This is a genomic window from Streptomyces sp. NPDC027962 (genome assembly GCF_055566095.1).
On record NZ_JBVHTA010000045.1, the window covers coordinates 1 to 54,991 of the forward strand.

Genomic DNA, 54,991 nt, shown 5'->3' on the forward strand with positions numbered 1-54,991 from the left:
CCTCGTACTGGACGTACTTGGATGACTCCGACAACGCAGCGAGTGTGCGTGCCAGACGTCGTGGGCCAGGCGGGACTTTCGAAACACGCCCTAGTGGGCCTCGCGGACCTCGGCGGGCGTCGGGGCCGTACCGCCGAGGTGCGCCGGCACCCACCAGGTGTCGGCCGCGTCCTTGGGGCGCACGGGATAGGCGCGCTGAGCCGCTTCCAGCAGCTCCTGCACTCGCTCGCGCAGCCGGCGGGTGATCGCGCCCGCGTACTGGTCGGCGGGCGCCTCGACGGGCTCGCCCACGCGGATCGTCACCGGGATGTGCGACCGCTTGAAGTTGCGCGGCCGCCCCTTGGTCCACAGGCGCTGGGTGCCCCACAGTGCCATCGGGATCAGCGGAACGCCGGCCTCCTGCGCGAGCCGGGCAGCGCCGGACTTGAACGACTTCAGTGTGAACGACTGGGAGATCGTCGCCTCCGGGAACACGCCGACGATCTCGCCCGAGCGCAGCGAGTCCAGCGCGTGCGCATAGGCCGCCTCGCCCTGTCTGCGGTCGACCGGGATGTGCTTCATGCCCCGCATCAACGGCCCGGAAATCTTGTGCCGGAAGACCGAATCCTTCGCCATGAAGCGCACCAGGCGCCTCTGCGGCAGGGCGCCGAGGCCGGTGAAGATGAAGTCCAGATAGCTGATGTGATTGCTGACCAGCACTGCTCCGCCGGTCCGCGGAATGTTCTCCGACCCCTGAGTGTCGATCTTCAGGTCGAGCGCCTTGAACATCGTGCGTGCGGCGCCGATGACCGGCCGATAGACGAGCTCTGCCATGGGGGGAGGACCCTTTCGTCATGCCCGGGGAGGGTTCGCCCGGTGAAAGTTACGCAGCCGTAGGTTTTCGGCATTGGGCCGATCGTCCCCCATGTGCCGCGTACTGACCAGCCCTGGTGGCCTGCGAGGGCGAGATTCTCGTCACGTCGTCCCGGGGAACTCGGGTACGGGGTGCGGGCGGGGGGAATCCTGGGCGCCATGTGAACGCTGCACCTCTGGGGGATGAACCCGGCGCGAGGGGAAGCGCGAGGGAAAGGGTGAAGGTGCGGGAAAGGACGAAGGTGCGCGCTCAACACGCTGAACGGCAGCCTGGTGCAACGGACCTGGGCGCGGAACGGCAGATCGGTGCAACGGACCTGGGCGCGGAGTTCGGCGAGCGGGCGACGCTCGTCCAGTTCTCCACCGCCTTCTGCCAGCCCTGCCGGGCCACCCGCCGCACCCTGGCCGACGTCGCCGCCATGGTCGACGGGGTCGTTCATGTCGAGGTCGACGCGGAGGAGCACCTCGCGCTGGTGCGGCGGCTGGGCATCGTCAGGACGCCCACCGTGCTGGTCCTCGACGCGGGCGGACGGGTCGTCACCAGAGCCTCCGGCGCGCCCCGTAAGGCCGACGTCATCGCGGCGCTCGGACGGGCCGTATGACGCGTACCCGAACTGCCGCTGTGGCACGGGCCCGAAGCGGCGGTGCGGCACCCGTGACGCTGGTCGCACCTTCCTGTGCGCACTTGACTGTGCACGGCAAGTATCGCCAGGCTGACTGCTGTGCCTCCAGTACTCCTTCTGCACGGGCGGGTTCATGTCGACCTCGCCCGGAACGCGAGCGCGCGCTGTCCGGCTGTCCGAGCAGCCACAGCCGCATGATTCGCACACCCAGAAGGACATTTCGATGACGGCATCGCCCGATCTCGGCACCACTCGCCTCGCGTCCCCCGACCTCCTCCGCTCGGTCTTCCGGCAGCACGCCGCAGGCGTCGCGGTGATCACCGCGGGCGGCCCGCGCCCCGTCGGGTTCACCGCCACCTCGCTCACCTCCGTGGCCGCGGAACCACCGCTGATCTCCTTCGGTGTCGGAACCGGCTCTTCGAGCTGGCCGGTCGTCGCGAACGCCGAACACGTCGGCGTCCACATACTCGGCGAGCACCAGCAGGAACTGGCCGCCACCTTCGCACGCAGCGGCGCCGACCGGTTCGCGCCGCCCACGAGCTGGCGCACGGGACCCGAGGGTGTTCCCGTGCTCGACGGAGTGCTGGCGTGGATGGTGTGCCGCGTCGTCGCCAGGGTGCCCGCGGGGGACCATCGCATCGTGATCGCCGAGGCTGTTGTCGGTGACCCGGCGGGCGGGGGGCGTCCGCTGGTGTACCACCAGGGACGCTTCACGGCGCTGAGAGACTGAGCCCGGAAGGGCAGCGGTCATGTCGTTGTCAAGGTCACAGTTCAAAGCGCTTGCTTAGCGGGAACACACTCGATGTACTGACGAGTAATATTTCGTTCGGAGCGCGGCCCGCCCCGACCGGGATCCGCCCCATCGGACGCCTATGCTGCGTTCACAAGGCAGTCCAGTAGAGACGATGCAGTAGGAGAGCCGGCGTGAGCCTGAGGATCGTTGTCTGTGTGAAGTACGTGCCCGACGCCACCGGCGATCGGCACTTCGCCGATGACCTGACCGTCGACCGAGACGACGTCGACGGCCTGCTGTCGGAGCTGGATGAGTACGCGGTGGAGCAGGCGCTGCAGATCGCGGACGAGGCGGACGACGCCGAGGTCACCGTGCTGACCGTCGGCCCGGAGGATGCCAAGGACGCGCTGCGCAAGGCGCTGTCGATGGGCGCGGACAAGGCTGTCCACGTCGAGGACGACGACCTGCACGGCTCCGACGTGATGGGCACCTCGCTGGTGCTGGCGAAGGCGCTCGAGAAGACGGGTTACGACCTGGTCATCGCCGGTATGGCTTCCACCGACGGCACGATGGGTGTGCTGCCGGCGATCCTGTCGGAGCGTCTGGGCATCCCGCAGGTGACCCTGCTCTCCGAGATCTCGGTCGAGGACGGCACCGTCAAGGGCCGTCGTGACGGCGACACCGCCTCCGAGCAGCTCGAGGCGTCGCTGCCGGCCGTCGTGTCCGTGACGGACCAGTCGGGCGAGGCGCGTTACCCGTCCTTCAAGGGCATCATGGCCGCCAAGAAGAAGCCGGTCGAGTCCCTGGACCTCGAGGACCTCGAGATCGACGCCGAAGAGGTCGGCCTCGAGGGCGCCTGGACCAAGGTCGACTCGGCCTCGGAGCGTCCGGCCCGCACCGCCGGAACGATCGTCAAGGACGAGGGCGAGGGCGGCAAGCAGCTGGCCGAGTTCCTGGCCGGCCAGAAGTTCATCTAAGGCTTCGGCCCCAACCGCCCCCTTCACACTTCGCAAGCAGGAGAGAAGAAGTCCCATGGCTGAAGTTCTCGTCTACGTCGACCACGTGGACGGTGCCGTCCGCAAGCCCACCCTGGAGCTGCTGACTCTGGCCCGCCGCATCGGCGAGCCCGTCGCGGTCGCGCTCGGCGCCGGTGCGGAGAACACCGCCGCCGCGCTCGCCGAGCACGGTGCGGTCAAGGTCCTCACGGCCGACGCGCCCGAGTTCGCCGACTACCTCGTCGTCCCGAAGGTCGACGCGCTGCAGGCCGCGTACGAGGCCGTCTCCCCGGCCGCCGTGCTCGTCCCGTCCTCCGCCGAGGGCAAGGAGATCGCGGCCCGCCTCGCGGTCCGTATCGGCTCCGGCATCATCACCGACGCCGTCGACCTCGAGGCCGGTGACGAGGGCCCGGTCGCGACGCAGTCCGCGTTCGCCGCCTCCTTCACCACCAAGTCCCGCGTCTCCAAGGGCACTCCGGTCATCACGGTCAAGCCGAACTCGGCCGCCGTGGAGGCCGCCCCGGCCGCCGGTGCGGTCGAGGCGCTGTCCGTCTCGTTCTCCGAGAAGGCCACCGGCACCAAGGTCGTCTCGCGCACCCCGCGTGAGTCGACCGGCCGACCGGAGCTGACCGAGGCCGCGATCGTGGTCTCCGGAGGCCGCGGTGTCAACGGCGCGGAGAACTTCGCGATCATCGAGGCGCTCGCCGACTCCCTCGGCGCGGCCGTCGGTGCCTCGCGTGCCGCTGTCGACGCCGGCTGGTACCCGCACACCAACCAGGTCGGCCAGACCGGCAAGTCCGTCTCCCCGCAGCTGTACATCGCCTCCGGTATCTCCGGTGCGATCCAGCACCGCGCCGGCATGCAGACGTCGAAGACCATCGTGGCCATCAACAAGGACGCCGAGGCCCCGATCTTCGACCTGGTCGACTACGGCGTGGTCGGCGACCTCTTCGAGGTCGTCCCGCAGCTGACCGAAGAGGTCAAGACCCGCAAGGGCTGATCCGAGTGTCGTCCGGCCCGGGGCCGCGTGGTGATCTTCACCGCGCGGCCCCGGCCCGTTGAGGCGCACCATTGACGCAGATCACGGCCGCGCATTAACTTCATTCAACAGAATGTTGAATCCGTGATGCGGAAACCGCGGATCCCGAAGTGTGCGGAGGGTGTGGGAATGGGTCAGCAGGAGAAGGTGGCGACGAGCCTCGCGGGCGCAGTCAGCGAGGGCATCAGCGCCTCCCTGACGACGGTGGACGCGGAACTCGCCCGCCGCTACCCCGGGGATCCGGGCACGCGCCAGCCGGTCCACACCGTCTACGTTCCCGGCAACGACTTCACCGCCGACACGATCCGCTCATGGGGCGACAAGGCACTCGCCGCGCTCGACGAGCATGCGCCCGACGCCCGCACCTTCGCGCGTGTCCTCGGCCTCGCGGACGAGCTCGCGGAGCCGGTGTACACGCGCGTCCGCGCCAAGCTGGAGCGCGAGCCGATCGAGGACCTGCGCGTCGACTTCGAGGACGGCTACGCGGGCCCCGACGAGGACACCGACGCCGCGCGCGCCGCGCGGCTGATCTCCGAGGCGTACGAACAGCGCACCGCCGCCCCGTACATGGGCATCCGGATGAAGTGCATGGAAGCCGCCGTACGCGACCGCGGCATCCGCACCCTCGACATCTTCCTCACCGGCCTGATGGAGCGCGGCGGACTGCCCGACGGGCTCGTCCTGACCCTGCCCAAGGTCACCTACACCGAGCAGGTCACCGCCATGGTGCGGCTCGTCGAGGAGTTCGAGAAGGCCCGCGGTCTGGAGCCCGGCCGCATCGGTTTCGAGATCCAGATCGAGACCAGCCAGGCCATCCTCGGCGCCGACGGCACCGCCACCGTCGCCCGGATGATCGACGCGGCCGGGGGCCGCGCCACCGGACTGCACTACGGCACCTTCGACTACAGCGCCTGCCTCGGCGTCAGCGCAGCCCACCAGGCCGGCGACCACCCCGCCGCCGACCACGCCAAGGCGGTCATGCAGGTCGCCGCAGCGGGCACCGGCGTACGCGTCTCCGACGGATCCACCAACGTGCTGCCCGTCGGCCCCACCGAGAAGGTCCACGACGCCTGGCGACTTCACTACGGCCTCACCCGACGTGCACTCGCCCGCGCCTACTACCAGGGCTGGGACATGCACCCCGGCCACCTGCCCACCCGGTACGCAGGGGTGTTCGCCTTCTACCGTGAGGGCTTCGAGCAGGCCGCGGCCCGCCTCGCCGCCTACGCCAACCACGCCAACCACGCCGGCGGCGACGTCATGGACGAGCCCGCCACCGCCAAGGCTCTCGGTTCCTACTTGCTTCGCGGTATCGACTGCGGCGCCCTGGACACCGCAGAGGTCGCCCGCCTGACGGGCCTGACCCGCGCCGACCTCGACGGCTTCGCCCGGCCCCGGCGCGGCGACCTGACCGCCACGGCCGGGTGACGGTCGGCATCACCCCGCTCGCCACGGTCGCCGCCGCAGCCGCCGTGGCTCTGCCCGCCGGGTCACGACGACGGCGGGATCTCCCCCGAACCGCGCGGGATCAGCACCGTCTCCAGCGCCGTCCGGATCGGCTCCTCGTTCACCCCGTCGAGCCGGCGGAACAGCCGCTCCGCCGCGGTGCGCCCCAGCGCCGCGGCGTCCTGGGCTATGACGGTGATGCCGAGCAGGTCCGCGAGCTCGATGTCGTCGAAACCGACGAGGGCGATGCGCTTCTCGTGCGCGGCGAGGGCCCGCACCGCCGTCACGGTGACACGGTTGTTGCCGGCGAAGATCGCGGTGACCGGCTCGGGCCCCTCCAGCACGGCGGTGACGGCCGCCTGCACCCGCTCCGGAGCCGTCGAGCCGAGCGCGACCCACGAGTCGTCGATCCCGAGACCGGCGTCCTCCATGGCGGCACGGTAGCCGCGGAGCCGCTCCACAGCGGTGTGAATACGCGGCTGGTCGCCGATGAAGGCGATACGGCGGTGACCGTGCGCGATCAGATGCGCCACGCCCGCCCGCGCGCCGCCGAAGCTGTCGGAGAGCACGACGTCCGCGTCGATCCGGCCCGCCGGGCGGTCGACGAACACCGTCGCCACACCCGCCTTGATCTCGGGCTCCAGATAGCGGTGGTCGTGTCCGGCGGGGATCACGATCAGGCCGTCCACCCTGCGCGCGCACAGCGCCAGCACCAACTCCTGCTCGCGGTCCGGGTCCTCGGCGCTGGAGCCGTTGATGAGCAGCGCGCCATGGGCGCGGGCGACTTCTTCTACGGCGCGGCTGAGCGGCCCGTAGAACGGGTCGGCGAGGTCCTCCAGTACCAGGCCGATCGAGGCGGTGCGGCCCTTGCGGAGCACGCGGGCGCTGTCGTTGCGGCGGAAGCCGAGGGACTCGATCGCGTCCTGCACCCGGCGCTCGGTGTCCGGGGTGACACCGGGCTCGCCGTTGACCACGCGGGAAACCGTCTTCAGTCCGACTCCGGCCCGCGCGGCGACATCCTTCATCGTGGGCCGATTCCCGTAGCGGGGCTCGGGGCCGCGAGGGCTGCCCGGGGGCGGCAGGGGACGGGTCGAATCGGCCACGGTGCGCTGTCCTGTCTGAGTCTCGGCGGTCACGATCGTCGTATATGTAGCGTGTGGCGTCGAGCATAGGCCCTGGACAACGTTGTCAGCGCAATGGAGACTGTTATCGAAACCGCAGGTCCGACAGCTCCGGGGGATCCCGTACCGATGCATAACTGCCTTGTCGCCGCGCTCGACATCGGTGGCACCAAGATCGCCGGCGCTCTGGTGGACGGCAATGGCGCGATTCTTCTCCGCGCCCAGCGCCCCACGCCCGCCCGTGAGGACGGCGACACGGTGATGCACGCGGTCGAGAACGTCCTCGCCGTGCTGACCGCCTCCCCGCTGTGGCCCGGCGCCACGGCGCTCGGCATCGGCAGTGCGGGCCCCGTCGACGCCTCCGCCGGTACGGTCAGTCCCGTCAACCTCCCCGGCTGGCGCGGCTTTCCGCTCGTCGACCGCGTGTCACGGGCCGCAGGCGGGCTGCCGATCACACTGGTCGGCGACGGAGTCGCCATGACCGCGGCCGAACACTGGCAGGGCGCCGCACGCGGCCACGACAACGCGCTGTGCATGGTCGTCTCCACCGGCGTCGGCGGAGGTCTGGTGCTGAACGGCAAGCCGCACGCCGGACCCACCGGCAACGCGGGTCACATCGGCCACATCAGCATCGACCTTGACGGCGAGCTGTGCCCGTGCGGGGCCCGGGGGTGCGTGGAGCGCATCGCCAGCGGGCCCAACATCTCCCGCCGTGCGCTGGAGAACGGCTGGCGCCCCGGGCCCGACGGGGACACCTCCGCTGCGGCGGTCGCCGCCGCCGCGCGCGCCGGTGACGCCGTCGCCGCCGCCTCCTTCGAGCGGGCCGCCCAGGCGCTCGCCGCGGGCATCGCCGCCACGGCGACGCTCGTCGAGATCGAGATCGCCGTGATCGGCGGGGGAGTGGCCGGTGCGGGCGATGTGCTCTTCGCCCCGCTGCGCCGTGCCCTTCGGGACTACGCGACGCTGTCCTTCGTGCGGCGCCTGAGTGTGACGCCGGCTCTGATGGGCACGGACGCCGGGCTGGTGGGTGCGGCGGCCGCGGCGATGCTGGGACGTGAGCCCCGGGCGGTTCCCGCGGGGCACGCCTGAGGGGGCGCCGGGGCGTCGGGGTGGACCCGCCCGGTTCGCGGGGTCGTGGCCCACGCCGTCGCGGCGTCGGTCACCACCCGCAGTCCGAGCCGTGCTGCTGGGGGACCACGACCAGGAACGCATCCGACTCCAGGTCCATGACGACCTCGGCCGCCAGGCCCTCGTCCCTGCGGTGGCGGGCGTACTCCTCCGCCTGCCGACTCCCGCGCGGGTCACCCGCGGGGAACTTCTCCAACACCGTGCGGCGCATGACGCACCCCCTTGTCTCTCCCGCTCCAACGACGCTGCGCGACCGGTGTCACGGCCCGGCCACAGTTGGGGTGCGTGATCGGCCAACCGGTTCCGGTACGGCGTTTGCGTGGCAGGGTGTTGCGGGCAATCCACTGTGGGCTACGGAAGAGGGGGGACCCGTGATCGTCTGGATCAACGGTGCGTTCGGTGCGGGCAAGAGCAGTACCGCGCGCGAACTGATCGACCTGATCCCCAACAGCACACTGTTCGACCCCGAACTGATCGGCAGCGGCATGAGCCGCCTGCTGCCCGCCAAACGCCTGGCCGAGGTGGGCGACTACCAGGATCTGCCGATCTGGCGGCGGCTCGTCGTGGACACGGCCGCCGCGCTGCTCTCCGAGGTGGGTGGGGTGCTGGTGGCCCCCATGACGCTGCTGCGGCAGGATTACCGGGACGAGATCTTCGGCGGGCTCGCCGCTCGCCGGATAGCCGTGCGGCATGTGCTGCTGGCGCCTGACGAAACGATTTTGCGCGATCGGATCGCCGAACGTGAGGCCTTCGAGGACGACCCGGCGGAGAGCGAACGCACCCGCCGCTGGGCGTTCGGCAACATCGAGCGCTACCAGGCCGCGCTCGGCTGGCTCTCCGCCGACGCCCATGTGATCGACAACGGCCGTCTCGGCACCCGCGAGACGGCCGCCGCCGTGGCCGAAGCCGTACGCACCGGCTCGGCACCGGTCAGCGACATCGTTCAGACCCCGGAGCCGACCGGCGAGACACTCGCCGCCGGTGTGCTCCTCTTCGACCAGCACGACCGGGTGCTCCTCGTCGACCCGACCTACAAGCCCGGCTGGGAGTTCCCCGGCGGCGTCGTGGAGCGCGGCGAGGCCCCGGCCCGCGCGGGTATGCGCGAGGTCACGGAGGAACTCGGCATCGAACTCACCGCCGTACCCCGCCTGCTGGTCGTCGACTGGGAACCCCCGCGTTCGCCCGGCTTCGGCGGACTGCGGCTGCTCTTCGACGGCGGCCGTCTCCCGGACTCCGACGCCGCGCGCGTCCTGCTCCCCGGCGCCGAGTTGCGCGGCTGGAAGTTCGTCGCCGAACAGGAGGCGGCGGACCTGCTGCCGCCCGCCCGCTACGAACGCTTGCGCTGGGCCCTGCGGGCCCGCGAACGCAGCACGGTCCTCAACCTCGAGGCCGGCGTCCCTGTGGGGTAGCGCTGGGGTGCTTCCGGCCTTGGTCCCGCTTGCAGCCCGGGCCGCTTGCAGCCGGCGCCCGGCCGGGCGGCGCGTCGTACGGGTGGTGCACCTGCAGACCGGCCCGCCTCCGGGCCGCGTTCGTGAGCCGGCCCCAGCACGGCTGAGCCTGCCGGGGCCGCAGGAGAGTGTGCCGCGGGCGGCTCCCGTACCTGCGGGGATCGGCCCCCGAGCGGACCGTCTGCGGACCGGCCCGTCTGCGGAGCGGCCCGCCCCCGGGCGGCCGTCGTACGGGCGCGCCGCCCGGGGGCGGGCTGTGGGGCATCTGCGCAGCCGAGAGCTCAGCGGCGTTTGGACTCCGCGTAGTTGGCCAGGAACAGCGCCTCGGTGACCGACATCCGCTCCAGTTCCCCGGGCGACACGCTCTCGTTCACGGCGTGGATCTGCGCCTCGGGCTCGCTCAGACCGATCAGCAGGATCTCCGCCTGCGGGTACAGCGCCGCGAGCGTGTTGCACAGCGGGATCGAGCCGCCCATGCCGGAGGCCTGCATCTCCTCGCCCGGGTACGCCCCCCGCATCGCTTCCGCCATCGACGTGTACGCGGGGCTCGTCACATCCGCCTGGAACGCCTGGCCCTGGCCGATCTGCTCCACCGCAACCCGCGCGCCCCACGGCGTGTGCGCCTCCAGGTGTGCGGCCAGCAGCTTGGTCGCCTCGGCCGCGTCCTGGCCCGGCGGCACCCGAAGGCTGATCAGCGCACGCGCGCCCGCCTGGACGGACGGTGTCGCGCCCACCACGGGCGGGCAGTCGATACCGAGCACCGTGACGGCCGGCCGTGCCCAGATGCGGTCCGCGACCGAGCCGTCCCCGATCAACCCCACCCCGTCGAGCACCTTGGCGTCCTTGCGGAACTCCTCCTCCGGGTAAGCGAGTCCGTCCCACGTCGCGTCGGCGGCCAGCCCGTCGACGGTCGTCGAGCCGTCCTCGGCACGCAGTGAGTCCAGTACGCGGATCAGGGCGGCCAGCGCGTCCGGCGCGGCGCCACCGAACTGCCCGGAGTGCAGATTGCCCTCGAGGGTGTCGACCTGGACCCGCAGCAGCGTCATGCCCCGCAGACTGGCCGTCACCGTCGGCAGACCGACCCGGAAGTTGCCGGTATCGCCGATCACGATGGCGTCCGCGGCCAGCAGAGCGGGGTGAGCCTCCGCGTACTGCTCGAGACCGCCTGTGCCCTGCTCCTCCGAGCCCTCCACTATGACCTTGATGTTCACCGGCACTCCGCCGTTGGCCTTGAGGGCGCGCAGCGCGAGCAGGTGCATGATGAACCCGCCCTTGCAGTCGGCGCTGCCGCGTCCGTACCAGCGGCCGTCGCGCTCGGTGAGCTCGAACGGCGGGGAGAACCAGGCCGCCTCGTCCAGCGGGGGCTGCACGTCGTAGTGCGCGTACAGCAGCACGGTCGGGGCGCCGGCCGGGCCGGGCAGGAAGCCGTAGACGGACTGGGTGCCGTCCGGGGTGTCGAGGACGGCCACGTCCGTGAACCCCTCCGCCCCGAGCGCCCGCGCCACCCATGCCGCCGCCGCCTCGCACTCGCTCTTCGGGAACTGTGCCGGGTCCGCCACCGACCGGAACGCCACCAGTTCCGTCAGCTCCGCCTTGGCGCGGGGCAGCAGCGAGGCGACGGTCTCGGCGATCGGTACGGCGGTCATGGGCACGCTCCTCGTGGGCACGTCGTTGTGCGATGTGTGTACGGCGAATGTGTGGTCGATCCTCCCACAACGGGTGGGACACGACCGCGCCGTAGGATGCCGTCGAGAGCTTGGGCCACAGGTCGGATCGGGAGCAGAAGTACATCGTGAGCAGCGAGAACGATGCCACCGGAGCAGAGGCGGCAAATGAGCTTGGAGACCCCGTCTGGGACGTCGTCGTGGTCGGCGGAGGCCCCGCGGGGGCATCGGCGGCGTACGCGGCGGCGGTGACCGGCCGCAGAGTGCTCCTTCTGGAGAAGGCCGAACTGCCCCGCTACAAGACCTGCGGCGGGGGGATCATCGGACCGTCGCGCGACAGTCTCCCGCCCGGCTTCGAGCTGCCGCTGCGCGACAGGGTGCATGCCGTCACCTTCTCGCTCAACGGCAGGCTCGCACGCACCCGGCGCTCCAAGCGGATGCTCTTCGGGCTCATCAACCGGCCCGACTTCGACGCCGGCCTCGTCGAACAGGCGCAGAAGGCGGGGGCGGTGCTGCGCACCGGCGCGACCGTCTCCCGCGTCGAACAGCATGGGCCCGCCGTACCGGACCGGCGCACGGTCGCCGTGGTGCTCTCCGACGGGGAGACGCTCCTGACCCGCGCGGTCGTCGGCGCGGACGGCAGCGCCGGCCGGATAGGCGCGCATGTCGGTGTGAAGCTCGACCAGGTGGATCTGGGCCTGGAGGCGGAGATCCCGGTCCCGGCGACGGTCGCTGAGGACTGGGAAGGCCGGGTGCTCATCGACTGGGGCCCGATGCCCGGCAGTTACGGCTGGGTGTTCCCCAAGGGGCAGACCCTGACCGTCGGTGTGATCTCGGCGCGCGGCGAAGGCGCCGCCACCAAGCGGTATCTGGAGGACTTCATCGCCCGGCTGGGGCTCGCCGGCTTCGAGCCCGCCATCTCGTCCGGCCATCTGACGCGCTGCCGCAGCGACGACTCGCCGCTGTCGCGGGGCCGGGTGCTGGTGTGCGGCGACGCGGCCGGGCTTCTCGAGCCGTGGACCAGGGAGGGCATCTCCTTCGCGCTGCGCTCCGGCCGGCTCGCGGGGGAGTGGGCGGTACGGATCGCCGAGGCCCACGACGCCGTCGACGCGCGCAGGCAGGCGTTGAACTACGCGTTCGCCGTCAAGTCGGGGCTGGGGGTCGAAATGGCGGTCGGGCGGCGCATGCTCACGGTCTTCGAGCGCAGGCCGGGGCTGCTGCACGCGGTGCTCACGGGATTCCGGCCCGCGTGGAAGACCTTCGCGGACATCACCCGCGGGTCGACGACGCTGGCCGGCCTGGTGCGCACGCACCCGTTGGCGCGGCGGGCGCTGGACGTGCTGGACAAGCGGGCGTAGTCGAGCGGGCGCAGGGCGGTCGCCCCGCAGGCGGGGCGGGTGGGTGGCAGGCGGGAGCGCGCGGGACGGCTGGGGCGCACGCGCGTGGGCCGGCGGGCGCGTCGAGTCACGCGGGGGCGTCCGGTCACGCAGGCGTGTCGGGACACCTCGTCACCGGGTGACGGTGATACGGAAGACCGGGTGCTTGTGCGCCGCCGCGAGCAACTCCTCGTCGGTGGACTTGGCGTTGACGTCGCCGAAGAACCGGCCGACCTCCCATCCCCAGCGCTCGAGATAGGTGCGCAGCAGCTCCGGCTTCTGCTCGTCGGGCAGCTCCACAGCCGTGAACTGCTGTGTTCTGCGGCCGACCTGGAGCTGCCCGCCGCCTGCCGCCCGGAGGTTGCGGACCCACTGGGAGTGGCCCCGGGCGGAGATCAGGTAGGGGCCACCGCCATAGGGAAGCGGGTTGACGGGGATGCGCCGCCATTCGCCACTCGTGCGGCCACGTACGGAAAGCTCAGCGGTCCCCATAAGGCTGATGCCCCGGCGGGCGAGCCGGCCGACGGCTGCGTTCAGGATCGTGTCGAACCGGTTGGGCTTGATGTAGTGGGCCTTCGGCATGGCGGTGTTCTCCTCTGTGACCAACGTTACGGGTAGCGTCCGATGTTCTCTTTCGAGAGCACCGCTCTCGCTTGAGGACAGTGTGCACTCCTCGGCGCATCAAAGCAAGAGCACCGCTCTCGTTATTGGTCAGTGCTCCAAAACGTGGGAGACTCGCCGCCATGAGCGCCATCCGAGGGGCCAGGGAACGGGCCCGTACCGAAGTCACCGCAGCCATCAAGAACGAAGCCCGCACGCAGCTCGCCGCCGGGGGTGCCTCCAAGCTCTCGCTCCGCGCCGTCGCCCGCGAACTGGGCATGGCCTCCTCGGCCCTCTACCGCTACTTCCCCAGCCGCGACGACATGCTGACCGCCCTCATCGTCGACGCCTACGACGCCGTCGGCGCCGCTGCCGAGTCGGCCCTCGCCGCGGTCCCCTCCGGCGGAGACCACACCGTCCGCTGGACCGCTGCCTGCTCGGCCGTGCGTGCCTGGGCCCTGGCCCACCCGCACGAGTACGCCCTGATCTACGGCTCACCCGTGCCCGGCTACACTGCGCCCACGGACACCGTCGGTCCCGCCGCCCGTGTGGGCCTCGCGCTGACCTCCGTCATCCGCGACGCCCACCGTACGAACGGGCTCGCGCTGCCGCCGCTGGCCCCTGGGCTGCGGGCGGAGGCGGACCGTATGGCGGCGGACATCGCCCCCGACCTGCCGCCCGCCGTCGTCGTCGCGATGATCGCCGCCTGGTCGCAGCTCTTCGGGACGATCTCCTTCGAGTTGTTCGGCCACTTCAACCGGGTGGTCGGGGACCGGGACGCCTTCTTCGAGCACGCCGTGGCCCGGCTCGCGTACGAGGTCGGGCTCAGTCCTCGTGCCGCAGGCACGGCACCGGGGGGCAACGCCGGGTCCTGACGCGGCATCCTTCCGAGCGGCTCCCGCGGTGGCGCACCGGGGTGTGCACCCCACGGCTGGCCGGATACGGTGCCTCGCCCCACCGCCGCCGAGGCGAGTCCGTACTCCCAGGGGAGTACGTGTGATCGCCACGCCGGGCTGACGTCCACGCCCACCACTCCGGTCTGGCGTGGCCGTATGGAACAGCGTGCACCGGCACCGACGGAGGCCCGCCCCGGGCACGGGGCGGGCAGGTCTGGCGCTTCTCGATTCGGACCCCGAACAGGCCCGTACCGTCCTGACCACCATCAAGGCGGCGAGCAAGGAGGCGCTGGGCGAGGTGCGGCAGGTCCTCGACACGCTGCGCACCCCCGGCGACGCCCCTCGCGCCCCCGCGCCCGGCCTGGACCGCCTCACCGAACTCGTCGAACAGGCCGCGGGTGCCGGACTCACCGTCGAGGCCGAGACCGTGGGCGAACCGGCGGCGCTCGCGGTCGGCGCAGACCTGGCCGCGTTCCGGATCGTGCAGGAGGCGCTGACGAACGTCGTACGGCACTCGGGCTCGCGCACCGCGCGGGTACGGATCGCCCACGCACCGGGCAGGCTCGACCTCCAGATCGACGACGAAGGGCCCGCTACCGGCTCGGACGCCGGCGCCGGCGGCAGCGGCCTGGCCGGCATGCGGGAACGGGCCGCGGCTCTCGGCGGCACCATCAAGGCGGGGCCGCGGCCGGACGGCGGCTTCAGGGTCCGAGCCGAACTGCCCGTGCGGCCCAAGGAGACGACGTGATACGAGTAGTGCTCGCCGACGACCAGATCCTGGTCCGGGCAGGCTTTCGAGCCCTGTCGGGCGCTCAGCCGGACATCGAGGTCGCGGGCGAGGCCTCCGACGGGGAGGAGGCGGTGCGTCTGGTGGGCGAAGTGCGCCCGGACGTCGTGCTGATGGATATCCGGATGCCGAACCTGGACGGACTTGCCGCGACCCGCAGGATCACCGGTGACGAGCGCCTGGCGGACGTGAAGGTGGTCATGCTCACCACCTTCGAACTGGACGAGTACGTCTTCGAGGCCATCCGCTCCGGCGCCTCCGGCTTCCTGGTGAAGGACACGGAACCGGACGAACTGCTGCGTGCGGTACGGGCGGTGGTGTCCGGGGACGCACTGCTGTCGCCGGGGGTGACACGTCGTCTGATCGCCGAGTTCGCGGCACGTTCCAAGGGGCCCGCCGACGCCCGGGGTCTCGGGGAACTCACGGAGCGGGAGCGGGAGGTGATGGCCTTGGTCGGCATGGGCCTGTCCAACGAGGAGATCGCCCGCCGCCTCGTCGTCAGCCCGCTGACCGCCAAGACGCACGTGAGCCGGACCATGGTGAAGCTCGGCGCCCGCGACTGCGCCCAACTGGTCGTGCTGGCCTACGAGTCGGGGCTGGTGCGCCCCGGCTGGCTCGGCTGAGGGACATCGCGCCCCCAGGGCACGTGCCGCCCTCCTGCCGGACGCCGGCAGAGGACGCGGCCGGCGGCTCCTCGCCCCGCCGGCCACGCCGGGCGAGAACAGCCGGTCAGTCCCCGACGGCTACCCGCTGCGGCTGCTGCTCCGGCAGCGACGTGGCCACCACCACGCCCTCCTGCCCGCGTCGAGTGCGCAGCCCGGTCAGCGTGATGAGCAGTCCGGCCGCCGCGCGAGCCTTTACATGCATATGCATTGACTGTAAGTGCATTAAATTCCAGTGCAACAAAATGCGGCTTTTCTGCTAACGTGCGGTCATGGCTGCGACGAAGTCCGAGCAAGCGCTCGTGGAGCAGTGGCGGGACGTGCTCTCGCTGCACGCCCGTACGATGTGCGAGCTCGACCGCGAGCTGCACCGGCACGGGCTCGGTGCCAGCGACTTCGAGGTGCTCGACGTGCTCGCCGAGATGCGGGTGGAGGACGCCCGGCCCGGCGACTGCTCGTACCGGGTGCAGGAGCTCGCGTCCCGTGTCCATCTCAGTCAGAGCGCGCTCTCACGTCTGATCGCCCGGCTGGAGAAGGATGGCCTGGTGACCCGGGGCATGTGCCCGGAGGACCGGCGCGGGGTGCGAGTCGCACTCACCGAAGAGGGCCGCTCGCGCCATGCGGAGGTCAAACCCCTCCAGCGCGCCGTGCTGTCGCGGATGCTGCCCGACACCCGGGCTTGAGCTTCGCGCTGAGGTCGCCTTCCGCCAGGCCCGAGCTTCGCGGCCTCGCTTGGTACCGGGTGCTCCCGCTAGGACCAGGTGATGCCCGAACGCTCGCGCCACATCCGCGCGAGCCCGGTGTCACCGACGACGGCCACCGCGTCGAGCGGCAGCCGGTTCCAGAGCGTCAGATAGAGCCGCTCGGCGGTGCCGCGCAGTTCGCAGTCGGCGGGCTCCTCCGCTGTGCGCTCCGTACGCGGCGGCTCGGCGGACAGCCGTACGGTCCACACGTCGTCCGTGTCCGTCGACCTGACGCGCAGCACCCGCGGGGTGTCGGTACGGACTCTGCTCCGGGGCCGGGTGTGGAACGCGGACAGAAGTTCGTCGACACCGTCCACCGCGAGCTCCGCAGGGACCTGCTCGAGCTCTCCGCCGGCCGCCGCCTGGGCGTCCACACGGTGCACCGCCGTCTCGTGCGCCTGGCGCCGCGCCCAGAAGGCGAGCGGCGACGGCGCCGGCAGGAACGACCAGCAGCTCACATCCGCCGGGGCCTCGCTCAGCGCGCCCACCAGCAGCCCATGGCCCTCGCGGTACCACTCCAGCAGCTCGTCCCCGTCGAGGTCGGGCTCGCCGTCGTCGGGGTGGTACTGGCTGTAGCCCTCGGTGACGAAGGCCGCGGCCCAGCGGTGCACCATGCCGGTGTGCCGCAGGAGGTCGCGCACCTGCCAGGCGGGGCACGTCGGCACCGCCGCGTCCGGCCCCGCCTCCTGTGCGGACTCTGCCAGCAGCTGTCCCTCTCGGACGAGCGACCTGATCAGGGCGGAGGTCTCCATGCCGAAGATTGTGCCAGCGGACGGTCCTCTCATCGAGAGGGCGACGGGAGAACCGGGGAGGGGGTCGCGTCAAGCCCCGTGCGGGCGCGCCGCGCGCTGTCCGCCGGTCAGCAGCCGTACGAAGAGGCCGATGGCCAGTGCCTGGATAAGCACCGACAGGACCAGCGCCGGATAGAGGAACGCCGCCGACTCCGCCGCCGATTCCCCGAGGAGCGTGCCGACGGCCATGAAGCCGAAGATCGTCGGCGCGGTCAGCAGGAACAGCCAGATCCCCGCGAACGAGGCGTCCTCGTGATGGACGAACGCAGTGTCGATCGCCACGTAGACGGCCGCGACGGCAACCAGCGCCAGATACGCCTGGGCGGCGCGGTTGCCGAAGGCACGTCGTGCAAGCGTGATCAGGCGTGCGTACATGGCTTCTCCCCGTGTTGGTGGTGGTTCCATGCTGCGGCCGCGGGCAGGGCGCGCGCCTGAGTACGGCTACTCAACCGTCCTGGGTACGGCGGCGGCACCCCGCGTGCCGTACGCGATCACGGCCGCGACCGCCGCCGGCGCCACCGTCGTCAGTGCCACAGGCAGCGAGAGCCAGTCGGATAGGAAGCCGATCGCGGGCGGCCCGAGCAGCATTCCGCCGTGGCCGAGGGCCGACGCGGCGGCGACGCCCTCCAAGGTCCGGCCGCCGTGCTGTTCCAGGTCGCCGGATGCCGTGGCGCAACGGGCACCTATGGGCAGTAGAGGGCGTGGGCGCGCGTCAGGTCGGCAGGCCCGTCCTTGCCGAGATTGAAGAAGTAGTTCACCTGCCATGCCTGGGTGCTGCAGGCCTGCCGGTTGGTCGTGGTCACCCACGGCTGATAGACGCGGAATCCGCGCTTCCCGCCGGACCCGTTGCGGGAGACGATGTTGCGCTCGCACAACACCTCGCGCGGGAACACGAACTGTCCGAAGCCGTCGTCGTCGCGGCTGCTGATGACGAAGAGGTCCACTCCGTCGTCGGCGTCGAAGGGCCGGATCGGCCCCTCCTCGGACCGCTGCCACACGGTGACGAACTGTCCCACCTTCGTCGGGGTGGTCTTGGCCACGCGAAACCGGACCGAGCGGCCATCGAGCGTGAACCCGTAAGCCGCGTACTCGGCACTCTCCGGTTCGGGCACCGGCAGAGAGCAGGCGAAACCGCTGGGGTCGTACACCAACGCCTTCGCTGCCAGCAGGTCACCGTGAAGCCCCGTCCACGGCTGATTCGTCACCATGCCGCCATCCTGCCATCGCGTCCGTGCGCACTGCTTTGGCCCCTACTGCTCCTGCCGCTCCCGGTTGTTCCGGGGCCTGCGGCTGTAGGTGGTGTGCACCCCGGCCGGGATGCCGATCCTGTGGGCTCCGGTGAACCCGAAGCTGGACGAGCGCGAGGTGCTGACGGCGATGCTGGACCGGGAGCCGGACGTGGTCACCGGTCAGTCCGGCCAGCTGCTGATTGCGGATAGGGGCTTCGCCTCCGAGGAGTTCGAGGCCGGTCTGGCCCGGCGCGGGGTTGAGACCGGTAGGCGCGCATGTTGAGGTCTCGCGTATGCGTCGCCGTCGCGGCCAAAGGATCACCTTGTGCGCTTGCCGCTGGATCGTGGTCTGTGCCAGGTCCCCCCGGCAGACCGTCCCGACTTTGTTTAGTGGCGGTGCAAACTCGGGGCGGGGCCACGGGGTCCATCCGTTCAAGGCGGCCGGATTGCCCCCCGCGGGAGCGGCACACCCCTGGGATCATGGGAGACTCACCTGCATGAACGGCAAGGGGACGACCACCCGGACACGACTGGAGAGAGGCCGCAGCGCGCTCGGCCCCGCCCTGGAACTGGTACACACCGGACGGGCGCCCACGCGTGCCGTGCTGACCGCCGAGCTCGGCGTCACCCGCGCGACCGCCGGAGCGGTGGCGGCTGAACTCGAAGCGCTCGGCCTGATCCGCGTCGACTCCCGGCCCGGTGCCGCCGCCGGATCCCAGGGAAGGCCCTCGCACCGGCTCTCGGTCGACGAGACCGGCCCGGTCGTCCTCGCCGCCCAGGTCCACGCCGACGGATTCCGCGCCGCCCTCGTCGGCCTCGGCGGCAGCATCGTCGCCACCGCTCCCGGCTGTGTCACCGTCCAGGCGGACCCCGCCCAGGTGTTGGGGGAGGTCGTCGACGCGGGCGCCGAACTGCTGCGCCGCAGCGGCCGGCGCTGCGTGGGTGCCGGACTCGCCGTGCCCTCGGCGGTCGCGGAGCCCGAGGGCACCGCGCTCAACCCGCTGCACCTGGCCTGGCCGGCCGGCGCCCCGGTGCGGGACATCTTCGCCGAGCGGGTGAGCGCCGCGGGCATCACCGGCCCCGCCTTCACCGGCAACGATGTCAACCTCGCCGCGCTCGCCGAACACCGCCACGGCGCCGGCGGGGGCGCCCACCACCTGCTGTGCGTCGCCACCGGCCACCGGGGCGTCGGCGGGGCGCTCGTCCTCGACGGGCGGCTGCACAGCGGCAGTTCGGGACTGGCGCTCGAAGTGGGGCACCTCACCGTCAACCCCGAGGGCCGCCCCTGCCACTGCGGCAGCCGCGGCTGCCTCGACGTCGAGGCCGACCCCCTCGCCTTCCTGACGGCCGCCGGCCGAGCCGCCGGCCCCGAGGTCTCCCTGCTGCAGCAGTCGCGGGACCTGCTCCGGGAGGAGTACGACGATCCCGCTGTCCGCGGCGCGGCCGAGGAGCTCATCGACCGTCTGGGCCTGGGCCTTGCCGGCCTGGTCAACATCCTCAACCCGGACCGGATCATCCTGGGCGGGCTCCATCGCGAACTGCTCGACGCCGACCCGGAGCGCCTGCGGGCCGTCGTCGCCGACCGCAGCCTGTGGGGCCGCAGCGGTGGAGTCCCCATCCTCGCCTGCAGCCTCGACCACAACAGCCTCGTCGGCGCAGCCGAACTGGCCTGGCAGCCGGTACTCGACGACCCGTTGGCCGCGCTCGGCTGACGGCTGCGCACACAGGCGGCGTGTTCGGCGTCGGCGGGCGTCCTGTCCTGCGCGCGGGGGGCCACCCGTCCGGGGGCATGGTCGGCAGCCGGTGAGGCGGTTCCGGGTAGGCCACGACATGTGAGCAACGAGCCGGCACGCCCGTACCGTCTTCGGCGCCTGTGGCACAGGCTGGCCGAGTCGCCGCTCGGGCTCGGCTGGAAGAGCGGCCGTGAGATCGAGCTGATGCACCGGGCCATGGGCTTCGCCGCGCTCGCGTTCCTGACCCTCGTACCCCTGCTCGTCGTCGTCGCGGCCACCGACCCGGCGAGCGGTCAGGGGTTCGCCCGCTGGCTGAGCCAGGCGCTCGGACTCACCGAATCCTCGCAGGACGAGGTCGAGCGGCTCTTCGGCCTGCCGGGGCAGGCGTTGCAGCGCACCACCGCCTTCGGTCTCGCCGCGCTCACCGTCTTCGGCCTGACCTTCGGCTCCGCGGTGCAGACCTGTTACGAGAAGATCTGGGACCTACCGGCGGCGCGCTGGCACACGATGTGGCGGCATGTCGTGTGGCTGGCGATGCTCATCGGATACCTCATGATCTTCGTGAGCACGCCGCTGCCCGACGGATCGCCCCTGTCGTCCGCGATCGGCGTCGTGGGCGATCTGGGGGGCACGGTCCTGTTCTTCTGGGCGTCCCAACGCGTCCTGCTGGGTGGACGGGTCCGGTGGCGGGCGCTGCTGCCGGGTGCCGTGGCCACCGCCGTCGGCATGCTCGGGCTACGGGTCTTCTCCCAGCTGGTCTTCTCTCCGCTGATCGCCTCGAGCGCGGTGACCTACGGTCCGTTCGGCACGGTGCTGGTGATCCAGTCCTGGCTCGCCGGCGTCGGGGTGATCGTCTACGGCGGCGCGATCGCCGGGCGCCTGGCCCACGACATGCTGACCTTGCGGCGGCTGTTCCGCCACGACGAACCGCCGCCCGGCCACTGACACGTCGTACGGCGGTCCCCGCCGCCCCGGCCCGAACTTCCGGACCCGCCGAGTGGCAGCCCCACTCGGCGGGTCCGTAAGGAACAAGCCCCACCCCTCACACGCCGACGTACTCCGCCAAGTGCTCGCCGGTCAGGGTGGCGCGGGCGGCGACGAGCTCGGCGGGCGTGCCCTCGAAGACGAGCCGACCGCCGTCGTGGCCCGCGCCCGGGCCCAGGTCGATGATCCAGTCGGCGTGTGCCATGACCGCCTGGTGGTGCTCGATGACGATGACCGACCTGCCCGAGTCGACGAGCCGGTCGAGCAGGCCGAGCAACTGCTCGACGTCGGCGAGGTGGAGGCCGGTGGTCGGCTCGTCGAGGACGTAGACGCCGACCTTCTCGGCCATGTGCGTGGCCAGCTTGAGCCGCTGCCGCTCGCCGCCGGACAAAGTGGTGAGCGGCTGGCCGAGGCTGAGGTAGCCGAGCCCGACGTCGGCGAGCCGCTGCAGGATCTTGTGCGCGGCCGGCGTGTGCGCCTCGCCGGAGCCGAAGAACTCCTCCGCCTCGGTCACCGACATCGCCAGCACCTCGCTGATGTCGCGGCCGCCGAGGAGGTACTCCAGCACCGAGGCCTGGAACCTCTTCCCCTCGCAGTCCTCGCAGGGGGTGGCGACGCCCGCCATCATCGCCAGGTCGGTGTAGACGACGCCGGCGCCGTTGCAGGTGGGGCATGCGCCCTCGGAGTTGGCGCTGAACAGCGCCGCCTTCACACCGTTGACCTTCGCGAACGCCTTGCGAATCGGGTCGAGCAGTCCGGTGTAGGTCGCCGGGTTGCTCCGCCGCGAGCCGCGGATCGGACTCTGGTCGATCGACACCACACCCGCGTCGGCGGCTCCCGACTGCTTCGGCAGCGACCCGTGCAGGAGGGAGCTCTTGCCGGAGCCGGCGACACCGGTGACCACCGTAAGCACCCCGAGAGGGATGTCGACGTCGACGTCGCGCAGGTTGTTCGCCGTCGCGCCGCGGATCTCCAGGGCGCCGGTGCGCTTGCGTACCGCCTCCTTGACGACGGCCCGGTCGTCAAGATGGCGGCCGGTGACGGTGTCGGCGGCCCGCAGCGCCTCGACGGTCCCCTCGAAGCAGACGGTGCCGCCACCCGTACCGGCCCCGGGGCCGAGGTCGACGACGTGGTCGGCGATCGCGATCGCCTCCGGCTTGTGCTCCACGACGAGCACGGTATTGCCCTTGTCCCGCAGGCGCAGGAGCAGGTTGTTCATGCGCTGGATGTCATGGGGGTGCAGGCCGATGGTGGGTTCGTCGAAGACGTAGGTGACATCGGTGAGCGAGGAGCCGAGGTGGCGGATCATCTTGACGCGCTGCGCCTCGCCGCCCGACAGCGTGCCCGCCGGCCGGTCGAGCGCGAGATAGCCGAGGCCGATCTCCACGAACGAGTCGAGGGTCCGCTGCAGCGCGGCGAGCAGCGGCGCCACCGACGGCTCCTCGAGGCCGCGGACCCACTCGGCCAGGTCGCGGATCTCCATCGCGCAGGCGTCGGCGATGCTGATCCGCTCGATCTTCGAGGCCCGGGCACCTTCGCTGAGCCGGGTGCCGTCGCACTCGGGGCAGGTGGTGAAGGTGACGGCCCGCTCCACGAACGCCCGGATGTGCGGCTGCATCGCCTCCTTGTCCTTGGACAGGAACGACTTCTGGATCTTGGGGATCAGCCCCTCGTAGGTGAGGTTCACGCCGTTGACCTTCACCTTGACCGGCTCACCGTAGAGGAAGTCCTGCAACTCCTTCTTGGTGTACTCGCGGATCGGCTTGTCCGGGTCGACGAAGCCTGACTGGGCGTAGACCTGCACGGTCCACTGGCTTTCCGACTTCCAGCCGGGGATGGTGAACGCGCCTTCGGCGAGCGACTTGGAGTCGTCGTAGAGCTGGGTGAGGTCGATGTCGGAGACCGAGCCCCGGCCCTCGCAGCGCGTGCACATGCCGCCGGTGCGGTTGTAGGCCGCCTTCACCGCCTTCTTGGCGCCGCGTTCGACGGTGATCGCCCCGCTCGCCCGGACCGAGGCGGTGTTGAAGGAGTAGGCGCTGGGCGGGCCGATGTGCGGCTTTCCGAGCCGGCTGAAGAGGATACGCAGCATCGCGTTGGCGTCGGTGGCGGTGCCGACCGTGGAACGGGGGTCGGCCCCCATCCGCTGCTGGTCGACGGTGATCACGGTGGTCAGTCCGTCGAGGACGTCGACCTCGGGCCGCGCGAGGGTCGGCATGAAGCCCTGCACGAAGGTGCTGTACGTCTCGTTGATCAGCCGCTGCGACTCCGCGGCGATCGTGTTGAACACCAGCGAGCTCTTGCCCGAGCCCGAGACGCCGGTGAACACCGTGAGGCGGCGCTTCGGGATTTCGATGCTGACGTCCTTGAGGTTGTTCTCGCGGGCGCCGTGCACACGGATGAGATCGTGGCTGTCGGCGGCGTGCGGCGCAGGCGACTGCGTGTTCGTCCTCTTGGTCATGCTCTTTGTATCTCCATCTGTCGGTCAAAGCCGCCTTCGCGGGCTCCTCGGGCGTCGCCTGGCTCGATCCGCCCGGCTTCGAGCAGTACGTCTTGTTCTCCTGCGCCGGCGCGTTGTTCTCCTGTGCCGGCGCGGCAATGGTGCGCAACCTCGCGGCCGGGCATCTCCCTCACCTTCCGTGCAGCCTCAGCGCGGCGCGGCGCGGGATTCACCATGAGGGCGTCCGCGGGACCGGAGCTCACTGCTTGCGGGGCCCGGTGAAGCGCAGCATGTTGCCGGAGGGGTCGCGGAAGGCGCAGTCGCGGACGCCGTACGGCTGGTCGATCGGCTCCTGCAGCACCTCGCCGCCCGCGGCGCGGATGCGTTCGAAGGTGGCGTCGCAGTCGTCGGTCCTGAAGATGACACCGCGCAGCAGGCCCTTCGCCAGCAGTTCCGCCATGGCCTGACTGTCGGCGGGCGAGGCGTTCGGGTCCGCGAGCGGCGGTTCGAGGACGATCTCGACGTCGGGCTGCGACGGCGAGCCGACGGTCACCCAGCGCATCCCTTCGAATCCGACGTCGTTGCGTACCTCCAGGCCGAGAACGTCACGGTAGAAGGCGAGCGCCTTCTCGTGGTCGTCGACGGCGATGAAGCACTGGGAAAGTGTGATGTCCATGCGCTTCACGCTACGGGCGGCCGGGCGGGTTGCGCTTCTCCATTCCTGACCGGTCGCGTGTGGATCTTCGCGATGCAGGCCGGGACGGCGGCGCCCTCGTCATGGCGGCGGGCCCGGTAGGAGCTCGGGCTCTCGCCGACCAGCTCCGTGAACCGCGAGCTGAACGACCCCAGCGAGGTGCAGCCGACGGCGAAGCAGACCTCGGTGACCGTCAGGTCGCCCCGCCGCAGCAGCGCCTTGGCCCGCTCGATCCGCCGCGTCATCAGATAGCTGTACGGCGTCTCGCCGAAGGCGGCACGGAAGCTGCGGGAGAAATGGCCCGGGGACATGAGGGCGAAGCGCGCCAGCGCCGGAACGTCGAGCGGCTCCGCGTACTCGCGGTCCATCAGGTCACGGGCCCGGCGCAGCCGGACGAGGTCCTCCAGTGTCACGCGACCACCATCCCACAGCGCCGCGCGCCGCTGGGTCGGCTGTGGAGGCCCGGCTGCGCCGAGGACCCCTACGCGGGTGTGTCGCCCTCCGCGCCCGGGGCCCCGCCGTAGCGGTCGCCCTGCCGGTCCGCGGGGCGACGTGTCTTCGGCTGTTCCGGCTCGGCCCGGGCCGTCACCGGCGGCAGCGGCCGCTCGGTCGGCCCGGCGGCCGTGACCGTCAGCGCTTCGCCATGGTGGAGGATGTCCAGCGGTTCGCCGTGGACAAGGGTGTAGCGGGCGATACCGCCGCCGACCTCCACGCGCAGCCGCCGTCCCAGCACCACGACGCTGAACGCCAGCCGGGACAGTTGCTCGGGCAGCCGGGGCGAGAAGCCGAACACCCCGTCCCGCAGCCGCAGACCACCGAAGCCGAGGACCAGGGCGATCCAGCTGCCGGCCAGGGAGGCGATGTGCAGCCCGTCGCGGGTGTTGTGCTCCAGGTCCTCCAGGTCCATGAGGGCCGCCTCGCCCAGATACGCGTAGGCCAGCCGAAGGTGCCCGGTTTCCGCGGCCATCACGGACTGTGTGCACGCCGAGAGTGAGGAGTCGCGCACCGTCAGCGCCTCGTAGTAGGCGAAATTGCGGGCCTTCTCCTCAGCGGTGAAGGCGTCTCCGCGCGTCTGCATGGCGAGCACCAGATCCGCCTGTTTGACGACCTGCTTGCGGTAGAGGTCGAAGTACGGGAAATGCAGCAGCAGCGGATACTGCTCCGCTTCCGTGGCGTCGAAGTCCCACTGCTGGCTGCGGGTGAAGCCCTCCGACTGCTCGTGGACTCCGAGCGCCTCGTTGTACGGGATCGCGACCGCTGCCGCCGCGTCCCGCCAGGCCGCGGTCTCCTCCTCGTCGACGCCCAGTTCGCGGGCCCGGTCCGGGTGCCGTAGGGCGGCCTCCGCCGCCGCCACCAGATTCTGCTGGGCCATCAGGTTGGTGTAGAGATTGTCGCGCGCCACGGCGCTGTACTCGTCGGGCCCGGTCACGCCGTCGATGTGGAACGTGCCCTGGGAGTCGTGGTGGCCGAGAGAGTGCCAGAGCCGGGCCGTGTCCACCAGCAGATCAAAACCCGGCCCCCTGTCGAACACCTTGTCGCCGGTGGCGTTCACATAGCGCTGCACCGCGTCGGCGATGTCCGCGTTGACATGGAAGGCCGCGGTTCCGGCCGGCCAGTACGCCGAGCACTCCTGCCCGGTGATGGTCCGCCACGGGAAGGCGGCTCCGGCCAGGCCGAGCTGGCGGGCCCGCCGACGGGCGACCGGAAGCGTCGAATGGCGCCAGCGCAGCACCGGAGCGACCGCCTGCGGCGCCGTGAAGGTGAGCACGGGCAGGACGAAGGACTCGATGTCCCAGAACGAGTGGCCGTCGTAGCCCGTCCCCGTCAGCCCCTTGCCGGGGATGGCTCGTTCCTCGCCCCGTGCGGCCGCCTGCAGCATGTGGAAGAGGGCGAACCGCACTGCCTGCTGGATCTGGGAGTCTCCGTCCACCTCGATGTCGGCGCCGGCCCAGAAGTGGTCCAGATAGGCGCGCTGTTCGGCGACCAGACCCTCCCAGCCGGTGGCATGGGCGGCTGCGAGCGCGGCGTCCACCTGGTCGTGGACGGCGGGCAGGGACCGCTGGCCGGACCACCCGTACGACACGTACTTCACCAGCCGGAGCCGCTGCCCCGGTGTCAGCGAGCTGATGACGGTGAGCCGGCTGACGTCCGGCTCGCTGTGGGCGTCCCAGGTGGTGCCCTCCGGCCCCTCGACCAGGTGGTTCGCCGCCGCTCCCACGAACAGACCGCTGCGCTCGGTGCGGTGCACCAGCCGGAGCCGGGTGTCCTGCGCGTAGTGCTCCTGCGAGCGGAGCGGGGAGTCGATGGCGGCGGCGATCCGCGGGTCGCTTCCGCTGGCCGGCAGCTTCTCATTGGCCACGAGCTCGGACTGGAGGACGACCCGTGCGTCGCCGTCCAGCGGCTCCACCTCGTAGGCGACGGCAGCGACCGCCCTCTGGGTCAGCGACACCAGCCGGGTGGAGGTAATGCGCAGTGAGCGGCCGGTCGGGGTGGTCCAGTGCGCGGTACGGGTGAGCAGCCCGGAGCGGAAGTCCAGCACCCGCTCATGCGCCGTCAGTTCGCCGTAGCGCAGGTCGAACGGTTCGTCGTCGACCAGTAGTCTGATGATCTTTCCGTTGGTGATGTTGATCATCGTCTCGCCGGATTCGGGGTAGCCGTAGCCCGCCTCCGCGTACGGCAGCGGGTGCAGCTCGTGCACACCGTTGAGGTAGGTGCCCGGGAGACCGTGCGGCTCGCCCTCGTCGAGGTTGCCGCGCCAGCCGATGTGCCCGTTGGCCAGGGCGAAGACGGACTCGCTCTGGGCAAGGACCTCCAGATTCAGCTCGGTCTCGCGCAGCCGCCACGGTTCCACCGCGAAGCTCGGGTGGCTGATCACCGGACCTCCAGCAGCTCGGCGAGATCACTGACCACGCTGTCGGCGCCGTGCCGGCGCAGCGCGTCGGCCTGCCCGGCCCGGTCGACACCGACGACGAGACCGAACCCTCCGGCCCGCCCGGACTCCACCCCGGCCAGCGCGTCCTCGAACACGGCGGCCGCGCCCGGTTCCACGCCCAGCGCGCGAGCCGCCGCCAGATAGGTGTCCGGCGAGGGCTTCCCGCGCAGATGCTGCTCCGCGGCGACGATCCCGTCGATGCGCTCCTCGAACAGGTCGGCGATGCCCGCGGCGACCAGCACGTCATGGCAGTTGGCGCTGGAGGAGACCACCGCGCGCCGCAGGCCCGCGTCCCGTACCGCCCGCACGTACGTCACCGAGCCCTCGTACGGCTGCACGCCCTGCTCGTGGATCAGCCGGAGCACCAGATCGTTCTTGCGGGTGCCGAGGCCGTACACCGTCTCGGCGTCCTGCGGGTCGTCGGGCGTCCCCTCAGGAAGCTCCACGGAGCGCGAGGCGAGGAAGGTGCGGACCCCGTCGGCGCGCGGTCTTCCGTCCACGTACTCGTCGTAGTCACGCACCTCGTCGAAGGGCACGAACGGCGTGCCGTCGCGTTCCGCTCTGCGACGCAGGAAATCGTCGAACATCTCTTTCCACGCCGCCGCATGGACGGTCGCGGTCCGGGTGAGGACGCCGTCGAGGTCGAACAGGCATGCTTGCACATGAGTCGGGAGTCCCAGCATGGCGGCGAGTCTATGAGCGGCTCCACCACCCGGCACGGCGGTACGGCCACCTGGCGGAGCCCCGCAAGCGCCGGAATGCAGGTCGTCGTGAAGTGGCGTGTACTGGACTGGCCGGATCTTGCCGAACATCAGGGAAGGCCCATGACCGACCTGGACACTCTGTCGGTGAACACCATCCGAGGCCTCTGCATGGACGCCGTTCAACAGGCCGATTCCGGCCATCCGGGTACGCCGATGGGGATCGCGCCCGTCGCGTACACGCTGTGGCAGAGGTTTCTACGATTCGACCCTCAGGACCCCATCTGGCCCAACCGCGACCGCTTCGTTCTTTCCGAGGGACACGCGTCGGTGCTGCTGTGGTCGCTGCTGCATCTGACCGGGGTCCGTGCGGTCGACCCCGACTACGAGGTGCTGGGACGCCCGTCGGTGACGCTCGACGACCTCAAGTCGTTCCGCCAGCTCGACTCCCGCTGCCCCGGTCACCCCGAATACCGCTGGACCAGCGGTGTCGAGACCACGACAGGGCCGCTGGGCCAGGGGGTCGCCACCTCCGTGGGCATGGCGATGGCCGGCCGATGGCTGGCCGGGCGGTACAACCGGGACGACTTTCCGCTCTTCGACTTCGACGTGTACGCGCTGGCCGGCGACGGCTGCATGATGGAGGGCATCGCCTCGGAGGCCGCCTCGCTCGCCGGGCACCACCGGCTGTCCAACCTGTGCTGGATCTACGACTCCAACCGGGTCACCATCGAGGGCCACGCGGACATCACGTTCACCGAGGACGTCGCCGCCCGATTCCTCGCGTACGGCTGGAACGTGACCACCGTCGCCGACGCCAACGAACTCGACGCCGTCGAGCGCGCGTTCCACACCTTCCGGGCGGAGACCGAGCGGCCCACCCTGATCGTCGTGCACAGCCACATCGGCTACGGCTCTCCCGTCGAGGACTCGCCGAAGGCCCACGGCTCGCCCTTCGGACCCGACGGAGTGCGGGCCACCAAGCGCTTCCTGAGGATGCCGGAGGACGAGCACTTCCTCGTACCCGACGGTGTCCGTGACTGGTTCGACCAGGGCATCGGCGCCCGTGGCGCCGCGCTGCGCACCGCCTGGCAGAAGCGGTTCGACGCCTACCGGGCCGCCTGGCCCGATCTGGCCGACGAACTGGAGCGCATGCAGCGCCGCGACCTCCCCGCCGGCTGGGAGAGCGCGCTGCCCGACTTTCCCGCCGACCCCAAGGGCCTGGCCACCAGGGACTCCTCGGGCCAGGTACTCAACGCTCTCGCGCAGCGCGTGCCGTGGCTGATCGGCGGATCGGCCGACCTCGCGCCGTCGACCAAGACCCGGCTCACCTTCGACGGCGCGGGCGACTTCGAGCCCGACGACCGGTCCGGACGCAATCTGCACCTCGGCATCCGGGAACACGCCTCCGCGGCCGTCGTCAACGGCATGGCGCTGACCAAGCTGCGGCCGTACTGGTCGGGGTTCCTCATCTTCTCCGACTACGCCAAGGCGGCCATCCGGCTGTCCGCGCTGATGGAGATCCCGGCCGTCCACATCTTCACCCACGACTCCATCGGTGTCGGTGAGGACGGGCCCACCCACCAGCCCGTCGAACAGCTCGCCGGACTCCGCGCCATGCCTGGCCTGCTGGTCTTCCGGCCCTGCGACGCCGGTGAAGTCGTCGAGACATGGCGCGTGGTCGCCGCTCTCCGCCACGAACCGGCGGCTCTCGTGCTGTCCCGCCAGGCTCTTCCTACGCTCGACCGGTCACGGCTCGCCGCCGCGTCCGGAGTCGCACGCGGCGCCTATGTCCTCGCCGACGCGCCCTCGGGAGAGCCGCAAGTCATCCTGATCGCCACCGGATCGGAGGTGTCCCTGGCGTTGTCCGCCCGCGACGAACTCGCCGCGGACGGTATCGAGGTCCGGGTGGTCAGCATGCCGTGCTGGGAGTTGTTCGACCGTCAGCCTCAGGAGTACCGCGACCAGGTCCTGCCGCCGGCGGTGACCGCACGGGTCGGCATCGAGCAGGCATCGACGTTCGGATGGGACCGGTACGTGGGGGACGGCGGCGCCCTCATCGGCATGCACACCTATGGCGCGTCGGCACCTCTGAAGCAACTGCTGACGAAATTCGGTTTCACCACCCAGCGAGTCACCGAAGTGGCACGCGAGTTGCTGGCAACACGCACGTACGCGGCAAGCCACGGAGAACGGGGAGTCCGGCCATGACCACTGACACCGGCACTACACTCCAGCTCGGCATGATGGGGCTCGGCCGGATGGGAGCCAATCTCGTACGCCGGCTGATGCGCGCCGGCCACCGGTGCGTCGTCTACGACCTCGATACCTCTGCCGTGCGGGAGTTGGAGAAAGAAGGAGCGACAGCCGCCTCCTCGCTCGAGGACTTCGTCGAGAAACTGGAGCGTCCCCGCAATCTCTGGCTGATGCTGCCCGCCGGCGTGGTGCAGGGCGCACTCGAACAGCTGACGGCCCTGCTCGACGCGAACGACATCGTCGTCGACGGCGGCAACTCGTACTACCGGGACGACATGGCCCGGGCCCAGGAACTCGCCCGGCACGGCGTCCACTACGTGGACTGCGGCACGTCCGGCGGAGTCTGGGGCCTGGAGAGGGGATACTGCCTGATGATCGGCGGCGACCCGGATGCGGTGGCGCGGCTGGACCCGGTGTTCCGCACCATCGCCCCCGGTTCCGGCAGCGCCGAGCCCACGCCGGGCAGGACCCGCGCCGACGGAACCGCCCCCGAGGGCTATCTGCACTGCGGACCGAGCGGTGCCGGCCACTTCGTGAAGATGGTCCACAACGGCGTCGAGTACGGGATGATGGCCGCCATCGCAGAGGGCCTCAGCATCATCAAGCACGCGGACGCCGGCCTGCGAAAGCGCTCGGTCGACGCGGAGACCGCCCCGTTGCGCGAGCCCGAGGCCTACCGGTACGAGATCGACGTGGCCGAGGTCGCCGAGGTGTGGCGCCGAGGCTCGGTGGTCGGTTCGTGGCTTGTCGATCTTGTCGCCGACGCGCTGGCCCGTTCGCCACAGCTCGACGCGTTCACCGGCCGGGTCTCGGACTCCGGGGAGGGACGCTGGACAGTCCTGGCGGCGGTCGACGAGAGCGTGCCCGCGCCCGTCATCAGCGCCGCCCTGACACAACGCTACGAATCGCGCGGTCTGGGGGAGTTCACCGACAAGGTGCTGTCCGCGATGCGCGGCGAATTCGGCGGTCACGCCGAGAAGGCGGGGTGACTGTGCCGAGCGCCGGCTCCGGGACGGGGAAGCACGGCCCGCTCCCCGACGACCATGTCATCGTGCTGTTCGGTGCGACCGGCGACCTCGCCCGGCGCAAGCTGCTCCCCGGTCTTTTCCACCTGGCCAAGGCGGGACTGCTGCCCGCCCGCTACCGCATCGTCGGCTCGGCGCCGGCCGCCGTCGCGCCCAGCGACGAGGGCTTCCGTGCCCACGCGAGGGATGCGGTCGCCGAGTTCGGCAGCTCCAAGCCGCAGGGACCGGCCTGGCAGCAGTTCGAGGACGCGCTGTCCTTCGGAGCGGCCGACCCCGACGCCCCCGAGCCACTTCTGGCCGCGATCGAGCAGGCCGAGCGGTCCATCGGCGGCAGCCCACGGCGACTGTTCCACCTCGCCGTCCCGCCGGCCGCGTTCACCTCCGTCGTCAAGATGCTCGGCGCCACCGGCATGGCGGAAAATGCCCGGTTGATCGTGGAGAAGCCCTTCGGCACGGACCTGCCCTCGGCCCAGGCGCTGAACGCGACGATCCACGCCGTCTTCGACGAGTCCCGTGTTTTCCGCATCGACCACTTCCTGGGCAAGGAATCGGTGGACAACATCCTCGCCCTCCGTTTCGCCAACGGCCTCTTCGAACCGGTGTGGAACCGCGACCACATCAGTCATGTGCAGATCGACGTTCCGGAGGAAATCGCCATCGAGGGCAGGGCCAAGTTCTTCGAAGGGACCGGGACCTTCCGGGACATGATCGTGACCCACCTGTTCCAGCTCCTCGGATTCGTCGCGATGGAACCCCCGGCCACGCTCGCCGCGCAGCCCTTGCGGGACGAGAAGGAGAGGGTCTTCCAGAGCCTGCGGCCCCTGGACCCCGCCCACGTCGTCCGCGGCCAGTACGACGGCTACCGGAACGAGCCCGGTGTCGACCCCCGTTCCGACACCGAGACGTTCGTCGCCCTGCGCGTGCACATCGACAACTGGCGGTGGTCGGGCGTGCCGTTCTACCTGCGATCCGGCAAGGCGCTGGAGCAAGGGCGCCATGTCGTGACGCTCGGCTTCCGGGAACCGGTCCTGCGGATGTTCCCCGCGACCCCGCAAGGTGCTCATGCGCCCCGGAACAACGAGTTGGTGATCGATTTCGACGACCCCGGCCGGATCGCCGCCCGCTTCCTGGTCAAGGAGCCGGGCCCCGACATGCGGCTCGGCGAGGCCGAGATGCTGTTCAGCTACGCGGAGTCCTTCAACACCAGGCACGCCCTGGAGGGCTACGAGCGCCTCATCCTCGATGCGATGGTCGGCGACCAGGCCCTGTTCACCCGCTCGGACGGCATCGAGCGCCTGTGGGCAGCGTCCACCCCGCTGCTGGAGAAGCCGCCGCCGGTGCAGCCCTACGCACCCGGCTCCTGGGGACCTGAAGGGATCCATCGTCTCATCGCGCCGCACCGCTGGTTCCTGCCGGACCACCGCTGACATCGGGCCGGTCCCCGACCGGCCTGCGAGAGTGTGCTCACCAGTGCCTGCCAGCCGCCGTGCGGTGCGCTCCGGCCGCGAGAGGTGCAGCACCTGGTAGCGGTCGCCGACGGCCGTCGCCCTGGCGGTCGCACTCGGCGGTGACTGCCTCGCGGATGTCGCGATGCTGCGGTGCGAGCCGGCCGTCTTCTCGCGTCGCCTCTGACCGACGGTCTCCCGCGTGATCGATGTCCTTACCGCCGGGCAAACACGCTCCGGACGCCGGTCGACAGGTCACGGTCGACCTCGACGGTGTCCTGGTACACGGCTGCGTCCTTGCCGGCAGTACCTGATCGGCCCCGCTCGGTAGCATGCAACGCATGGCCATCAAACTTGAGAACGTCGGCATCGCCGTTCGCGACCTCGAAGCAACGATCTCCTTTTTCACCGACCTCGGCCTCACGGTCGTCGGCCGTGACACGGTCAGTGGTGAGTGGACCGACACTGCCGTCGGCCTTGATGGCAATCACGCCAACATTGCGATGCTCCAGACGCCAGACGGTCACGGTCGCCTTGAGCTCTTCGAGTACATCCACCCCGAAGCGATCGAGTCGAAGCCCACTCGGCCCAACGAGATTGGCATGCATCGCGTCGCCTTCTCAGTCGACGACATCGATAAAGCCCTTGAGGTAGCCGCAAAGCACGGATGCCGTCCGCTTCGCGGTGTGGCGACCTACGAGGACGTCTTCAAGCTCACGTACGTCCGCGGTCCCAGCGGCATCATTGTGATGCTCGCCGAGGAGCTGAAGAAGAACTGACGGCCGATCGGGTCAATCAGCCTCGCGCGGGGCCACTCTGGACGGCCGGTCCTTCCCGGCTACCGTCAACTCTGGACGGCCGGTCCTTCCCGGCTACCGTCAACTGCTGGCCTGGGCTCGTTCCTTCGGAACACTGCGGCGAGCAGGAGTCGAATGCACCGACCACCGCGGCGTCGGTCCGGACACCGCCGCAGCCCTGCTCGTAGCCGCCGGCGACAACCCGGACCGGCTGGGCAGCGAGGCATCCTTAGCCGCACTGTGCGGCACCAGTCGACATCCATAGGGGCATCTGTGCAAGCCACACCCCGTGTTGCCGTTCGCTGCTCGGTTCGGCTCGCAGCCCGACCTGGTCGCGCTCAGGCGGCCGTTTCACCGGCCTCGAGGACGGCCTCGACGTCGACCATGACATCGACCATGGGGCTGACGACCACTCCGCCGCGGTCGACCACGTCGTTCCAACTCACCCCGAAGTCATGTCGATCGATACGCGTCGTGGCGGCGAAACCGGCGCGTCGCCTGGGCCCGAGGTCCCGCCCCTCCTCCCACCAAGGGGTATCCCACTGTCCCAAGTAAGTGACGTCGAAGGTTACGGGGCGTGTCACGCCACGTACCGTGAGATCTCCGGTGACCTCGAACTCGGTTCCGCTCATTTGACGAATGCACGAACCGACAAACGTCCACGACGGGTGGTGCTCGACGTCGAAGAAATCGGCACTGCGGAGGTGGGCGTCGCGCTGGGGCTGACCGGTGTACACCTGGGTCGCGTCGACCGTCGCCTCGACGCGGGCCTTCTCCGGCTCGTCGGGATCGACCTCCAGCAAGCCGTGCACGTTCTTGAGCTGCCCGCGCACGTAGGTGACCATCATGTGCCTGGCGCGGAACTCCGCCGCGGTATGACCGGGCTCGAAGAACCATTTGGTCCTGGCCATGTGCACCCCTAACGGAATTGTCTCTTCAACCAAGGTGGCTCCGTGCGTCACCGGTGTTCGTTCACGCCCTCAGCGATGAGGGAGACGCTGATGCCCAGCATCCAGACGTCCTTGGCCAGCACGGTTCCCTGCTCGGTCGGGCCCAGGCTGCCTTCCCGCCGCATCCCCGGCGTCCGCAGGTAGAGCCCGAGGGTGCCAACGGAGAATGCGGTCAACGCAACCCCGGCGACAGCGGCAGGGATGACCGGCAGGAGCAATGAGGTGGCAATGGCGATCTCTCCGGCGGAGAGCAGCCGGAGAGACTTCTCGGCGTCGAGCTTGCCCGGGAACGGGTACGTGGTGGCGGCGAACTGCTGCGGCCTTTCAGCGGTGGCCTCGTTCGTTCCGCGTTTCGACAGTGCGGACTTGAGGAAGAACGTGCCGACCGTGAGCCTGAGCGGCAGTTGCCGTGCTGCGGAACGCCATGCTGGGCCTGGTGCCATGCCGAGCCTCCCAACATTCACCCTCACATACCACTCTGCCATCCGCCAGAAACATGTCAAACGGGGACCAATCGCATCTGCCGGTCGAGAGCGGCCACGGCGTACGCCACCCCGGCCCGCCGACCGTCAAGCTTCCAGCCGCCAGCGCCCGAGCCCATCCAGTTCCTGTCCAAACGGCATTGCTCCCTGACCCAGGGCTGATGCGTTCTCACTCGGCGAGACGTACTGACGGGGCGGTGTCTCGACGGGACTGGCGGTCGTCCGGGTTGGAGATGGCGGACTGCGCGCAGCAGCAGACGATTCTGGTCGGCGACCCTCCGAGCTGCCCCGTCCACGGCACCGCCATGACGGAGGCGTGCCCCCGGCGTATGAAGCTCTCCGCAGCGGCGCCCGGTCTGGGAGTGCCCGCTTGTGGTCAGCAGTCCGACTGCGAAAGCGGCTACTTTGCTACGCGGCAGGTCCGAGCAGGCACACACATGCGCGCGATCGCACGGGGGCTGCTTCACTCACGGGAGGCGGAATGGCACACGTGGAACAGACCGTTCAGGTCTTACTCAACTTCGTCACTGGAGAGAGCAGTTCGGGCAACACAGTGGTCCTCGTCATCGGCCACTCCAGCAGGCTGGAGATCGAGCGGCCTCAGGAGGGCGAGACCACCCGGGACATCGTCTGCGCCCATCAGGACTGCGGTCGGCGGCTTCGGGTGCGGATCCTCGGCCTCCAGGAGACCAGGGCTCGACGGCGGACCCTGCGGCGACGGGCCGCGGTCGCCGGTCTGGCCGCCATCGTGTCGTGGACGCTGATGGCCGTGCTGCTCGGCCTGCCCTCGGCCGCCTTCTTCGGCCTCGCCGCTCCTGCGCTCGCGGCCACCGCAGTCATCCTGGTTGTCCGTGCCCACGGACACGTCGGGATCGGCCAGCCCGACGAGGTGCTGACCGGCCCCTACGGGGGGCCCGCCGCGAAGGGCCGCCACGTCATCGTCTGAAGGGACACGCCGGGACCCCACCCGCGCCCTGCCCCCGCAGGAGAGCCGGCCGGCCACGGCGTCGGTCCGGGTGAGTCAGGGGCGGTATGGGCTCGAGCAGGCTGTCCGACAGCGCCCGCATCTGCGCGACGTACTCCTCCACGGCGGCCCTGAGCGTGGACGCCTCAGCCGGGCAGGAGCCACTCGGCCTCGACTGCCGGGTCGCCGGGCGGCTCATCGGCCGCGAAGGACAGCGACTCCTTGAGGTCGGGTGGGGTCTCGATGCCGTCCGCATCAGCGTTGCCTCGGCTCCCGGGCCCAGCCAGCCGCGCTCGCCGACCCGTACCGCGTATCGCTCCTTCGCTGCGGCCGGCAGCCCGCAGAACTCGCACGCGGCCGATCGGACCCGAGAGCGCAGCGCGTCCGGTCACGCCCTGCCCGGTGACGAGCAGAAATCCGGCCGACCGCAGCGCCCGGTCGATCTGGGCACGGGCCACGGGTCTTCGGCGAACCAAGGCCGCAGATCGGATGGTGGGGAGGGTCGCACAACAAACTTCCAGTGCCCGGGCTCCTTCGGGCAAGGCGTCCCGCGCCGGACAGGATTTCAGTTTTCCTGCGAGATCGACGAGTTGAAGTCTTTCATGGTGCGGGCAGAACAGACAGAGGATCGCCGACGGGGCGATCCGGAGGCAGGAGGAGGGCTTGATGACCGGGCAGGTCGGCACGGCGCGGACCGAGTCAAAGGGCGACGACATCACACCGGACGACGGCCGGTTACTCGTCGAATTCCCGCCGGGGCGCGGTATCCGGCAGGTCGCGGTCGGCCCCGCCGATCTGCTCCGCCGCTCGGAGGACGCGGTGAACGCCGCCATGGGAACCATCCGTTCCATGGCACAGCGGGTCAACGCAGCAGTCGGCTCGCTGCCGCGACGGCCGGACGAGGTGGAGGTCGAGTTCGGTATCACGCTGGACGCCGAGAGCGGCGCGATGATCGCCAAAGCGGGCGTCGGCGCGGCGCTCACGGTGCGGCTCACCTGGAGCGCGGACGGTCCATGACGGGAGAGCCGAACTCCGGATACCAGGTCAGACTGCAGAATGTGAGGCTCATTACCGTAAGAGTCGCTCTGCCCGACAGCGGGGAGACGTTGGGCAGCGGGGTGGCCATCGCCAGCCGAGGGCTCGTGGTCACCTGCCGCCACGTACTGGAGGCGGGCGGGCTGGACGTACGGGCGTCCGAGCCTCCGGAGGTCGACATTCACTTCCCGGCCGTGGATCACTGGAAGGCCGTCACCCGCCGGGCCAGGGTGGTCGCCTATTGCCAGGAAAACGACGACGACATCGTCTGCCTCATGACTGAGGCGCCGATCCCCAACAGCCGGGTGGCCGTACTCGGCGATGCCGCAGCATCTTCATGGAACGAGTTCATCGGCTACGGGTACCGCAGGCTGGGCAAGTACCAAGGGCTCCTCGCCCAGGGGACGATCATGGGCGAGATCGAGGCTCCGGAGGGCCACGCCCTGCTGAAGGAGCCCGTCCAGCTCCGGTCGTCGGGCATCGCCGAGGGCATGAGCGGAGCCCCGGTGCTCGACCGCGTGCGCAACCTGGTCGTCGGCATGGTCTCCGAGAAATGGGGCTCGTCGGGAGCGGCCGAGGACCGCGACACCGCCTGGGCGGTCAACGCCCACCTCGTCACCTTTCCGCCGTTCTCCCTGGTCATCCGGGCCGACCCGTTGCCGATGCAGCATGCGGAACCGCCGCAGATGGACGGCGAACTACTTCACAGGGTTCAGCTGCCGCGGTCCCACCGGCTGGAGGACGCGCCCGCCTTGCTGAACGAATGGGTGGGGCGTGAAGCGCTCCTCGCCGAGACCGAGCGGGTGGCGAACGACCCGGAGACCTTGGTCGTCGGGCTGATCGGGTTCGGTGGCGAGGGCAAGACCACCATCGCCCGCCAGTGGCTCGAAAGCCGGCGCAGAGCGGACCGGGTCAACGCCGACCAGGACGCGCAGCCGTCCCGCATCTTCTGGTGGACCTTCGCCGAACGCTCCGGGGCCGACGACTTCCTGGAAGCCGCGCTCGACTACGTCAGCGGCGGCCGGATCACCTCTGAGGACTGCGGCGACGGACGGGCCCGCGCCGAGATCATCGCCTCGCTGCTGAGCACCCAGCCGTACATCTTCGTGCTGGACGGGCTCGAAGCCGTCCAGGAGCAGCGCGGCGACCACTACGGGGCCGTACTCAGCCCGGATCTGCGGGATTTCCTCACCTTCTTCGCCACACCCGGCCACCCGTCCTTCTGCCTGATCACCTCGCGGGCACCGGTGGTCGACCTCATCTCCTTCGTGACCCACCGGCAGATCGACGTCCCCTCGCTCACCGCCCAGGCGGGCCGTGAACTCCTGGCAACGCTGGGGGTACGCGGCTCCGACGCGGCGCTGGAGCGGGTGGCCGACCAGTGGGGCGGGCACGCGCTCACTCTCAGCCTGATCGCGGCCTATCTGGTCAAGCGGTACGGAGGTGACGTGCGCCGGGTCGCCACCTTGCCGAGACCGGATCCGGACCTGCCCCGGGGGGAGCTGGTACGGCGCATCCTGAGCCAGTACGACGCGTGGCTCTCGGAGACCGAGCGCGAACTGCTCATCGGGTTCAGCGTCTTCCGCACCCCGGTGGGGGAGGAGGCTCTGGAGGCCGTGCTCCCGCAGAACGCGCAAAGCGTGCAGGACGTGCAGCAGGACGTGCAGGGCGTGCAGCAGGACGTGCAGTGCGGCTCGGCGCTGCCCGTCGCCCATGCCGCCGCACTGGTTCATCTCGTCGACGCCCGGGTGGTGCGGCGCGACCAGAGCGGCCGGCTCGGCACCCACCCCCTGATCCGCGACTACTACTACAAGTCGGCGCGCAGCAGCGTGGACCACACCAGCCTCCACGAGTGGGCCAAGCGCTACTACATGCGCATCGCCGACGCACGCACCGACCCCCCTGCCACACTCGAAGGCCTCGATCCGCTGATCGAGGCCGTCCATCACGCGTGCCGCTCCGGCGCGTACGCCGAGGCGTATCTGCTCATCACGGACCAGCTGTACGCAGGCGATCGAGGCCTGATCACCCGTGAACTCAGCGCGTACGACACGGTCCTGTCATGCTTCACCGACTTCTTCCCGCGGGGCGACTTCCGGCGCGAGCCCTTCACGGCCGGCGGCGACCCGGAGATGCGCGGCTGGGTCCTGCACGAGGTCGCCACCAGTTTCCAGATGCTGGGGCGGCTGTGGGACGCGGTGGCCGCACTGCGCCGGGCCGAGGCGGCCTTCCGCGGTCTCGGCCGCTACCACCAAGCTGCGGTCAGCTGCCAGAACCGGGTCGAACTGCACTTGGGGCTCGGGCAGTTGGCCGGCGCGGAGGAGGCCATCGAGAGCGCCTTCGAACTTGCCCGGCGGGCGGGCGACCGTGAGGACGAACTGGTCGCCGAGACCCTGAGCGGCACGCTGCACCACTATCGGGGCGACCACGACGCCGCGGAGGAAGCCTTCGCGTCCGCGCTGCGCCTGGCCCGGGAGTTCACCCCGATCCCCCTCCTGTACAGCTGGAGCGGCATCCATTACGCGGAACATCTGCGCACCACCGGACGGGCCGCGGCCGCGCACCGGGCCCTGGAGGCCAATCTGACCATCTGCCGACGGGCCGGCTGGACCGCCGACGAGGCCGCCTGCCTGATCGGACTGGGGGACCTGGCGCTGGACGAGGCGGGTCCGTGCCGCGGCGGTCCGGACAGCGACCCGCGCACCCCCGTCGAGACGGAGGCGCTGCAGCGGGCCCGGACACACTTCGAGGCGGCCCACGCCATTGCGCGCGGCATCACCCGCCGGGACGTGTTGATCGCTTCGCTGCTCGCGCGGTGCCGCCTGGCCGCGGCCACGGGCCGGTCCGCGAGCGCACGTGGGGACGCGGACCAGGCGCTGGCGATGGCGGGCAGCGGCGGATACCGGGTCGCGGAGGTGGACGCGCGGATCGCCCTGGCCCGTGTCTACCAGGACGTGAGCGACGAGGAGGCCGCCTGGGACGAGATCAGCCGAGCCTCCGAGGTGGCCCGGGAGATCGGCTACCGCCGGGGCGAGGAAGCCGCCCTGGCGGTGGAGAGCAGCCTCGAAGGCAATGGCTGGGCGTAGATCAGGCGTCGGCCGCGGTTTCGTCGCCCTCGGAGGCGTACGAGGAGAGTTCCCCCGCGAGCGAGTCCAGCAGGGCTGCCGGAATCCGGCCGTCCATGGCCGTTGTCTCCCGGTGGGGTACGGGCTCCGGCGGCTCTGCCGGCTCCTCGCCGGCCGGCCGGTCGTCCTGCGTTGATGTCATCGATCCGCTCCTCTCCGCGACCAGAGTGGGTCACCGCGTGACCATCATGCCGCCGCGTCCCGAACAGGGCACCCGATTCCCGAGGAAGTCGGGCCGGACACCCGCTTCGCGGCTACCCGGACCGAGCGCGGGTGTGGGCGGGCCGGCCGGCAGCGTTCGCTCAAGTGGCCTGGAAGCAAGGACTTCAGGGCCCCGAATTATGCTTCGCGATCGGACGGAGGGCTGTCAGGCGAGGGCCGCCGGACCGGAGCAGAGGCAGGGGGCTCGCCCGCGAATTCACCGGCCGCCCCCCTGCGTACCGCCAACCCGGTTCCCGCATGACTGCGCCCTGGCTGAGAACCGGTCACCCAACTAGACTCCAGGTGCGCTGAAGAGGACGGAGATTCTCCGGTGTCGCGCAGTGCCGGGGCGGTCGGCGGTGCAGACGGCCGCGCCGGGTGCTGTTCGAGATTCGCCATGCCATGGTGACGAGTTCAGGGGGGCAGGGATGAGTGACGAGGCGTCGACGTCGACGGTGACCGAGGGGCTTACTTTGCTGGGCCGGCCGGTGCGCGGCTCCATCGGGCCCGGGGCGATCGAGACGATCGCCAGCGTTCCGGGAATCAACGAGATCGCATTTGTCTCGAACGAATTAACCGCATTGTGCCCCATGACCGAGCAGCCCGACATCTATTCGATTCGCATTTCTTACAAACCTCGAGAGCGCGCAATCGAGCACAAATCGCTCAAGCTGTACCTCTTCGGGTTTCGCAATCGCGGCATATTTGCTGAACACCTCGCCGCGGAAGTCGCTGAAGACCTTGCTTCCGTCGTCGACGTGCCGGTGCGCGTCCAGGTCACCCAGCAGCCTCGTGGCGGACTTCGCCTGGAAGTGGATGCGGAAGGAACCCCACGGGCGGCCTCCTCGTCGTGAAGCGAGCCGGTGCACTCGTCGCCGACTCGAGCCAACAGCACTCTCCCACCGACATCCCGATCCCACTCGTCTCCCGCAGAGGTGGAGAGCGCATGGACCGTCCCGCGATCGTGCTGCTCAGTGGCGGCCTCGACTCGACCACTGTGCTGGCCATTGCCAAGAGCCGAGGCTTCATGCCGTACGCGCTGAGCTTTCAGTACGGCCAACGGCACGGCATCGAACTCGAGGCAGCGAAGCGCGTCGCCGAGGCACAGAACGTGGCACGCCACATCATCGCCGGTATCGATCTGCGAGTCTTCGGAGGATCCGCGCTCACCGACGAGATGGCCGTACCGAAGCACGACAGCGTGGACGAGCTCGAGAACTCCAGTGTGCCCATCACCTATGTGCCGGCCCGCAACACCATCTTCCTGTCTTTCGCCCTGGCCTACGCGGAGGTCGTCGGGGCCGCCGACATCTTCACCGGGGTGACCGCCGTGGACTACAGCGGCTACCCGGACTGCCGGCCTGAGTACATGGACGCGTTCGCCAAGATGGCCAACCTCGCCACGCGGGCCGGGGTCGAGGGCAGTCAGGAGCTGAAGCTGCACTCGCCGCTCATTGCGATGTCCAAGGCGGACATCATCCGCGAGGGGCTGAGGCTCGGCGTCGACTACTCACTCACCCACAGCTGCTACGACCCGGACGAGCTTGGCCGCGCGTGCCGTGAATGCGACACCTGCCTGCTGCGGCTCAGGGGATTCGCCGAGGCCCGCTTGGAGGACCCGGTGCGATATCAGGACGCCTGAAATCATCCTTTCCCCAGTCTCGATCGTTCATGAGTCCTCGTCGGTGCGTTGACGGGCCGCGGGCAGGGCGGCCGTCCGGCGATCTCCGAGAGTTCGCCGATCGCCGTACTGGGCCGCCGCTTCGCTGCCGGCGAGACGGACGAGGGGGAGTACTGGCGCCTGCTGTCCGTCCTCGACCAGCAGTGTCGGCCGCGTCTCCAGGGACGCTGCGGCATGACTCGCGAGTCGCGCCAATCGCGCCGAGCAGCGGGCGCGCCGCGCCCGCTGCGTCAGCCGGCGACGGCCGGCCGGGCGGAAGCCGGCTCCGTCTCCGGTACGACCAGTACGGCCGCGGCCTCCGGAGCACCGGCGAAGGGGCCGATGGTCGTCGCCCCGTACACCGCCCGGTACGCGGGCAGCGTCACGGCGGGCGACGAGGCGGGGAGCGTGAACCAGACGACCTTGCCCGTGTCGCCCTGGGGCCGGGCGCCCCAGCTCTCGCTCATGGCAGCCACCAGCGCGAGACCGCGCCCCGATGTGGCGGACATGCCCGGATCGCGCACGGTCGGCAGCCGCGGGTCGTGGTCGTGAACGGAGACCGTGAGCCGGTCGAGCAGCAGCTCGACGTCCACGGTGCACATCTTGTCCGGCTGGGCATGCCGGTGGACATTGGTCAGCAACTCGGTGACGCCCAGCGCGGCATGGTCGATCAGAGGATCGAGATGCCAGTAGCGCAGTTGCGCCGAAATGATTCTGCGGACCTGACCGATCCGCGACGGCAGGGCCTGGAGCTCCACCGTGCAGTGCCTGCTTGGCTGGCTGATCACGGCTGCGACTCCCCGAAATAGTCCGGAAGAAGACGAGAAATGCGATCCAGCAGTCGGCCGACCTGCTGATCAGACCGGCGGGACTGGATCTCAGCGTGACCGCCGGCGAACCCTGAGTGATGTGGAACCAGCGTGAACCATCGCCCCATGCCCCGCAACTCACGGAGCCCGTACGGGCGTCGTCAGTGCTCCTGCGTGCTCCTGCGTGCTCCTGCGTGCTGCTCAGCGCTCCGAGCCGCCCGCGCCGCGGACCGCTTCCAGGAATCGCCCGGCCAGCGCCCGCCCCTCGGGCCGCCTGCTGCGCTGGCCCATCGTCAGGCGGTACCGCTTGCCGTTCAGCGTCGCCACCGTGCTGTCGTCACCGGCGAACCACGGCCTGCCCGCGGTCACCGCCCGCACGGGCGCGCTCTCGATGACGCGGCCGTAGCTGGTCATCAGTGCCAGCCTGCCGTCCTTGATCAGCACCTGGCCGGCCCGGGTGAGCGAGCGGGGCCAGCGCTCGATCCGCACACCCGTGGCGCTGAAATCCGGCTCTGCCATGGCCATCGTTTCCGCCCCCTTCGCAGCGACTCTCCTGGAAGTGTGCACAACTCGCGCCGCACATACCAGTACACCTGCTGCCGCTCGGCCACAAGCGACGCCTATGGACACTCAAAGCGAACGTTTACGCAGGTGAGGGGCTTACTGTTGCAAGTGGCGACAGAGTCGGCACAACGAAGGGAACGCGATGGACAGCACGGCGGACCGGACCGCACCGGGCAGGGCGGTCGCGACCGCCGACGTGGACCGCAGCGATCCGCACTACCGGGCTTGGCTCAAAGAGGCCGTACGCAAGGTCCAGGCGGACGCCAACCGCTCCGCCGACACCCACCTGTTGCGCTTCCCGCTGCCGGAGGAGTGGGGGATCGACCTCTACCTCAAGGACGAGTCCACCCACCCCACCGGCAGCCTCAAACACCGGCTCGCCCGCTCGCTGTTCCTGTACGGCCTGTGCAACGGCTGGATCAGACCCGGCAAGCCCGTCATCGAGGCGTCCAGCGGTTCGACGGCCGTGTCCGAGGCGTACTTCGCGAAGCTGATCGGTGTCCCCTTCGTCGCCGTCATGCCACGCACCACGAGCTCCGAGAAGATCCGGCTGATCGAGTTCCACGGCGGTCAGTGCCACTTCGTCGACGACTCGCGGAAGATGTACGAGGAGTCCGCGGCGCTCGCCGACCGGACCGGCGGCCACTACATGGACCAGTTCACCTACGCCGAGCGGGCCACCGACTGGCGCGGTAACAACAACATCGCGGAATCGATCTACCAGCAGCTTCGGCTCGAGCGCTATCCGGAGCCCACCTGGATCGTCGCCACGGCAGGCACCGGAGGCACCTCGGCGACCATCGCCCGCTATGTGCACTACATGCAGCACGACACCCGCATCTGCGTCCCCGACCCGGAGAACTCCTGCTTCTTCGACGGCTGGACGCACGCCGACCCGCACGCCGCCAGCGACTGCGGCTCCCGCATCGAGGGCATCGGCCGGCCCCGTATGGAGCCGAGCTTCGTGCCGGGCGCGATCGACCGGATGATGAAGGTGCCCGACGCCGCCAGCGTCGCCGCCGTGCGGGCCCTCGAAGGCGCCATCGGGCGCAAGGCGGGCGGCTCGACCGGCACCGGACTCTGGAGCGCGCTGAAGGTCGTGGCCGAGATGGTGGCCGCGGGGGAGCGGGGGAGTGTGGTCACCCTGATCTGCGACCCGGGCGACCGCTACCTCGACAAGTACTACTCCGACGGCTGGCTCGCCGAGCAGGGGCTCGACATCCGCCCGTACACGGCGGCGATCGAGCAGTTCCTCGCCACCGGCGACTGGCATTGCTGACGGTCGGGGCGGTCTGCTGACGGTCCGGGGCGGTCCGGGCCGCCTTGTCGGCGGTGAGCGCCTGGCAGCCGCGGGTCAGCGGTCGGCGGAGTGAGTCAGTCCGCGGTCCAGGTTGCGCACGGCGTCCCTGAAGGCGCGGCCGAGACCCGGGCGGCCGAGCCGCAGCGCGAGCCGCAGCGGCGCCGGCCCGTCCGCGGCGAACGTCCACTGCACCCGTGCGCCCGTCGCGGTCGGCGTGATCCGCCACTCCTCCAGCAGCGCCCGCAGACCGGGGGCGTTGGTCTGGTCCACACGGTACGCGTAGCGGGTGTCCGGCTCCCTGGCCAGGATCGTCTCCGTGAACACGGTGCCTCCCTTCAGCCGGATCTCCCGGCCCGTGCCCGCACCGGTGGACCGGGCCGCGGTGACGGCGGTGAACCAGCCGGGCCAGCCGGCGACGTCGTCGGCGAGTGCCGCGTACAGCGCCTGCGGCGAGGCGGAGACCTGCGCGGAGAAGACCAGGCGCAGGGGGGCGCTCTCCACGAACTCCAGCTCCACTAGGCGGAGTTGACGTGCCATGGGATCGTACCTCCAGCGGCGGGCGAGGGGTGGGCCCGCAACCATAGCCGTGGCGCGGCCCGATGTCCGCCCCTCAGCGGGTGCATCCCGAGCCGAGCAGGCCGTCGAGCGCGCGGCCGAACACCCGCCTGCCCACTCGCGCGACCAGCGGGTCGAACAGCCCGGGTACCAGCGGGAGTCGCAGCTCCTCCACCCACAGCACCACCGAGCCGGGGCCCTTCGGGTACACCGAGATCTCGGCCCAGCCCGTGATCACCCGGCCGCGCTTCTCCAGGCGGCAGCGGCCCGGCCGGCCGGGCGAGGGCGATTCCCAGAGCACGACCTCCATCGGGTCGTCGAAGCCGAACCGGCCCAGCGCGCTGCGTGCCACGACCACCGTGCCCACACCGGTGCTCCGCCCCCTCCTGAGGGTTCCGGCGTTCAGCCCGGCCTCGCTCGCCAACGTCCTGTTCGCGGTGGCCGGCGCCGTCACCGAGATCGCGGTCAGCGGCATCTGCGCCGCGTGCGCCGGCCAGTCGGTGACCCGCCGCCAGCACTCCTCGGCAGGCAGCGCGGTGACCCTGCCGATACGGAAGACGCTCACGCCTAACCGCCCGCGGCTTCCGGTTCACCCGCCACCACAACACCGGTCAGATGCTCCGCGATCTCCTCGCGGGCCGCGGCCGGCAGCCCCGAATCGGTCACCAGGGTGTCCACCTCGGCGAGCTCCGCGAACGAACTGAGGCCCACCGTCCCCCACTTGGTGTGGTCGGCGACCACCACCACGCGGCGCGCGGCCTGCACCAGATGGCGGTTGGTCTCGGCCTCCGCCAGATTCGGCGTGGACAGGCCGGCCTCCACCGAGATGCCGTGCACACCGAGGAAGAGCACATCGAAGTGGAGCGAGCGGATCGCCTGGTCCGCCACCGGCCCCACCAGCGAGTCCGACGGCGTGCGTACCCCCCCGGTGAGGACCACCGTCGCGGCGCCCGGACGCCGACCGCCCGGCGAGCCCGCCCGCTGCGCCGAGTGGAACACGTCAGCCACCCGCACCGAGTTGGTGACGACCGTGAGGTCCGGAACCTCCAGCAGATGGTGCGCCAGGGCGTACGTCGTCGTGCCGCCGGACAGTGCGATCGCGCTGCCGGGCACCGCCAGCCGGGCCGCCGCCCGTCCGATGTCCTCCTTGGCGCTCAACTCCAGTGCCGACTTGGCCTCGAACCCCGGCTCGTGCGTGCTCGCCTCGACCACCGGCACCGCCCCGCCGTGCACCTTCTCGACCACGCCCTGGCGCGCGAGGGCGTCCAGGTCCCGGCGCACGGTCATGTCGGAGACGTTGAGCCTGCGGGTGAGCTCGTTGACCCGGACCCCGCCGCGCCTGCGGACCTCGTCGAGGATCAGAGCACGCCGCTGCTCCGCGAGGAGGTTCTGGTTGTCGCTCACCGCTCGGGCCGGTCCTTCCTTGTCGTCGGCAGTCCAGGCCGCCGTTCAGGCCCTGGTGGCCAAGGCTTCTCATCCTCGCACGCGTATTGCCGGGCGGGCTCGGGGAGATTCCTTGAGAGCGGTGCCGCGAACCGTCGTGATCCGCAATTCTGGTCACGAACCGCCTCCCGGCCGATTCCCGGTCGGTACCCGGTCCCGAGAGAGGGAGTCACCCCTGTGTCCCCTGCCACCCCGGCGCCGCGAAGCGGCGGGCCCGCGCTCGAGCTGCTCGTTCACGGCGTCGGCGGAGCCACCCCGCAGGACATGCTCGGTGATCCCCGTACGGTGCGGATAACCGGTGACGAGAAGGCCGCCGTGTACCGCCGCACCGACGACGCGGAGGCCGAGAGCCGCCCGCAGGAGTACCTGGACCGGCCGATCCCGGAAGCGTACTGCTGGTCCAACCTCACCTCGGGCAACGGCGCCCGTGCTCTGTGGCTGCTTCTGCTGCCGTTCATGGTGGTCAACCTCGCGCACTGGATGCGGCCCAGGGCCAAGGGGAAGCGCAGGACCACCCGGCTCTACGGGGCGCTGGTGCGGCTGGTCGCGCTCAGTCTGACCGTGCTTCTCACTGCAGCGGCCTGCGAAGTCGCGCTCGACCTGCTGGCCTGGCAGTGCGCCGGGTCCCCGCAGTGCAGCGGCGAGCGGTCCTGGCTCGGCTTCATGTCGAGCGCCCAGGGGGGCTGGTGGTCGCAGCCGGGGAGGCGCCTGGCGCTCGCCGCTGTGATCCCGGCAGCGCTGGTCGGGCTGCTCTGGTACCTCTCCAACCGGACCTGGAGCGCGTACGAGTCCCAGCGTCCGCCGACCGGTGACGACGCAGTGGTCGTGGACGTCCACACGGACACGGATGACGACGGGGACCTGGATTTCGACGGGGGCACCGGCGGGACCGGCGCCCCGGACGGCCGGGACGACTTCGGGCAGGTGAGCTGCGGTCCCCACACCACCGGGCCGCCGAAGCCGCACGTACGGCCCGCGCTCGGCAGGCCCGGTTTCTGGTACGGCCGCAGGCTCGTCGCCCGGCTGCGTGCCGCCCACACTGCTGCCGGCCTCCTCACCGTCGCGGCCGCAGTCGCCGGTGCCGCCGCCCGCCACGACCGGGCCGCCGATGACGCATTACTGAAGATCTGCGGCGTGCTCCTCGAGGGCGCCCTCGTCGTCGGAGCGGCGGCCGTGCTGTGGGTGGTCGTCCGCCGCGGCCGCAGCGAGCGGCGGATCGACGCACGCCTCGACCGCGCAGCCGCCCGCTGTCTGCCGGGCGCCGCGCTGGTATTGCTCCTCCTGGCCGTGCTCTACGCCTCCTGGTCGCGGCCGGGCTGGGCCTCGAGCGCCACCCTTCCCGGCGACGTCACCTTCCGGGTCATCGTCCTCGCCCAGGGCGGCCTCGTGGTCGCACTCGCCGTCACCGCCCGGATACTGCATCGTTACGCCCGCCATCCGCGCACCGTGCTCTACGGACTCGGCGGGCCGGCCGTCGCCATGCTCGCCTGCGCCCTGGGCGGGGTGATGACCGGCGGGGTCGCCCAGCGCGTCGCGGACTGGCTCGACGGGCCCGGCACACCCGGCATGGACGGGGAGGGCACCATCCCCGGGCCCCCGGTGCTGCTCAGCTGGCAGGCGTCGGTCATTCCCGTGCTGCTCCTCGTCCTGCTGATTCCCGCGCTGGCGCTGGCCGTACGGACATGGCTCGCCGCCCGCCGCCTCGCTCCGACGGTCGAGGCCGAGTACTTCGACGGGGAACCCGACGAAGGCCGCCGCGACGCCGTCCGCACGCGGCGGATCGCGGGAACCCGAGCCCGCGCCGCCCTCACCGATGCCGCGCCGCTGATGGCCGGTGTGGTCTCGGGCGCCACGCTGCTGCTCGGAGCCGGGGCCGTCGGCGGCGCGTGGCTGAGCGGCGAGGTGCCGGGACGGTCGTTCGGCCACGGCGGCCCCGCGGAGTCGGCCGCGGAGACCGCCCAGGCGCTGGGATCCTGGCTGGTCGGCTTCGGCTTCATACTGTTCGTCACCATGGGCCGCCGCGCCTATCGCGACGCCTCCGCGCGCCGCACCATCGGCATCCTGTGGGACGTCGGCACCTTCTGGCCGCGGGCCGCGCACCCCTTCGCGCCGCCCTGCTACGCCGAGCGGGCCGTCCCCGACCTGACCTGGCGCATGTGCACCTGGACCGCGCGCACCGGAGGCCGGCTCGTGATCTCGGGTCACTCACAGGGCAGTGTGCTGGCCGCGGCGGCCGTGTGGCAGCTGCCCGCGGCAACTCGCAAGCGGGTGGCCTTACTGACGTACGGGTCGCCTCTGGAACGCCTCTACGGCCGCTGGTTCCCCGCCTACTTCGGGCCCAAGGCCCTGCTGGAACTCAGCGGCGAACTGGACTGCTGGCGCAATCTGTGGCGGCGTACCGACCCGATCGGCGGGCCGGTGCTGATCCCCTCGGACCGGCATCGGGCCGCCGGTGGCTGCGAGGACCCGGCCGACGTCGACCGGGAGGCGCTCAAGGACCCCGTCGTGTACGGGCGTTCGGAGCGGCACCCGCTTCCGGAGCCGATCCTCGGGCACTCGGACTACCAGGCCGACCCGTTGTTCGCACAGGAACGGGCAGACCTGCTCGAGAGGCTCACGCCGGTCGTCCCCCGGCAGACTCAGGGCAGTTCCGGCAGGTCGTCCGAGTAGAGCAGGGTGAGGTCGTCGGTGCTCACCTCTGCGAGCTCGGCGACCCGCCCTGCATGCCGCTCCACCATCGACTCGAACGTCTGGCGCGCGGTGCGGCCGTTGCCGAAGGCGGGCCCCTTGGGCAGCACGGTGAAGTACTTCAGCAGCGCCTCCGGCGTGCCCTCTGCGAGCCGGTACTCGTGCTCCTCCGCCTGCTGCTCCACGATCCGCAGCAGCTCCTCCGGGTCGTAGTCGCTGAAGGTGATGGTCCGTGAGAAACGGGACGCCACACCCGGGTTGACCGCGAGGAAGCGCTCCATCTCCGCCGTGTACCCGGCCACGATGACCACGACGGCGTCCCGGTGGTCCTCCATCAGCTTCACCAGCGTGTCGATGGCCTCCTTGCCGAAGTCCCGCCCCGAGTCCTCCGGCGACAGCGCGTACGCCTCGTCGATGAACAGCACACCGCCCCGCGCCCGGTCGAACGCCTCCTGGGTGCGAATGGCGGTGGAGCCGATGTGCTCACCCACCAGATCCACACGCGAGACCTCGACGAGATGGCCGCGCTCCAGGACACCGAGCGAGGCGAGGATCTCGCCGTACAGCCGGGCGACCGTCGTCTTGCCCGTGCCGGGCGATCCGGTGAAGACCAGATGCCGGCGGACCGAGGCGGCCTTGAGCCCCGCCTCCTGGCGGCGCCGGCCAACCTCGATCATGTTCGTGAGCGTACGGACCTCGCGCTTGACACTGTCGAGCCCCACCAGCGCGTCCAGTTCGCCGAGCACGGCACCCGGGTCGCGCGCCGGATCCGCCGACACGTCCTGCGGGACAGGTGCCGCCGGCTGGGCGCTCTGCGCCGGGACGGCCGACAGCAGACCGGGCGACGTCGTCGCCGTCATGACGGCCGTCGCCGCCTCCGCGCCCTGACGCGCCACCCCGCTCTCGTCGCTGGTGCAGTCCTCGACGACCGGGCCGTCCTCCTCGCCGAACTCGTAACCGCCGCGGGAGCAGCGCTCGGTGCGGCAGCGGCTCAGCGTCGTACGACAGCCGTCCATCACATGGAAGCCGTAACCACCGCTGCCGGTGACCCGGCAGCCGCGGAACGTGCCACGGCCCTCCGCCGACACATAAAAACCGGCCTCCGCAGGCGACGTGATGGTGCAGCGCTCGATCAGCGGGTCCGCGCCCTTGGTGACGATCACGCCGGTCTGGGCGGCGTCGACGGTACAGCCGTTCAGCGTGCCGCCGCTGCCGTGATCGCGGAACCAGGCACCGGTGGAGACCTCGCGGATACGGCAGTCGTCGAGCTGCGCCGTCGCGCCGTCGCTCACCGACACTGCCGTGTTGCGGACCTGCGAGAGGTCGCTGTCGACGACGTCCACGCGCGAGCCGCGGTCCAGGACGAACAGTGCGTCGGGCACGTCATGGACGCGGCACGCGTCGAGTACGGCCGTCGCGCCGTCGCTGATCCAGACCGCCGGGTAGTCGCCCGTACTGTCCTGGATCTCGCACTGGTTGGCGTCCACGCGCGTCCCGGGATCCCACACGGACAGGCCGTTGCGCCCGAAGCGGCGCACCTTGGAGCGGGTCAGGGTGAGAACCGACCGGGATCGCAGGTCGATCGCGTTCTCCGGGATGTCGTGGATGTCGCTGTCCGAGAGCGTGAGTACCGCGTCCGTGTCGAGGGTGATGCCGTCGGCCGAAGTACGGTGCACCGAGGAGTCGGTGAGGTGGGCCGCGGCGCGCGACGCGATCTGGACACCGGTGCCCTTGATTTCGTACACCTCGCAGCCGATGGCCTCCAGGCCGCTGCCCTCGCCGGTGACGGTCAGGCCGGCGCCCGAGGCATGGTGCACCCGGCAGCGCTCCAGCCGGGGATGGGCACCGCCGTGCACGGATACGCCGGACTGACCGGCCGCCACCACCTCGCACTCCTCGAACACCCCTCCCGCGCCCTCCAGTACGGCGATGCCGACGCCCGCCGGGTTGTCGACGGTGCAACGGCGTACGGTGGGCCGGGCGCCGCCGCGCACTTCGAGGCCCACGGCGGAGCGGGTGACGATCCGCAGGTCCGAGAGCTCGGGTGTGCCGTCCTCGACGAGCAGCGCGGGCGCGGCCGAGTCCTGGCCCTCCACATGCAGGTCCCGTACGACGGCGGAGGCGCGCACGGTCAGCGGCACACCGTCCACAGGGGCGATACGCACCGATCCGACCGCCCCTTCCGGCCCGCGCAGGGTGACCGCACGCCGGACCACCAGATTCTCGCGGTATGTACCGGGGGCCACGGTGAGGATGTCGCCGTCGCCGGCGGCCTCGAGAGCAGCGGCGAGGGAGGCGTACTCGCCTGTGCGGCGCCGCCACCGCGATGTGCCGGTGTGCGTCACCTGGACCGTGCCCTGTGCCATCGTGCTGCCTTGCCCCCACCTCGTGATCCGTGCACCGTCGCGTCGCTCAGGGGGACGCCACCCCCAGTTCCCGTCCGGCATCACGGCCGGACAGGCCTGGCCCCGAAGGGGTCGCACCACCGTAGCGCGCGCGGCCCGCGGGAGTTGACGGGATGCGGCAGGTCAGCTTCCCGCGCCGGTTCGGCCCCAGTCCGGTCCCACGGCGGCCCAGGCCCGGTCCAGTGCGGCGTGTCTGTGGCGCTCGAGCCGCCACAGGACCAGCCTTCTGGCACATTCGACGAGCACACCCCAGGCCATGGAGGCACCGACACCCGCGAGTACGGCATGCACCTCGACCGTGGCCATGTCCATGGGGCGGGGAACCACTCGGCCGTAATCGTCCGTCCACAGGGGGAACGTGTCCCCGGGGCCGGCTGTCCGCAGTGCGGTGGTGACCGTGCCGGTGCGGGTGCTTCCGTCAGGGGCGGTCCATCTGGCCTGGACCGCTCTGCGCTCCTCGTTGACCGCGGTCTCGGTGTCGAAGGCGACGGACCGCGGGGCGGATGCGGCCCCGATGACGGTGGCGGTTGTGGCATGGCGCTGCAGGCGCTGCACACGGACCGACTGACGCAGCGACTCCTCCGTCAGCGCGCCGGTGATCCACCCGACGGCGGGCCCGGCCGTGACGATGAGCACGGCGGCGGTCAGCGCCAGCCATGCCTCGAACAGATCGGTCGCACGGCGCAGGGGATTGCGGCGCCAGCGCCATGGGCCCATGGCTGCACGCACTGTCCGCACCCCCTTCCCACCTCGGTGATGGCCCGCTTCGGCACGGCATACGCACGGGTGGGGTGAAGAGAGAGGAACGTCACCCCCGGCAGCCGTCTCCGCGATGTGTCCGACGAGCCTGCCACCGCGATCGGTTCCCGTGCGTCGAAGCACGTCCCGAACCGGGCGAAACGGCATGGTCGGCCACGCGCGGAGCCGACCCGGAGGTCGCTCTGCGTGATCATGGAACGAGTGATGAAACGTGGTCGGCATCCCGGTGCCGAACGGATCGAGCCGGCGGCCCGGCCGCATCCCCCGCGCAGGGAGCGCTGTTGGGACGGGCCGCCCGCGCTCAGTACCCCCGGCCCTGGTACGGGCGGTAGTACGGATCCTCGTAGGGTGCCGGAGTCGGGGCGGGGCGGGGTGTCGCCGGCCGCATGGCCTCGTACCCGGTCGCGGCCGGCCGTTGCGGCTGGGGCTGCTGGTACTGCTGGCCGGGGTAGCCGCGGGGAGCGGCCTGCTGCGGGATGTACGGTGCCGGCGCCTGCTGCAGTGGCACGGGCTGCTGCATCTGCTGCTGTGGATAGCCGTAGGCGGGAGCGGACGGGGAGGGGGCCGCCGGGAGCGCGGGGAGCGCCGACGGCAGTGCCGGCAGATAGCTGTTGCCGGTGTCGTAGGCGGCAGGGACTCGGATCGGGGCGATCTGAGGGGTGCCCCGCTCCGCGACCAGGGAGTCGTAGATGGGGGTGTCGGGAAACGCCGGCGCGGAGTAGTAACCGCCGCCGTAGGTGGCGCGGGGGGAGGTCATGGCACATAAGTTAAGCCCACGATGTGCTGGTTGGGGAGCCCGATAAGAGGGTTGTTTCGGCAGCTGTGAGTGACCGGGGATCACCAATGTGAGCGAACTTGGTTAAAACGGTCCCCCTGATGTCGCGAGATCGTGTAAAGGGCAAGCTGAGAGAGGGTTACCGACGGGTCGGCCCACCTGCGAGGGACGTATGCCGAATAGGTTGACGATGAATGAATTTCCGGGCGCACTGATTCGCGATGGGGGCGAGCATGTCCATGCTTAAGGGAGCCAACACTCCGGTGCAGGCGCAGCGCGTGCGCGTCGAGTTGGGATGGCGTACGGGCCCGGGGGTGCCGGACGTCGACGCGTCGGCCCTTCTCCTGGCGTCCGGCAAGGTCCGCTCGGACAGCGACTTCGTGTTCTACAACCAGCCCTCGCACGCTTCCGGTGCCGTACGGCACGAAGGGAAACGCACAGGCGCGGACGCCGTGACCGACGTCGTCACGGTCGACCTCGACCGGATCGAAGGCGAGATCGAGCGGGTCGTGCTCGCCGCCTCGGCCGACGGGGGCGCCTTCGGGCAGGTCCCCGGCCTCCACATCAGGGTGCTCGACGCCGGGTCCGGCGCCGAGATCGCCAGGTACGACAGCCAGGACGCCACCGTCGAGGCCGCCTTCGTACTCGGCGAGCTCTACCGCCGCCAGGGAGCGTGGAAGTTCCGCGCCGTGGGCCAGGGTTACGGGACCGGACTCGAGGGCCTCGCCACGGACTTCGGCATCACGGTCGACGAGCCCCAGCAGATGACCGCCGCTCCGGCCCCCGCTGCCGCTTCTGCGCCGGCCCCTGCTGCTGTCGCTCCACCCCCGCCGTCGGCGCCGCCTGCTGCTCCGCCGGCGCCGGTGCGTCTGACCAAGGTGACGCTGACCAAGGAGACGCCGAGCGTCTCCCTGACCAAGCAGGGCGGCACCTCCGGCGCGTTGCGCGTCAACCTCAGCTGGCAGGTGCGCAAGCAGTTCCAGGGCTGGGGCGCCAAGCTGGGCCGCGCCGTCGCGATGCACGGAGACCTCGACCTCGACCTGTGCGCCCTCTACGAACTCTCCGACGGCCGCAAGGGAGTGGTCCAGGCCCTCGGCAATGCCTTCGGCGCGCTGGACCGGCCTCCGTACATCCACCTCGACGGAGACGACCGCACCGGCGGCACCCCGGGCGAGAACCTCACCGTCAACCTCGACCACCGGCAGGCCATCCGTCGCGTCGTCATCTTCGTGACAATCTACGAAGGCGCCCGCAGCTTCGCCGACCTCGACGCGAGGGTGACCCTCCAGCCGCAGCACGGTGCGGCCATCGACTTCTCTCTCGGCGAGTGCAGTGTCCCTTCCACGGTCTGCGCGCTCGCCCTCATCACCAACACCGGCTCCGACCTGGTCGTCCAGCGCGAGGCCCGCTTCCTGGTCCCCGAACGCGGGGTCAGCCCCCAGCGCACCATCGACTACGCCTACGGCTGGGGCATGAACTGGACCCCCGGCCGCAAGTAGTCCTCACCGGTCGCGCCCGACCGGTAGCCGCGCCGCCCGACTACCGGTCGGGCGCGGCCTCCGGTCGGGCGTACGTTCGCCCCTTCCAGGCGACGCCCCGGCCCCGGTAGTGCTGTACCGCGGAGTCCACCGTCATCAGGAGGTAGAGCACGGCGGTGAACGGGAGCGTGAGGGCCAGCAGCGGCGGTTGCCGGTAGTAGCGGAGCATCGGCAGGTACGTCCCGGTCATCACGGCCCACGCCAGACCCCCCGCCCACGCGGCCGCCGGGTCGTGCGCCCAAAGCCCTGCGCCCAGCGCCACTGGCGGAGCGAGATACACGAGCGCCAGCCCGGCCACGGTCCCGGCCAGCAGCGGCGGGCTGTGCTGCAGTTGCGCGTAGGCGCTGCGCGACACCATCCGCCACAGGTCCGCGAGCCCTGGATACGGACGCACACTGTCCACCCGGTCGGCGAGCCCGAGCCAGATCCTGCCGCCCGCACGGCGCACGGCGTGCGCCAGGGAGACATCGTCGATCACCGCATGGCGGATCGAGTGGGGAACGTCCGCCCGCGCTGCGGTCCCGGTGCGCAGGAGGACGCAGCCGCCGGCCGCGGCCGCCGTCCTCCCGCAGGGTCTGTTGACCCACCGGAACGGATAGAG

General features: G+C 70.7%; 52 protein-coding genes and 6 pseudogenes (1 of these 58 cut by a window edge). 30 read left to right on the forward strand and 28 right to left on the reverse strand.

Annotated features, from left to right (window positions below; all coding sequences use genetic code 11):
- Positions 1-90 precede the first annotated feature (90 nt).
- Complete coding sequence (locus ACZ4SA_RS30625) at positions 91-813, reverse strand: lysophospholipid acyltransferase family protein (protein ID WP_468280963.1); 723 nt, start codon at positions 811-813, stop codon at positions 91-93.
- Between the two features lie 323 nt (positions 814-1,136).
- On the opposite strand from ACZ4SA_RS30625, the gene ACZ4SA_RS30630 reads away from it, so the two are divergent.
- The 5 genes from ACZ4SA_RS30630 to ACZ4SA_RS30650 all read left to right on the forward strand — a co-directional run bounded on the left by ACZ4SA_RS30630 (position 1,137) and on the right by ACZ4SA_RS30650 (position 5,670).
- Positions 1,137-1,454, forward strand: coding sequence for a TlpA family protein disulfide reductase (locus ACZ4SA_RS30630; protein ID WP_468281074.1), 318 nt, complete (start codon positions 1,137-1,139; stop codon positions 1,452-1,454).
- Positions 1,455-1,698: 244 nt separating this feature from the next.
- Positions 1,699-2,205: a flavin reductase family protein gene (locus ACZ4SA_RS30635; protein WP_468280965.1), complete on the forward strand. Its 507-nt coding sequence runs from the start codon at positions 1,699-1,701 to the stop codon at positions 2,203-2,205.
- A 194-nt stretch (positions 2,206-2,399) separates the two neighbouring features.
- Positions 2,400-3,185 carry an electron transfer flavoprotein subunit beta/FixA family protein gene (locus ACZ4SA_RS30640; RefSeq protein WP_468280967.1) on the forward strand — a complete coding sequence of 262 codons (786 nt, stop codon included), beginning with the start codon at positions 2,400-2,402 and terminating at the stop codon, positions 3,183-3,185.
- Between the two features lie 55 nt (positions 3,186-3,240).
- Positions 3,241-4,203, forward strand: coding sequence for an electron transfer flavoprotein subunit alpha/FixB family protein (locus ACZ4SA_RS30645; RefSeq protein ID WP_468280969.1), 963 nt, complete (start codon positions 3,241-3,243; stop codon positions 4,201-4,203).
- A 162-nt stretch (positions 4,204-4,365) separates the two neighbouring features.
- Positions 4,366-5,670, forward strand: a complete 1,305-nt coding sequence (locus ACZ4SA_RS30650) for a DUF6986 family protein (protein WP_468281076.1) — start codon at positions 4,366-4,368, stop codon at positions 5,668-5,670.
- A 62-nt stretch (positions 5,671-5,732) separates the two neighbouring features.
- On the opposite strand, the gene ACZ4SA_RS30655 is transcribed toward ACZ4SA_RS30650, so the two are convergent.
- On the reverse strand, positions 5,733-6,713 hold the full coding sequence (locus tag ACZ4SA_RS30655; RefSeq protein WP_468281078.1) for a LacI family DNA-binding transcriptional regulator: 981 nt from the start codon (positions 6,711-6,713) through the stop codon (positions 5,733-5,735).
- Positions 6,714-6,938: 225 nt separating this feature from the next.
- On the opposite strand from ACZ4SA_RS30655, the gene ACZ4SA_RS30660 reads away from it, so the two are divergent.
- Positions 6,939-7,898, forward strand: a complete 960-nt coding sequence (locus ACZ4SA_RS30660) for an ROK family protein (RefSeq protein WP_468280971.1) — start codon at positions 6,939-6,941, stop codon at positions 7,896-7,898.
- A gap of 70 nt (positions 7,899-7,968) precedes the next feature.
- On the opposite strand, the gene ACZ4SA_RS30665 is transcribed toward ACZ4SA_RS30660, so the two are convergent.
- Complete coding sequence (locus tag ACZ4SA_RS30665) at positions 7,969-8,148, reverse strand: hypothetical protein (protein ID WP_468280973.1); 180 nt, start codon at positions 8,146-8,148, stop codon at positions 7,969-7,971.
- Between the two features lie 160 nt (positions 8,149-8,308).
- Between ACZ4SA_RS30665 and ACZ4SA_RS30670 the strand changes: the two genes are divergently transcribed.
- Positions 8,309-9,346: an NUDIX hydrolase gene (locus ACZ4SA_RS30670; protein ID WP_468280975.1), complete on the forward strand. Its 1,038-nt coding sequence runs from the start codon at positions 8,309-8,311 to the stop codon at positions 9,344-9,346.
- Positions 9,347-9,666: 320 nt separating this feature from the next.
- Here ACZ4SA_RS30670 and ACZ4SA_RS30675 read toward each other — a convergent pair whose 3' ends face one another.
- Positions 9,667-11,031 (reverse strand): M20/M25/M40 family metallo-hydrolase, encoded by a 1,365-nt coding sequence (locus ACZ4SA_RS30675; RefSeq protein WP_468280977.1) that lies wholly within the window; start codon positions 11,029-11,031, stop codon positions 9,667-9,669.
- A gap of 146 nt (positions 11,032-11,177) precedes the next feature.
- Here ACZ4SA_RS30675 and ACZ4SA_RS30680 point away from each other — a divergent pair, with 146 nt between their 5' ends.
- The gene (locus ACZ4SA_RS30680) at positions 11,178-12,407 is read left to right on the forward strand and encodes a geranylgeranyl reductase family protein (RefSeq protein ID WP_468280979.1); all 1,230 of its coding nucleotides are present in this window, start codon (positions 11,178-11,180) and stop codon (positions 12,405-12,407) included.
- A 150-nt stretch (positions 12,408-12,557) separates the two neighbouring features.
- On the opposite strand, the gene ACZ4SA_RS30685 is transcribed toward ACZ4SA_RS30680, so the two are convergent.
- Complete coding sequence (locus tag ACZ4SA_RS30685) at positions 12,558-13,007, reverse strand: nitroreductase family deazaflavin-dependent oxidoreductase (protein ID WP_468280981.1); 450 nt, start codon at positions 13,005-13,007, stop codon at positions 12,558-12,560.
- 161 nt (positions 13,008-13,168) lie between these two features.
- Here ACZ4SA_RS30685 and ACZ4SA_RS30690 point away from each other — a divergent pair, with 161 nt between their 5' ends.
- The 3 genes and pseudogenes from ACZ4SA_RS30690 (at position 13,169) to ACZ4SA_RS30700 (ending at position 15,331) form a co-directional block, all read left to right on the forward strand.
- Complete coding sequence (locus ACZ4SA_RS30690; RefSeq protein ID WP_468280983.1) at positions 13,169-13,900, forward strand: TetR/AcrR family transcriptional regulator; 732 nt, start codon at positions 13,169-13,171, stop codon at positions 13,898-13,900.
- 232 nt (positions 13,901-14,132) lie between these two features.
- Positions 14,133-14,669, forward strand: a pseudogene (locus ACZ4SA_RS30695) (sensor histidine kinase); the annotation flags it as partial.
- Entirely contained in the window at positions 14,666-15,331 is a 666-nt protein-coding gene (locus ACZ4SA_RS30700; RefSeq protein ID WP_468280985.1) for a response regulator, read from the forward strand. The pseudogene ACZ4SA_RS30695 and the gene ACZ4SA_RS30700, both read left to right, overlap by 4 nt.
- A gap of 106 nt (positions 15,332-15,437) precedes the next feature.
- Here ACZ4SA_RS30700 and ACZ4SA_RS30705 read toward each other — a convergent pair whose 3' ends face one another.
- A complete protein-coding gene (locus tag ACZ4SA_RS30705) occupies positions 15,438-15,575 on the reverse strand; it encodes a hypothetical protein (RefSeq protein ID WP_468280987.1) in 138 nt (45 codons plus the stop codon).
- 67 nt (positions 15,576-15,642) lie between these two features.
- Here ACZ4SA_RS30705 and ACZ4SA_RS30710 point away from each other — a divergent pair, with 67 nt between their 5' ends.
- Positions 15,643-16,053, forward strand: a complete 411-nt coding sequence (locus tag ACZ4SA_RS30710; protein ID WP_468280989.1) for a MarR family winged helix-turn-helix transcriptional regulator — start codon at positions 15,643-15,645, stop codon at positions 16,051-16,053.
- A gap of 68 nt (positions 16,054-16,121) precedes the next feature.
- Here ACZ4SA_RS30710 and ACZ4SA_RS30715 read toward each other — a convergent pair whose 3' ends face one another.
- The 4 genes and pseudogenes from ACZ4SA_RS30715 to ACZ4SA_RS30730 all read right to left on the reverse strand — a co-directional run bounded on the left by ACZ4SA_RS30715 (position 16,122) and on the right by ACZ4SA_RS30730 (position 18,112).
- Positions 16,122-16,865, reverse strand: a complete 744-nt coding sequence (locus ACZ4SA_RS30715) for a maleylpyruvate isomerase family mycothiol-dependent enzyme (protein ID WP_468280991.1) — start codon at positions 16,863-16,865, stop codon at positions 16,122-16,124.
- A 69-nt stretch (positions 16,866-16,934) separates the two neighbouring features.
- On the reverse strand, positions 16,935-17,279 hold the full coding sequence (locus ACZ4SA_RS30720) for an SCO4225 family membrane protein (protein WP_468280993.1): 345 nt from the start codon (positions 17,277-17,279) through the stop codon (positions 16,935-16,937).
- Between the two features lie 66 nt (positions 17,280-17,345).
- Positions 17,346-17,528, reverse strand: a pseudogene (locus ACZ4SA_RS30725) (MFS transporter); the annotation flags it as partial.
- 59 nt (positions 17,529-17,587) lie between these two features.
- A complete protein-coding gene (locus ACZ4SA_RS30730) occupies positions 17,588-18,112 on the reverse strand; it encodes a MepB family protein (RefSeq protein WP_468280995.1) in 525 nt (174 codons plus the stop codon).
- Positions 18,113-18,155: 43 nt separating this feature from the next.
- Between ACZ4SA_RS30730 and ACZ4SA_RS30735 the strand changes: the two are divergent.
- The 3 genes and pseudogenes from ACZ4SA_RS30735 to ACZ4SA_RS30745 form a co-directional block, all read left to right on the forward strand.
- Positions 18,156-18,395, forward strand: a pseudogene (locus ACZ4SA_RS30735) (transposase); the annotation flags it as partial.
- Between the two features lie 235 nt (positions 18,396-18,630).
- Positions 18,631-19,845: an ROK family protein gene (locus ACZ4SA_RS30740; protein ID WP_468280996.1), complete on the forward strand. Its 1,215-nt coding sequence runs from the start codon at positions 18,631-18,633 to the stop codon at positions 19,843-19,845.
- Positions 19,846-19,965: 120 nt separating this feature from the next.
- The gene (locus ACZ4SA_RS30745; RefSeq protein ID WP_468280998.1) at positions 19,966-20,811 is read left to right on the forward strand and encodes a YhjD/YihY/BrkB family envelope integrity protein; all 846 of its coding nucleotides are present in this window, start codon (positions 19,966-19,968) and stop codon (positions 20,809-20,811) included.
- Between the two features lie 97 nt (positions 20,812-20,908).
- Here ACZ4SA_RS30745 and ACZ4SA_RS30750 read toward each other — a convergent pair whose 3' ends face one another.
- From ACZ4SA_RS30750 to ACZ4SA_RS30770, 5 genes are all read right to left on the reverse strand, one after another.
- On the reverse strand, positions 20,909-23,308 hold the full coding sequence (locus ACZ4SA_RS30750; protein WP_468281000.1) for an ATP-binding cassette domain-containing protein: 2,400 nt from the start codon (positions 23,306-23,308) through the stop codon (positions 20,909-20,911).
- Positions 23,309-23,546: 238 nt separating this feature from the next.
- The gene (locus ACZ4SA_RS30755; protein WP_468281002.1) at positions 23,547-23,963 is read right to left on the reverse strand and encodes a VOC family protein; all 417 of its coding nucleotides are present in this window, start codon (positions 23,961-23,963) and stop codon (positions 23,547-23,549) included.
- A 5-nt stretch (positions 23,964-23,968) separates the two neighbouring features.
- Positions 23,969-24,394 carry a helix-turn-helix domain-containing protein gene (locus ACZ4SA_RS30760; protein WP_468281004.1) on the reverse strand — a complete coding sequence of 142 codons (426 nt, stop codon included), beginning with the start codon at positions 24,392-24,394 and terminating at the stop codon, positions 23,969-23,971.
- 68 nt (positions 24,395-24,462) lie between these two features.
- On the reverse strand, positions 24,463-26,856 hold the full coding sequence (locus tag ACZ4SA_RS30765; protein ID WP_468281006.1) for a glycoside hydrolase family 65 protein: 2,394 nt from the start codon (positions 26,854-26,856) through the stop codon (positions 24,463-24,465).
- Positions 26,853-27,596, reverse strand: a complete 744-nt coding sequence (locus tag ACZ4SA_RS30770; protein ID WP_468281008.1) for an HAD family hydrolase — start codon at positions 27,594-27,596, stop codon at positions 26,853-26,855. The genes ACZ4SA_RS30765 and ACZ4SA_RS30770 overlap by 4 nt, the downstream gene beginning before the upstream one ends.
- A 141-nt stretch (positions 27,597-27,737) precedes the next feature.
- Between ACZ4SA_RS30770 and tkt the strand changes: the two genes are divergently transcribed.
- From tkt to ACZ4SA_RS30800, 6 genes and pseudogenes are all read left to right on the forward strand, one after another.
- Entirely contained in the window at positions 27,738-29,825 is a 2,088-nt protein-coding gene (gene tkt / locus ACZ4SA_RS30775; RefSeq protein ID WP_468281010.1) for a transketolase, read from the forward strand.
- Positions 29,822-30,859, forward strand: coding sequence for a phosphogluconate dehydrogenase (NAD(+)-dependent, decarboxylating) (gene gnd / locus ACZ4SA_RS30780; protein ID WP_468281012.1), 1,038 nt, complete (start codon positions 29,822-29,824; stop codon positions 30,857-30,859). Before tkt ends, gnd begins: the two co-directional genes overlap by 4 nt.
- Positions 30,856-32,322, forward strand: coding sequence for a glucose-6-phosphate dehydrogenase (gene zwf / locus ACZ4SA_RS30785; protein ID WP_468281013.1), 1,467 nt, complete (start codon positions 30,856-30,858; stop codon positions 32,320-32,322). The genes gnd and zwf overlap by 4 nt, the downstream gene beginning before the upstream one ends.
- A 115-nt stretch (positions 32,323-32,437) precedes the next feature.
- Positions 32,438-32,624 (forward strand): annotated as a pseudogene (locus tag ACZ4SA_RS30790) (IS1380 family transposase); the annotation flags it as partial.
- Positions 32,625-32,681: 57 nt separating this feature from the next.
- The gene (locus ACZ4SA_RS30795) at positions 32,682-33,119 is read left to right on the forward strand and encodes a VOC family protein (protein WP_468281015.1); all 438 of its coding nucleotides are present in this window, start codon (positions 32,682-32,684) and stop codon (positions 33,117-33,119) included.
- 169 nt (positions 33,120-33,288) lie between these two features.
- Positions 33,289-33,390: pseudogene (locus ACZ4SA_RS30800) on the forward strand (transposase); the annotation flags it as partial.
- A gap of 85 nt (positions 33,391-33,475) precedes the next feature.
- Here the strand turns inward: ACZ4SA_RS30800 and ACZ4SA_RS30805 are convergent.
- Both ACZ4SA_RS30805 and ACZ4SA_RS30810 read right to left on the reverse strand, forming a co-directional pair.
- The gene (locus ACZ4SA_RS30805) at positions 33,476-34,099 is read right to left on the reverse strand and encodes a YceI family protein (RefSeq protein ID WP_468281017.1); all 624 of its coding nucleotides are present in this window, start codon (positions 34,097-34,099) and stop codon (positions 33,476-33,478) included.
- Entirely contained in the window at positions 34,096-34,530 is a 435-nt protein-coding gene (locus ACZ4SA_RS30810) for a hypothetical protein (RefSeq protein WP_468281019.1), read from the reverse strand. Before ACZ4SA_RS30810 ends, ACZ4SA_RS30805 begins: the two co-directional genes overlap by 4 nt.
- A gap of 520 nt (positions 34,531-35,050) precedes the next feature.
- Here ACZ4SA_RS30810 and ACZ4SA_RS30815 point away from each other — a divergent pair.
- Positions 35,051-35,515, forward strand: a complete 465-nt coding sequence (locus tag ACZ4SA_RS30815) for a hypothetical protein (RefSeq protein ID WP_468281021.1) — start codon at positions 35,051-35,053, stop codon at positions 35,513-35,515.
- Between the two features lie 164 nt (positions 35,516-35,679).
- On the opposite strand, the gene ACZ4SA_RS30820 is transcribed toward ACZ4SA_RS30815, so the two are convergent.
- A complete protein-coding gene (locus ACZ4SA_RS30820; protein WP_468281023.1) occupies positions 35,680-35,991 on the reverse strand; it encodes a hypothetical protein in 312 nt (103 codons plus the stop codon).
- A gap of 208 nt (positions 35,992-36,199) precedes the next feature.
- On the opposite strand from ACZ4SA_RS30820, the gene ACZ4SA_RS30825 reads away from it, so the two are divergent.
- Entirely contained in the window at positions 36,200-36,550 is a 351-nt protein-coding gene (locus tag ACZ4SA_RS30825; protein WP_468281025.1) for a CU044_2847 family protein, read from the forward strand.
- A gap of 41 nt (positions 36,551-36,591) precedes the next feature.
- Positions 36,592-39,654, forward strand: a complete 3,063-nt coding sequence (locus tag ACZ4SA_RS30830) for a trypsin-like peptidase domain-containing protein (RefSeq protein ID WP_468281027.1) — start codon at positions 36,592-36,594, stop codon at positions 39,652-39,654.
- Between the two features lies 1 nt (position 39,655).
- Here ACZ4SA_RS30830 and ACZ4SA_RS30835 read toward each other — a convergent pair whose 3' ends face one another.
- Entirely contained in the window at positions 39,656-39,835 is a 180-nt protein-coding gene (locus tag ACZ4SA_RS30835) for a hypothetical protein (RefSeq protein ID WP_468281029.1), read from the reverse strand.
- Positions 39,836-40,322: 487 nt separating this feature from the next.
- Here ACZ4SA_RS30835 and ACZ4SA_RS30840 point away from each other — a divergent pair, with 487 nt between their 5' ends.
- The 3 genes and pseudogenes from ACZ4SA_RS30840 to ACZ4SA_RS30850 form a co-directional block, all read left to right on the forward strand.
- Complete coding sequence (locus ACZ4SA_RS30840) at positions 40,323-40,748, forward strand: preQ(1) synthase (protein WP_468281031.1); 426 nt, start codon at positions 40,323-40,325, stop codon at positions 40,746-40,748.
- 92 nt (positions 40,749-40,840) lie between these two features.
- Complete coding sequence (gene queC / locus ACZ4SA_RS30845) at positions 40,841-41,536, forward strand: 7-cyano-7-deazaguanine synthase QueC (RefSeq protein ID WP_468281033.1); 696 nt, start codon at positions 40,841-40,843, stop codon at positions 41,534-41,536.
- Positions 41,537-41,590: 54 nt separating this feature from the next.
- A pseudogene (locus ACZ4SA_RS30850) lies at positions 41,591-41,719 on the forward strand (SHOCT domain-containing protein); the annotation flags it as partial.
- 86 nt (positions 41,720-41,805) lie between these two features.
- On the opposite strand, the gene ACZ4SA_RS30855 reads toward ACZ4SA_RS30850, so the two are convergent.
- Positions 41,806-42,342: an ATP-binding protein gene (locus ACZ4SA_RS30855; protein WP_468281035.1), complete on the reverse strand. Its 537-nt coding sequence runs from the start codon at positions 42,340-42,342 to the stop codon at positions 41,806-41,808.
- 222 nt (positions 42,343-42,564) lie between these two features.
- Positions 42,565-42,888 (reverse strand): hypothetical protein, encoded by a 324-nt coding sequence (locus ACZ4SA_RS30860; RefSeq protein ID WP_468281037.1) that lies wholly within the window; start codon positions 42,886-42,888, stop codon positions 42,565-42,567.
- Positions 42,889-43,069: 181 nt separating this feature from the next.
- Between ACZ4SA_RS30860 and cds1 the strand changes: the two genes are divergently transcribed.
- The gene (cds1, locus tag ACZ4SA_RS30865) at positions 43,070-44,206 is read left to right on the forward strand and encodes an L-cysteine desulfhydrase Cds1 (protein ID WP_468281039.1); all 1,137 of its coding nucleotides are present in this window, start codon (positions 43,070-43,072) and stop codon (positions 44,204-44,206) included.
- 75 nt (positions 44,207-44,281) lie between these two features.
- Here the strand turns inward: cds1 and ACZ4SA_RS30870 are convergent, their stop codons facing one another.
- The 3 genes from ACZ4SA_RS30870 to ACZ4SA_RS30880 all read right to left on the reverse strand — a co-directional run bounded on the left by ACZ4SA_RS30870 (position 44,282) and on the right by ACZ4SA_RS30880 (position 46,186).
- Complete coding sequence (locus tag ACZ4SA_RS30870; protein WP_468281041.1) at positions 44,282-44,764, reverse strand: SRPBCC family protein; 483 nt, start codon at positions 44,762-44,764, stop codon at positions 44,282-44,284.
- A 73-nt stretch (positions 44,765-44,837) separates the two neighbouring features.
- Positions 44,838-45,347 carry an SRPBCC family protein gene (locus ACZ4SA_RS30875; protein WP_468281043.1) on the reverse strand — a complete coding sequence of 170 codons (510 nt, stop codon included), beginning with the start codon at positions 45,345-45,347 and terminating at the stop codon, positions 44,838-44,840.
- Between the two features lie 2 nt (positions 45,348-45,349).
- A complete protein-coding gene (locus ACZ4SA_RS30880) occupies positions 45,350-46,186 on the reverse strand; it encodes a DeoR/GlpR family DNA-binding transcription regulator (RefSeq protein ID WP_468281045.1) in 837 nt (278 codons plus the stop codon).
- A 216-nt stretch (positions 46,187-46,402) separates the two neighbouring features.
- Here ACZ4SA_RS30880 and ACZ4SA_RS30885 point away from each other — a divergent pair, with 216 nt between their 5' ends.
- Positions 46,403-48,895, forward strand: coding sequence for a hypothetical protein (locus tag ACZ4SA_RS30885; protein ID WP_468281047.1), 2,493 nt, complete (start codon positions 46,403-46,405; stop codon positions 48,893-48,895).
- Here ACZ4SA_RS30885 and ACZ4SA_RS30890 read toward each other — a convergent pair.
- The 3 genes from ACZ4SA_RS30890 to ACZ4SA_RS30900 all read right to left on the reverse strand — a co-directional run bounded on the left by ACZ4SA_RS30890 (position 48,865) and on the right by ACZ4SA_RS30900 (position 52,834).
- On the reverse strand, positions 48,865-51,279 hold the full coding sequence (locus tag ACZ4SA_RS30890; RefSeq protein ID WP_468281049.1) for a right-handed parallel beta-helix repeat-containing protein: 2,415 nt from the start codon (positions 51,277-51,279) through the stop codon (positions 48,865-48,867). The two genes, ACZ4SA_RS30885 and ACZ4SA_RS30890, sit on opposite strands and share 31 nt — an antisense overlap.
- A 162-nt stretch (positions 51,280-51,441) precedes the next feature.
- Positions 51,442-52,035 carry an Rv1733c family protein gene (locus ACZ4SA_RS30895; RefSeq protein WP_468281051.1) on the reverse strand — a complete coding sequence of 198 codons (594 nt, stop codon included), beginning with the start codon at positions 52,033-52,035 and terminating at the stop codon, positions 51,442-51,444.
- A 343-nt stretch (positions 52,036-52,378) separates the two neighbouring features.
- Positions 52,379-52,834, reverse strand: coding sequence for a DUF6643 family protein (locus ACZ4SA_RS30900; RefSeq protein WP_468281053.1), 456 nt, complete (start codon positions 52,832-52,834; stop codon positions 52,379-52,381).
- A 251-nt stretch (positions 52,835-53,085) separates the two neighbouring features.
- Between ACZ4SA_RS30900 and ACZ4SA_RS30905 the strand changes: the two genes are divergently transcribed.
- Positions 53,086-54,351, forward strand: a complete 1,266-nt coding sequence (locus ACZ4SA_RS30905; protein ID WP_468281055.1) for a TerD family protein — start codon at positions 53,086-53,088, stop codon at positions 54,349-54,351.
- Between the two features lie 40 nt (positions 54,352-54,391).
- Here the strand turns inward: ACZ4SA_RS30905 and ACZ4SA_RS30910 are convergent, their stop codons facing one another.
- Positions 54,392-54,991, reverse strand: the 3' portion of a protein-coding gene (locus ACZ4SA_RS30910; protein WP_468281057.1) for a glycosyltransferase. It continues 573 nt past the right edge of the window; the window shows 600 of its 1,173 coding nt (coding positions 574-1,173); its start codon lies off the right edge, out of view; the stop codon is at positions 54,392-54,394.

Bases quoted from the DNA above. Each gene is read 5' to 3' on its own strand.
- ACZ4SA_RS30645 (WP_468280969.1), top strand. From the start codon at position 3,241: ATGGCTGAAGTTCTCGTCTACGTCGACCACGTGGACGGTGCCGTCCGC.
- ACZ4SA_RS30795 (WP_468281015.1), top strand. From the start codon at position 32,682: ATGGCCATCAAACTTGAGAACGTCGGCATCGCCGTTCGCGACCTCGAA.
- ACZ4SA_RS30825 (WP_468281025.1), top strand. From the start codon at position 36,200: ATGACCGGGCAGGTCGGCACGGCGCGGACCGAGTCAAAGGGCGACGAC.
- queC (WP_468281033.1), top strand. From the start codon at position 40,841: ATGGACCGTCCCGCGATCGTGCTGCTCAGTGGCGGCCTCGACTCGACC.
- ACZ4SA_RS30815 (WP_468281021.1), top strand. From the start codon at position 35,051: ATGGCACACGTGGAACAGACCGTTCAGGTCTTACTCAACTTCGTCACT.
- ACZ4SA_RS30690 (WP_468280983.1), top strand. From the start codon at position 13,169: ATGAGCGCCATCCGAGGGGCCAGGGAACGGGCCCGTACCGAAGTCACC.
- ACZ4SA_RS30685 (WP_468280981.1), bottom strand. From the start codon at position 13,007: ATGCCGAAGGCCCACTACATCAAGCCCAACCGGTTCGACACGATCCTG.
- ACZ4SA_RS30665 (WP_468280973.1), bottom strand. From the start codon at position 8,148: ATGCGCCGCACGGTGTTGGAGAAGTTCCCCGCGGGTGACCCGCGCGGG.
- ACZ4SA_RS30810 (WP_468281019.1), bottom strand. From the start codon at position 34,530: ATGGCACCAGGCCCAGCATGGCGTTCCGCAGCACGGCAACTGCCGCTC.
- ACZ4SA_RS30900 (WP_468281053.1), bottom strand. From the start codon at position 52,834: ATGACCTCCCCCCGCGCCACCTACGGCGGCGGTTACTACTCCGCGCCG.
- ACZ4SA_RS30655 (WP_468281078.1), bottom strand. From the start codon at position 6,713: ATGAAGGATGTCGCCGCGCGGGCCGGAGTCGGACTGAAGACGGTTTCC.
- ACZ4SA_RS30755 (WP_468281002.1), bottom strand. From the start codon at position 23,963: ATGGACATCACACTTTCCCAGTGCTTCATCGCCGTCGACGACCACGAG.
- ACZ4SA_RS30740 (WP_468280996.1), top strand. From the start codon at position 18,631: ATGAACGGCAAGGGGACGACCACCCGGACACGACTGGAGAGAGGCCGC.
- ACZ4SA_RS30870 (WP_468281041.1), bottom strand. From the start codon at position 44,764: ATGGCACGTCAACTCCGCCTAGTGGAGCTGGAGTTCGTGGAGAGCGCC.
- ACZ4SA_RS30905 (WP_468281055.1), top strand. From the start codon at position 53,086: ATGTCCATGCTTAAGGGAGCCAACACTCCGGTGCAGGCGCAGCGCGTG.
- ACZ4SA_RS30730 (WP_468280995.1), bottom strand. From the start codon at position 18,112: ATGGTGACGAATCAGCCGTGGACGGGGCTTCACGGTGACCTGCTGGCA.
- ACZ4SA_RS30715 (WP_468280991.1), bottom strand. From the start codon at position 16,865: ATGGAGACCTCCGCCCTGATCAGGTCGCTCGTCCGAGAGGGACAGCTG.
- ACZ4SA_RS30625 (WP_468280963.1), bottom strand. From the start codon at position 813: ATGGCAGAGCTCGTCTATCGGCCGGTCATCGGCGCCGCACGCACGATG.
- ACZ4SA_RS30635 (WP_468280965.1), top strand. From the start codon at position 1,699: ATGACGGCATCGCCCGATCTCGGCACCACTCGCCTCGCGTCCCCCGAC.
- tkt (WP_468281010.1), top strand. From the start codon at position 27,738: ATGACCGACCTGGACACTCTGTCGGTGAACACCATCCGAGGCCTCTGC.
- ACZ4SA_RS30710 (WP_468280989.1), top strand. From the start codon at position 15,643: ATGGCTGCGACGAAGTCCGAGCAAGCGCTCGTGGAGCAGTGGCGGGAC.
- ACZ4SA_RS30705 (WP_468280987.1), bottom strand. From the start codon at position 15,575: ATGCATGTAAAGGCTCGCGCGGCGGCCGGACTGCTCATCACGCTGACC.
- ACZ4SA_RS30750 (WP_468281000.1), bottom strand. From the start codon at position 23,308: ATGACCAAGAGGACGAACACGCAGTCGCCTGCGCCGCACGCCGCCGAC.
- ACZ4SA_RS30770 (WP_468281008.1), bottom strand. From the start codon at position 27,596: ATGCTGGGACTCCCGACTCATGTGCAAGCATGCCTGTTCGACCTCGAC.
- ACZ4SA_RS30840 (WP_468281031.1), top strand. From the start codon at position 40,323: ATGAGTGACGAGGCGTCGACGTCGACGGTGACCGAGGGGCTTACTTTG.
- ACZ4SA_RS30720 (WP_468280993.1), bottom strand. From the start codon at position 17,279: ATGTACGCACGCCTGATCACGCTTGCACGACGTGCCTTCGGCAACCGC.
- ACZ4SA_RS30835 (WP_468281029.1), bottom strand. From the start codon at position 39,835: ATGACATCAACGCAGGACGACCGGCCGGCCGGCGAGGAGCCGGCAGAG.
- ACZ4SA_RS30890 (WP_468281049.1), bottom strand. From the start codon at position 51,279: ATGGCACAGGGCACGGTCCAGGTGACGCACACCGGCACATCGCGGTGG.
- ACZ4SA_RS30860 (WP_468281037.1), bottom strand. From the start codon at position 42,888: ATGGCCATGGCAGAGCCGGATTTCAGCGCCACGGGTGTGCGGATCGAG.
- ACZ4SA_RS30895 (WP_468281051.1), bottom strand. From the start codon at position 52,035: ATGGGCCCATGGCGCTGGCGCCGCAATCCCCTGCGCCGTGCGACCGAT.
- ACZ4SA_RS30660 (WP_468280971.1), top strand. From the start codon at position 6,939: ATGCATAACTGCCTTGTCGCCGCGCTCGACATCGGTGGCACCAAGATC.
- cds1 (WP_468281039.1), top strand. From the start codon at position 43,070: ATGGACAGCACGGCGGACCGGACCGCACCGGGCAGGGCGGTCGCGACC.
- gnd (WP_468281012.1), top strand. From the start codon at position 29,822: ATGACCACTGACACCGGCACTACACTCCAGCTCGGCATGATGGGGCTC.
- ACZ4SA_RS30675 (WP_468280977.1), bottom strand. From the start codon at position 11,031: ATGACCGCCGTACCGATCGCCGAGACCGTCGCCTCGCTGCTGCCCCGC.